The organism is Streptomyces sp. BBFR51, assembly GCF_044591655.1.
GTDB lineage: Bacteria > Actinomycetota > Actinomycetes > Streptomycetales > Streptomycetaceae > Streptomyces.
Genome location: NZ_CP172448.1, coordinates 2,366,767 through 2,423,050 on the forward strand (window position 1 = coordinate 2,366,767; position 56,284 = coordinate 2,423,050).

The 56,284-nt window shown below is 71.6% G+C and carries 54 protein-coding genes and 1 riboswitch (2 of these 55 running past the window's edge); of the genes, 20 read left to right on the forward strand and 34 right to left on the reverse strand.

All coding sequences use genetic code 11. The annotated features are described in order from the left end of the window. Positions 1-8 carry the end of a bacterioferritin gene (gene bfr / locus ACGH7X_RS10740; RefSeq protein WP_399884065.1) on the forward strand. 496 nt of this gene lie to the left of the window's left edge, so only the last 8 of its 504 coding nucleotides appear in the window; its start codon lies beyond the left edge, outside the window; the stop codon is at positions 6-8. 31 nt (positions 9-39) lie between these two features. Here the strand turns inward: bfr and ACGH7X_RS10745 are convergent, their stop codons facing one another. Both ACGH7X_RS10745 and ACGH7X_RS10750 read right to left on the reverse strand, forming a co-directional pair. Beyond that, positions 40-273 carry a bacterioferritin-associated ferredoxin gene (locus ACGH7X_RS10745; protein WP_399896917.1) on the reverse strand — a complete coding sequence of 78 codons (234 nt, stop codon included), beginning with the start codon at positions 271-273 and terminating at the stop codon, positions 40-42. Positions 274-438: 165 nt separating this feature from the next. Beyond that, entirely contained in the window at positions 439-1,791 is a 1,353-nt protein-coding gene (locus ACGH7X_RS10750) for a class II 3-deoxy-7-phosphoheptulonate synthase (RefSeq protein WP_399884067.1), read from the reverse strand. 223 nt (positions 1,792-2,014) lie between these two features. On the opposite strand from ACGH7X_RS10750, the gene ACGH7X_RS10755 reads away from it, so the two are divergent. Beyond that, entirely contained in the window at positions 2,015-2,071 is a 57-nt protein-coding gene (locus ACGH7X_RS10755) for a trp operon leader peptide (protein ID WP_076973970.1), read from the forward strand. Positions 2,072-2,168: 97 nt separating this feature from the next. Next, complete coding sequence (locus ACGH7X_RS10760; RefSeq protein WP_399884069.1) at positions 2,169-4,085, forward strand: anthranilate synthase family protein; 1,917 nt, start codon at positions 2,169-2,171, stop codon at positions 4,083-4,085. Here the strand turns inward: ACGH7X_RS10760 and ACGH7X_RS10765 are convergent. The 5 genes from ACGH7X_RS10765 to ACGH7X_RS10785 form a co-directional block, all read right to left on the reverse strand. Beyond that, positions 4,037-5,032, reverse strand: coding sequence for a 2-hydroxyacid dehydrogenase (locus ACGH7X_RS10765; protein WP_399884071.1), 996 nt, complete (start codon positions 5,030-5,032; stop codon positions 4,037-4,039). The two genes, ACGH7X_RS10760 and ACGH7X_RS10765, sit on opposite strands and share 49 nt — an antisense overlap. A 94-nt stretch (positions 5,033-5,126) precedes the next feature. After that, positions 5,127-6,155 (reverse strand): 6-phosphofructokinase, encoded by a 1,029-nt coding sequence (locus ACGH7X_RS10770; protein WP_399884073.1) that lies wholly within the window; start codon positions 6,153-6,155, stop codon positions 5,127-5,129. A 58-nt stretch (positions 6,156-6,213) separates the two neighbouring features. Then, entirely contained in the window at positions 6,214-6,891 is a 678-nt protein-coding gene (locus tag ACGH7X_RS10775) for a response regulator (protein WP_399884075.1), read from the reverse strand. After that, complete coding sequence (gene macS / locus ACGH7X_RS10780; protein ID WP_399884077.1) at positions 6,884-8,125, reverse strand: MacS family sensor histidine kinase; 1,242 nt, start codon at positions 8,123-8,125, stop codon at positions 6,884-6,886. Before macS ends, ACGH7X_RS10775 begins: the two co-directional genes overlap by 8 nt. Positions 8,126-8,163: 38 nt before the next feature. Beyond that, positions 8,164-8,970, reverse strand: coding sequence for a lysophospholipid acyltransferase family protein (locus tag ACGH7X_RS10785; protein ID WP_399884079.1), 807 nt, complete (start codon positions 8,968-8,970; stop codon positions 8,164-8,166). 188 nt (positions 8,971-9,158) lie between these two features. On the opposite strand from ACGH7X_RS10785, the gene ACGH7X_RS10790 reads away from it, so the two are divergent. Together ACGH7X_RS10790 and ACGH7X_RS10795 are read left to right on the forward strand one after the other, a co-directional pair. After that, positions 9,159-9,962 (forward strand): alpha/beta hydrolase, encoded by an 804-nt coding sequence (locus ACGH7X_RS10790; RefSeq protein ID WP_399884081.1) that lies wholly within the window; start codon positions 9,159-9,161, stop codon positions 9,960-9,962. Further along, positions 9,955-10,575, forward strand: a complete 621-nt coding sequence (locus ACGH7X_RS10795; protein WP_399884083.1) for a hypothetical protein — start codon at positions 9,955-9,957, stop codon at positions 10,573-10,575. The genes ACGH7X_RS10790 and ACGH7X_RS10795 overlap by 8 nt, the downstream gene beginning before the upstream one ends. 13 nt (positions 10,576-10,588) lie before the next feature. On the opposite strand, the gene ACGH7X_RS10800 is transcribed toward ACGH7X_RS10795, so the two are convergent. From ACGH7X_RS10800 to ACGH7X_RS10825, 6 genes are all read right to left on the reverse strand, one after another. Next, the gene (locus ACGH7X_RS10800) at positions 10,589-11,353 is read right to left on the reverse strand and encodes an endonuclease/exonuclease/phosphatase family protein (RefSeq protein ID WP_399884085.1); all 765 of its coding nucleotides are present in this window, start codon (positions 11,351-11,353) and stop codon (positions 10,589-10,591) included. Between the two features lie 78 nt (positions 11,354-11,431). Beyond that, complete coding sequence (locus ACGH7X_RS10805; RefSeq protein ID WP_399884087.1) at positions 11,432-12,385, reverse strand: ROK family glucokinase; 954 nt, start codon at positions 12,383-12,385, stop codon at positions 11,432-11,434. Between the two features lie 54 nt (positions 12,386-12,439). Then, positions 12,440-12,985, reverse strand: coding sequence for a DUF5304 domain-containing protein (locus ACGH7X_RS10810; protein ID WP_399884089.1), 546 nt, complete (start codon positions 12,983-12,985; stop codon positions 12,440-12,442). A gap of 64 nt (positions 12,986-13,049) precedes the next feature. After that, the gene (locus ACGH7X_RS10815; RefSeq protein ID WP_399884091.1) at positions 13,050-14,222 is read right to left on the reverse strand and encodes an ArsA family ATPase; all 1,173 of its coding nucleotides are present in this window, start codon (positions 14,220-14,222) and stop codon (positions 13,050-13,052) included. Between the two features lie 166 nt (positions 14,223-14,388). Further along, positions 14,389-14,832: an SRPBCC family protein gene (locus ACGH7X_RS10820; RefSeq protein WP_399884093.1), complete on the reverse strand. Its 444-nt coding sequence runs from the start codon at positions 14,830-14,832 to the stop codon at positions 14,389-14,391. 138 nt (positions 14,833-14,970) lie between these two features. Then, entirely contained in the window at positions 14,971-15,726 is a 756-nt protein-coding gene (locus ACGH7X_RS10825; protein WP_399896919.1) for a metallophosphoesterase, read from the reverse strand. 351 nt (positions 15,727-16,077) lie between these two features. On the opposite strand from ACGH7X_RS10825, the gene ACGH7X_RS10830 reads away from it, so the two are divergent. Then, the gene (locus ACGH7X_RS10830) at positions 16,078-17,874 is read left to right on the forward strand and encodes an AMP-dependent synthetase/ligase (protein ID WP_399884094.1); all 1,797 of its coding nucleotides are present in this window, start codon (positions 16,078-16,080) and stop codon (positions 17,872-17,874) included. A gap of 111 nt (positions 17,875-17,985) precedes the next feature. On the opposite strand, the gene ACGH7X_RS10835 is transcribed toward ACGH7X_RS10830, so the two are convergent. Next, the gene (locus tag ACGH7X_RS10835; protein ID WP_399884096.1) at positions 17,986-19,128 is read right to left on the reverse strand and encodes a glycosyltransferase family 4 protein; all 1,143 of its coding nucleotides are present in this window, start codon (positions 19,126-19,128) and stop codon (positions 17,986-17,988) included. Positions 19,129-19,250: 122 nt separating this feature from the next. On the opposite strand from ACGH7X_RS10835, the gene ACGH7X_RS10840 reads away from it, so the two are divergent. After that, positions 19,251-20,501 (forward strand): glycosyltransferase 87 family protein, encoded by a 1,251-nt coding sequence (locus ACGH7X_RS10840; RefSeq protein ID WP_399896922.1) that lies wholly within the window; start codon positions 19,251-19,253, stop codon positions 20,499-20,501. Here ACGH7X_RS10840 and ACGH7X_RS10845 read toward each other — a convergent pair. From ACGH7X_RS10845 to ACGH7X_RS10865, 5 genes are all read right to left on the reverse strand, one after another. Continuing rightward, positions 20,458-21,654 carry a hypothetical protein gene (locus ACGH7X_RS10845; RefSeq protein ID WP_399884098.1) on the reverse strand — a complete coding sequence of 399 codons (1,197 nt, stop codon included), beginning with the start codon at positions 21,652-21,654 and terminating at the stop codon, positions 20,458-20,460. The two genes, ACGH7X_RS10840 and ACGH7X_RS10845, sit on opposite strands and share 44 nt — an antisense overlap. Before the next feature lie 67 nt (positions 21,655-21,721). After that, positions 21,722-22,735, reverse strand: coding sequence for an NlpC/P60 family protein (locus ACGH7X_RS10850; protein WP_399884100.1), 1,014 nt, complete (start codon positions 22,733-22,735; stop codon positions 21,722-21,724). A 211-nt stretch (positions 22,736-22,946) separates the two neighbouring features. Further along, a complete protein-coding gene (locus ACGH7X_RS10855; RefSeq protein WP_399896925.1) occupies positions 22,947-23,987 on the reverse strand; it encodes an NlpC/P60 family protein in 1,041 nt (346 codons plus the stop codon). 254 nt (positions 23,988-24,241) lie between these two features. Then, entirely contained in the window at positions 24,242-25,585 is a 1,344-nt protein-coding gene (locus ACGH7X_RS10860; RefSeq protein WP_399884102.1) for an NYN domain-containing protein, read from the reverse strand. A gap of 62 nt (positions 25,586-25,647) precedes the next feature. Then, positions 25,648-25,887 (reverse strand): hypothetical protein, encoded by a 240-nt coding sequence (locus ACGH7X_RS10865; RefSeq protein WP_031030820.1) that lies wholly within the window; start codon positions 25,885-25,887, stop codon positions 25,648-25,650. Positions 25,888-26,045: 158 nt separating this feature from the next. On the opposite strand from ACGH7X_RS10865, the gene ACGH7X_RS10870 reads away from it, so the two are divergent. The 7 genes from ACGH7X_RS10870 to ACGH7X_RS10900 all read left to right on the forward strand — a co-directional run bounded on the left by ACGH7X_RS10870 (position 26,046) and on the right by ACGH7X_RS10900 (position 32,366). Beyond that, a complete protein-coding gene (locus ACGH7X_RS10870) occupies positions 26,046-26,816 on the forward strand; it encodes a rhomboid family intramembrane serine protease (protein ID WP_399884104.1) in 771 nt (256 codons plus the stop codon). Continuing rightward, entirely contained in the window at positions 26,813-27,094 is a 282-nt protein-coding gene (locus tag ACGH7X_RS10875; RefSeq protein ID WP_073722107.1) for an Lrp/AsnC family transcriptional regulator, read from the forward strand. Before ACGH7X_RS10870 ends, ACGH7X_RS10875 begins: the two co-directional genes overlap by 4 nt. 84 nt (positions 27,095-27,178) lie before the next feature. Then, positions 27,179-27,484 carry a small secreted hydrophilic protein gene (locus tag ACGH7X_RS10880; protein WP_399884107.1) on the forward strand — a complete coding sequence of 102 codons (306 nt, stop codon included), beginning with the start codon at positions 27,179-27,181 and terminating at the stop codon, positions 27,482-27,484. After that, a complete protein-coding gene (locus ACGH7X_RS10885; protein WP_399884108.1) occupies positions 27,414-28,895 on the forward strand; it encodes an ATP-binding protein in 1,482 nt (493 codons plus the stop codon). The genes ACGH7X_RS10880 and ACGH7X_RS10885 overlap by 71 nt, the downstream gene beginning before the upstream one ends. A gap of 20 nt (positions 28,896-28,915) precedes the next feature. After that, the gene (locus ACGH7X_RS10890) at positions 28,916-29,581 is read left to right on the forward strand and encodes a response regulator transcription factor (protein WP_399884110.1); all 666 of its coding nucleotides are present in this window, start codon (positions 28,916-28,918) and stop codon (positions 29,579-29,581) included. 57 nt (positions 29,582-29,638) lie between these two features. After that, positions 29,639-31,054 (forward strand): SLC13 family permease, encoded by a 1,416-nt coding sequence (locus ACGH7X_RS10895; RefSeq protein ID WP_399884112.1) that lies wholly within the window; start codon positions 29,639-29,641, stop codon positions 31,052-31,054. 55 nt (positions 31,055-31,109) lie between these two features. Next, complete coding sequence (locus ACGH7X_RS10900; protein ID WP_399896928.1) at positions 31,110-32,366, forward strand: glycerate kinase; 1,257 nt, start codon at positions 31,110-31,112, stop codon at positions 32,364-32,366. Here the strand turns inward: ACGH7X_RS10900 and ACGH7X_RS10905 are convergent. The 6 genes from ACGH7X_RS10905 to ACGH7X_RS10930 all read right to left on the reverse strand — a co-directional run bounded on the left by ACGH7X_RS10905 (position 32,267) and on the right by ACGH7X_RS10930 (position 39,421). Next, positions 32,267-33,673: an aminotransferase class V-fold PLP-dependent enzyme gene (locus ACGH7X_RS10905; RefSeq protein WP_399884114.1), complete on the reverse strand. Its 1,407-nt coding sequence runs from the start codon at positions 33,671-33,673 to the stop codon at positions 32,267-32,269. The two genes, ACGH7X_RS10900 and ACGH7X_RS10905, sit on opposite strands and share 100 nt — an antisense overlap. Positions 33,674-33,841: 168 nt before the next feature. Next, positions 33,842-33,958: riboswitch (SAM riboswitch) on the reverse strand. An 80-nt stretch (positions 33,959-34,038) separates the two neighbouring features. Beyond that, positions 34,039-35,103 (reverse strand): anthranilate phosphoribosyltransferase, encoded by a 1,065-nt coding sequence (trpD, locus tag ACGH7X_RS10910; RefSeq protein ID WP_399884116.1) that lies wholly within the window; start codon positions 35,101-35,103, stop codon positions 34,039-34,041. Between the two features lie 133 nt (positions 35,104-35,236). After that, positions 35,237-36,874 carry a cytochrome bc complex cytochrome b subunit gene (locus ACGH7X_RS10915; RefSeq protein ID WP_399884118.1) on the reverse strand — a complete coding sequence of 546 codons (1,638 nt, stop codon included), beginning with the start codon at positions 36,872-36,874 and terminating at the stop codon, positions 35,237-35,239. Then, positions 36,871-37,929 (reverse strand): Rieske 2Fe-2S domain-containing protein, encoded by a 1,059-nt coding sequence (locus ACGH7X_RS10920; protein ID WP_399884120.1) that lies wholly within the window; start codon positions 37,927-37,929, stop codon positions 36,871-36,873. Before ACGH7X_RS10920 ends, ACGH7X_RS10915 begins: the two co-directional genes overlap by 4 nt. Continuing rightward, positions 37,926-38,735 (reverse strand): c-type cytochrome, encoded by an 810-nt coding sequence (locus ACGH7X_RS10925; RefSeq protein ID WP_399884122.1) that lies wholly within the window; start codon positions 38,733-38,735, stop codon positions 37,926-37,928. Before ACGH7X_RS10925 ends, ACGH7X_RS10920 begins: the two co-directional genes overlap by 4 nt. 65 nt (positions 38,736-38,800) lie before the next feature. Then, a complete protein-coding gene (locus ACGH7X_RS10930) occupies positions 38,801-39,421 on the reverse strand; it encodes a heme-copper oxidase subunit III (RefSeq protein ID WP_030186375.1) in 621 nt (206 codons plus the stop codon). A 199-nt stretch (positions 39,422-39,620) separates the two neighbouring features. Between ACGH7X_RS10930 and ACGH7X_RS10935 the strand changes: the two genes are divergently transcribed. Further along, a complete protein-coding gene (locus ACGH7X_RS10935; protein WP_399884123.1) occupies positions 39,621-40,022 on the forward strand; it encodes a hypothetical protein in 402 nt (133 codons plus the stop codon). Positions 40,023-40,161: 139 nt separating this feature from the next. Here the strand turns inward: ACGH7X_RS10935 and ACGH7X_RS10940 are convergent, their stop codons facing one another. The 4 genes from ACGH7X_RS10940 to coxB form a co-directional block, all read right to left on the reverse strand. Further along, positions 40,162-41,436: an Ig-like domain-containing protein gene (locus tag ACGH7X_RS10940; protein ID WP_399884125.1), complete on the reverse strand. Its 1,275-nt coding sequence runs from the start codon at positions 41,434-41,436 to the stop codon at positions 40,162-40,164. Between the two features lie 130 nt (positions 41,437-41,566). Then, positions 41,567-41,965 carry a cytochrome c oxidase subunit 4 gene (locus ACGH7X_RS10945; RefSeq protein WP_399884127.1) on the reverse strand — a complete coding sequence of 133 codons (399 nt, stop codon included), beginning with the start codon at positions 41,963-41,965 and terminating at the stop codon, positions 41,567-41,569. Continuing rightward, positions 41,962-43,698, reverse strand: a complete 1,737-nt coding sequence (gene ctaD, locus ACGH7X_RS10950) for a cytochrome c oxidase subunit I (RefSeq protein WP_399884129.1) — start codon at positions 43,696-43,698, stop codon at positions 41,962-41,964. The genes ACGH7X_RS10945 and ctaD overlap by 4 nt, the downstream gene beginning before the upstream one ends. Then, positions 43,695-44,687 (reverse strand): cytochrome c oxidase subunit II, encoded by a 993-nt coding sequence (gene coxB, locus ACGH7X_RS10955; RefSeq protein WP_399884131.1) that lies wholly within the window; start codon positions 44,685-44,687, stop codon positions 43,695-43,697. The genes ctaD and coxB overlap by 4 nt, the downstream gene beginning before the upstream one ends. 327 nt (positions 44,688-45,014) lie before the next feature. Here coxB and ACGH7X_RS10960 point away from each other — a divergent pair, with 327 nt between their 5' ends. Continuing rightward, on the forward strand, positions 45,015-46,397 hold the full coding sequence (locus ACGH7X_RS10960) for a cysteine desulfurase/sulfurtransferase TusA family protein (RefSeq protein WP_399884133.1): 1,383 nt from the start codon (positions 45,015-45,017) through the stop codon (positions 46,395-46,397). A gap of 125 nt (positions 46,398-46,522) precedes the next feature. Here the strand turns inward: ACGH7X_RS10960 and ACGH7X_RS10965 are convergent, their stop codons facing one another. Beyond that, the gene (locus ACGH7X_RS10965; protein WP_399884135.1) at positions 46,523-47,497 is read right to left on the reverse strand and encodes a carbohydrate kinase family protein; all 975 of its coding nucleotides are present in this window, start codon (positions 47,495-47,497) and stop codon (positions 46,523-46,525) included. Between the two features lie 133 nt (positions 47,498-47,630). On the opposite strand from ACGH7X_RS10965, the gene ACGH7X_RS10970 reads away from it, so the two are divergent. Both ACGH7X_RS10970 and ACGH7X_RS10975 read left to right on the forward strand, forming a co-directional pair. Beyond that, on the forward strand, positions 47,631-47,840 hold the full coding sequence (locus ACGH7X_RS10970; protein ID WP_399884137.1) for a hypothetical protein: 210 nt from the start codon (positions 47,631-47,633) through the stop codon (positions 47,838-47,840). Positions 47,841-47,934: 94 nt separating this feature from the next. Further along, positions 47,935-49,449, forward strand: coding sequence for a hypothetical protein (locus ACGH7X_RS10975; RefSeq protein WP_399884139.1), 1,515 nt, complete (start codon positions 47,935-47,937; stop codon positions 49,447-49,449). Positions 49,450-49,536: 87 nt separating this feature from the next. On the opposite strand, the gene ACGH7X_RS10980 is transcribed toward ACGH7X_RS10975, so the two are convergent. Beyond that, positions 49,537-49,893, reverse strand: coding sequence for an iron-sulfur cluster assembly accessory protein (locus tag ACGH7X_RS10980; RefSeq protein ID WP_279566575.1), 357 nt, complete (start codon positions 49,891-49,893; stop codon positions 49,537-49,539). A gap of 303 nt (positions 49,894-50,196) precedes the next feature. On the opposite strand from ACGH7X_RS10980, the gene nadA reads away from it, so the two are divergent. Together nadA and ACGH7X_RS10990 are read left to right on the forward strand one after the other, a co-directional pair. After that, positions 50,197-51,381 (forward strand): quinolinate synthase NadA, encoded by a 1,185-nt coding sequence (nadA, locus tag ACGH7X_RS10985; RefSeq protein WP_399884142.1) that lies wholly within the window; start codon positions 50,197-50,199, stop codon positions 51,379-51,381. Between the two features lie 129 nt (positions 51,382-51,510). Further along, positions 51,511-51,666 (forward strand): hypothetical protein, encoded by a 156-nt coding sequence (locus tag ACGH7X_RS10990; RefSeq protein ID WP_399884144.1) that lies wholly within the window; start codon positions 51,511-51,513, stop codon positions 51,664-51,666. A 112-nt stretch (positions 51,667-51,778) separates the two neighbouring features. Here ACGH7X_RS10990 and ACGH7X_RS10995 read toward each other — a convergent pair whose 3' ends face one another. The 3 genes from ACGH7X_RS10995 to ACGH7X_RS11005 form a co-directional block, all read right to left on the reverse strand. Next, positions 51,779-54,904, reverse strand: a complete 3,126-nt coding sequence (locus ACGH7X_RS10995) for an efflux RND transporter permease subunit (protein WP_399884146.1) — start codon at positions 54,902-54,904, stop codon at positions 51,779-51,781. 156 nt (positions 54,905-55,060) lie between these two features. Next, positions 55,061-55,744 carry a response regulator gene (locus ACGH7X_RS11000; RefSeq protein WP_399884148.1) on the reverse strand — a complete coding sequence of 228 codons (684 nt, stop codon included), beginning with the start codon at positions 55,742-55,744 and terminating at the stop codon, positions 55,061-55,063. Beyond that, a protein-coding gene (locus tag ACGH7X_RS11005) for a sensor histidine kinase (protein ID WP_399884150.1) crosses the window boundary here: on the reverse strand, positions 55,741-56,284 show its 3' portion. It continues 686 nt past the right edge of the window; 544 of the gene's 1,230 nt are visible here — the last part of the coding sequence; the start codon falls outside the window, past its right edge; it ends in the stop codon at positions 55,741-55,743. The genes ACGH7X_RS11000 and ACGH7X_RS11005 overlap by 4 nt, the downstream gene beginning before the upstream one ends.

A 56,284-nucleotide genomic window follows, 5' to 3' on the forward strand; every position in this document is an offset into this window, starting at 1 on the left:
CCCTCTAGGGGCCGGGCGGCAGGGGCCGGGCGGCAGGAGCTAGGCGGCTTCGGGAAGCTCCGCGAGGACCGGTGCGCCCTGGTCGGCCAGCTGCCGGCGGGGGCAGGACCCGCGGCCGAGGAGCGCCTGGATGCGCCGTACGCAGCCGCCGCAGTCGGTGCCCGCCTTGCAGGCGGAGGCGATCTGCCGGGGCGTGCACGCACCGGCGTCCGCGTGGCTCTTCACCTGTTCCTCGGTGACACCGAAGCAGCTGCAGACGAACACGCGGTTCACCTCCCGGGCGGGGTACAAGGTCGTGCCGTACCGACGACCGGAGGGCCCGACTGATCGGTGAGGCAAACCTAACCTTACCCATCACGCCAGGCCGGCAAAAGTGGGAGGGGCGCGGATCCCGTGTGACCCGCGCCCCATTTCACCCGCCCGCCCGGGGGCGGACCGTCACTGGTCCCGGTACATCTCCGCCACCAGGAACGCCAGGTCGAGCGACTGGCTGCGGTTGAGCCGCGGGTCGCAGGCCGTCTCGTAGCGCTGGTGCAGGTCGTCGACGAAGATCTCGTCGCCGCCGCCCACGCACTCGGTGACGTCGTCACCGGTCAGCTCCACGTGGATGCCGCCCGGGTGGGTGCCGAGCGACTTGTGGACCTCGAAGAAGCCCTTGACCTCGTCGAGCACGTCGTCGAAACGGCGGGTCTTGTGACCGGAGGCCGCCTCGTAGGTGTTGCCGTGCATCGGGTCGGTGATCCAGGCGACGGTGGCGCCGGACGCGGTGACCTTCTCCACCAGCTCCGGGAGCCGGTCGCGGATCTTGTCCGCGCCCATGCGGACGATGAAGGTCAGCCGGCCGGGCTCACGCTCGGGGTCGAGACGCTCGATGTACTGGAGCGCCTCCTCGGGCGTGGTGTTCGGGCCGAGCTTGATGCCGATCGGGTTGCGGATCCGGGAGGCGAACTCGATGTGCGCGTGGTCCAGCTGCCGGGTGCGCTCACCGATCCACACCATGTGCCCGGAGACGTCGTACAGCTGCCCGGTGCGGGAGTCGACGCGGGTGAGGGCCGACTCGTAGTCGAGCAGCAGCGCCTCGTGCGAGGAGAAGAACTCGACCGTCTGGAACTCGGCCGGGTCCGTCCCGCAGGCCCGCATGAAGTTCAGCGCGTTGTCGATCTCCCGGGCGAGCTGCTCGTAGCGCTGGCCGGAGGGGGAGGACTTCACGAAGTCCTGGTTCCAGGCGTGCACCTGCCGCAGGTCCGCGTAGCCGCCGGTGGTGAAGGCGCGCACCAGGTTCAGCGTGGAGGCCGAGGCGTGGTACATCCGCTTGAGCCGCTCGGGGTCCGGGATCCGGGCCTCTTCGGTGAAGTCGAAGCCGTTGACGGAGTCGCCGCGGTAGGTCGGCAGCGTCAGGCCGTCGCGGGTCTCGGTCGGCTTGGAGCGCGGCTTGGAGTACTGGCCGGCGATCCGGCCGACCTTCACCACGGGCACGGACGCGGCGTAGGTGAGGACGGCGCCCATCTGCAGCAGGGTCTTCAGCTTGTTGCGGATGTGGTCCGCGGACACCCCGTCGAAGGCCTCGGCGCAGTCGCCGCCCTGGAGGAGGAACGCCTCTCCCTTGGCGACGGCCGCCATCCGGGCACGCAGCTGGTCGCACTCGCCCGCGAAGACGAGCGGCGGATACGACTCGAGGTCCGCGATCACTGCGCGCAGAGCCTCAAGGTCGGGGTACTCGGGCTGCTGCGCCGCGGGCAGGTCTCGCCAGGTGTTGCCAGCGCTCGGGCTGGTCTTAGCGTTCACGGTCACGCCTCAACACTACGGGGTCGTGTCACGCGGTTTTCGCGTGGCTCGACAGGTGAGACGGGACCCGGTGCGGGCCGCCGCCGCCGCATTGGTACTCCCACGCGCTTTTGAATCCGCATCACGGGCACCTCGCATTCCTGTCGCGCATATCGGGGCCGGCCCGGTCGCCGTCCCGTGTCCCGGGATGTGCCGCGGCGGCGCGCGCGGATGCGTTAGGGTCGGCGGCATGTTCGCGCACTCGATCCAGAACTGGTGGTGGACCGCTCATCCGGCGGCCCACTGACTGCGCGTAACGCAAGACTTCGCGAAGGCCGCCCGAGGGCGGCCTTCGGTGTTTTCGCGACCGGGACCGTCCCTCCTGAACAGCAGGGACACCACCCATGACACCGCGCACCACACCGCTCGACGGCCTCCTGGCCGACCCCCGCCCGTTCGCCCTGCTCCGCCGCCGCACCCCCGGCCGCGACCACGACGTCGTGGAACTGCTGCTCGGCCCGGTCGCGGAGCACGACAGACTCGCCGACCTGCCCGACGAGGGGCTGGCCCTGGTCCCCTTCCGGCAGATCCGCGAGCGCGGCTTCGACGTCCGCGACGACGGCACGCCGCTGCTGGTGCTCACCCCCGAGGAGCGCCACGACATCCCGCTCGCCGAGGCGCTCGCGCAGCTGCCCGCCCACGAGGTCCGGGTCGAGGGCGGCGGCTTCGACGTCGGCGACGAGGAGTACGCCCGGATCGTCGGGCGGGTGCTGGACGAGGAGATCGGGCGGGGCGAGGGCGCCAACTTCGTGATCCGGCGGACCTACGAGGGCCGGATCCCCGGGTTCGGGCGGGCCGACGCGCTGGCCCTGTTCCGGCGGCTGCTCGAGGGCGAACGGGGCGCGTACTGGACGTTCGTCGTGCACACCGGGGACCGCACGCTGGTGGGCGCCAGCCCGGAGGTGCACGTCCGCATGTCCGGGGGGACGGTGGTGATGAACCCGATCAGCGGGACGTACCGCTACCCCGCCGAGGGACCGACCCCCGAGCACCTGCTGGGCTTCCTCGCCGACGGCAAGGAGATCGAGGAGCTGTCGATGGTCGTCGACGAGGAACTGAAGATGATGTGCACCGTCGGCGACATGGGCGGGGTGGTCGTCGGGCCGCGGCTGAAGGAGATGGCGCACCTCGCGCACACCGAGTACGAGCTGCGCGGGAAGTCCTCCCTGGACGCGCGGGAGGTGCTGCGGGAGACGATGTTCGCGGCGACGGTCACCGGTTCGCCGGTGCAGAACGCCTGCCGGGTCATCGAGCGGCACGAGGCCGGAGGGCGGGGCTACTACGCGGGCGCGCTGGCGCTGCTCGGGCGCGATCCGGCCGGCGGGCCGGGGCAGCCGGCCGGACCCCAGACGCTCGACTCCCCCATCCTGATCCGCACCGCCGACATCGACGCCGAGGGGCGGCTGCGGGTGCCGGTCGGCGCGACGCTGGTGCGCGGCTCCGACCCGGCGGGCGAGGTCGCGGAGACGCACGCCAAGGCGGCCGGGGTATTGGCGGCGCTGGGCGTACGTCCCTCCCGACCGCGGGCGGAGGCCGGGCGGCCGGGGCTGGCCGACGACCCCCGGGTGCGGGCCGCGCTGGACGGGCGGCGCGCCTCGCTGGCCCCGTTCTGGCTGCGGATGCAGGAGCCGTCGGCCATGCTCACCGGGCACGCCCTGGTCGTCGACGCGGAGGACACCTTCACGGCGATGCTCGCGCACGTGCTGCGCTCCTCGGGGCTCACCGTGAGCGTGCGGCGCTACGACGAGCCGGGGCTGCGCGAGGCGGTGCTCGGGCACGAGGGCCCGGTGGTGCTGGGGCCGGGACCCGGTGATCCGGGCGACCAGGCCGACCCGAAGATGCGCTTCCTGCGCGCCCTGACCGCCGAGGTGATCGGGGCGAACCGGCACGGCGTCCTCGGTGTCTGCCTCGGGCACGAGCTGATCGCGGCGGAGCTGGGGCTGGACATCGTCCGCAAGGAGGTGCCCTACCAGGGCGCGCAGACGGAGATCGACCTGTTCGGGCGGCACGAGACCGTCGGCTTCTACAACAGCTTCACCGCGCGCTGCGATGACGAGGCGGCCGCCGAACTGGCCGCGCACGGCGTGGAGGTGAGCCGCTCGGCGGGCGGCGAGGTGCACGCGCTGCGCGGCGAAGGCTTCGCGGGCGTGCAGTTCCACCCGGAGTCGGTGCTGACTCTGAACGGTGCGGCGATCGTGCGGGAGCTGACCGGTCAGCTGCGCGGGACGAGCACGTTCTCCGAGCGGCGGCCCTCCCGGTAGTCGAGGACGTTGCGCGCCGTCGTCTCGACGATCTGGCCGACGGCGTCCTCGGTGTAGTACGCCTGGTGCGAGGTGACCAGCACGTTCGGGAAGGTGACGAGGCGGGCCAGGGTGTCGTCCTCGACGGCCTCGAGGGACTTGTCGAGGAAGAACAGGCCCGCCTCCGCCTCGTACACGTCAAGGCCGACGCCGGTGAAGCGGCCCTCGCGCAGCTCGCCGACGAGTGCGGCGGTGTCGATCAGGCCGCCGCGGCTGGAGTTGACCAGGATGGCGTCGTCACGCATCGCCTTCAGGGCGGACGCGTCGATCAGGTGCCGGGTCTCGGCCATCAGGGGGACGTGCAGGGTGATCAGGTCGGAGCGGGCGAACAGCTCCTCCTTCGGGACGTAGCGCATGCCCAGCTCCGCACAGGCCGGGTTCTCGGCGACGTCCCAGCCGAGCAGCCGCATGCCGAATCCGTGGGCGATCCGGGCGAAGGCCTCGCCGATCTTGCCGGTGCCGAGGACACCGGCGGTGCGGCCGTGCAGGTCCCGGCCCATCAGGCCGTGCAGGCGGAAGTCGAAGTCACGGGTGCGGATGGCGGCCCGCACGATCCGCCGGTTGACGGCCATGGCGAGGGCCCAGGCGAACTCGGCGACCGAGTACGGCGAGTAGTACGACACCCGGGCGACGGTCATGCCGAGCCGCTCGGCCGTGTCGAGGTCGACGTTGTTGAAGCCGGTGGAGCGCTGGGCCACCATCCGGGTGCCGCCGGCCGCGAGGATCTCCAGGACCGCCGCGCCGAGGTCGGCGTTGACGGAGGTGGACACGATCTCGTGGCCGGCCGCGATGGGAGCGGTGTCCTCGTTGAGGAAGACGTCCAGGCAGCGGATGTCCTCGAGGTCGCGGAAGGCCCGCTCGATCAGGGGCTTCTCGTCGGCCTGGACGCCGAAGGCAAGGATCTCCACGACCGCTCCCGTTCTGGTGGGCTCCGGGCCGAATATACGGCCCTCGGCCCACCGTCGCCGGTCGGCGGCCGGTCAGGCGCCCGTCGGCGGCCGGTCACCCGAAGAAGACGCCGACCTCGTCGTACAGCGCCGGGTCGACCGTCTTCAGCCGAGCCGTGGCGTCGGCGATCGGGACGCGGACGATGTCCGTGCCGCGCAGGGCGACCATCTTGCCGAAGTCCCCGTCGCGCACGCAGTCGATGGCGTGCAGACCGAAGCGGGTGGCCAGCCAGCGGTCGAAGGCACTGGGCGTGCCGCCGCGCTGGACGTGGCCGAGGACGGTGGTGCGGGCCTCCTTGCCGGTGCGTTTCTCGATCTGCTTGGCCAGCCACTCGCCGACCCCGGACAGCCGGACGTGCCCGTAGGAGTCCAGGGACTCGTCCTTGAGCACCATGTCGCCGTCGCGGGGCATCGCCCCCTCGGCGACGACCACGATCGGGGCGTAGGACGCCCGGAAGCGGGAGGTCACCCAGGAGCACACCTGCTCGACGTCGAAGCGCTGCTCGGGGATGAGGATGACATTGGCGCCGCCGGCCAGGCCGGAGTGCAGGGCGATCCAGCCGGAGTGCCGGCCCATGACCTCGACGACCAGGACGCGCATGTGGGACTCGGCGGTGGTGTGCAGCCGGTCGATGGCCTCGGTGGCGATGCCGACCGCGGTGTCGAAGCCGAAGGTGTAGTCGGTGGCGGACAGGTCGTTGTCGATGGTCTTGGGGACGCCGACGCAGGGCACGCCGTACTCGTCGGCGAGACGGGTGGCGACGCCGAGGGTGTCCTCGCCGCCGATGGTGATGAGCGCCTCGACGCCGAGCTTCGCGAGGTTCTCCTTGATGCGCCGGATGCCGTGCTCCCGCTGGAGCGGATTGGTGCGCGAGGAGCCGAGGATGGTGCCGCCGCGGGGCAGGATGCCGCGGACGGCCGGGATGTCGAGCGGGACGGTGTCGCCCTCCAGTGGACCGCGCCAGCCGTCCCGGAAGCCGGTGAACTCGTAGCCGTACTCCTGTACGCCTTTGCGGACGACGGCCCGGATGACGGCGTTGAGCCCGGGGCAGTCACCGCCTCCGGTCAGTACTCCGACCTTCATCGCGTAATCCCCTTGCCACAGTGGGTGGTTCAGGCCACTGCCACTGTCCCGCGTGGGGTCAGGCGTCGTCCAGACCTCGTTCTATCGCGTACCGCACCAGTTCCACCCGGTTGTGCAGTTGGAGCTTGCCCAGGGTGTTCTGGACGTGGTTCTGCACGGTGCGGTGGGAGATGACGAGGCGTTCGGCGATCTGCTTGTAGCTCAGGCCCTTGGCGACCAGGCGCAGCACCTCGGTCTCCCGGTCGGTGAGCCGGGGCGCCCCGGGTTCGTCGGTGCCCGCGGCCGGGGCGGGTTCGGAGGCGAGGCGTCGGTACTCGCCGAGGACCAGTCCGGCCAGACCCGGGGTGAAGACCGGGTCGCCGAGGGCGGTGCGGCGCACCGCGTCCCGCAGCTCGTCGGTGGAGGCCGACTTCAGCAGGTATCCGGTCGCGCCGGACTTCACGGCCTCCAGCACGTCGGCGTGCTCCCCGCTGGCCGAGAGCACGAGCACGCGCAGCTTCGGGTCGGCGCCGACGACCTCCTTGCAGACCTGGACGCCGGGCTTGCCGGGCAGGTTGAGGTCGAGCACGAGGACCTGGGGCGCGGCGGCCCGGGCGCGGCGCACCGCCTGGTCGCCGTCGCTCGCGGTGGCGACCACGTCGAAGCCGGACTCGGCCAGGTCGCGGGCGACGGCGTCGCGCCACATCGGGTGGTCGTCGACCACCATGACCCTGATCGGGTCCTGTCGTTCACTCATGGTCCGCTGCCTTTCCCCCACGCGGCGACGCCGCCGGTTGTTTCGGTGCCCTCAGTTCGACCTCCGTGCCCTGTCCGGGCACCGAGATCAGCTCGGCCGTGCCACCGAGTTCGCGCAGCCGGCCCCGGATCGACAGGGCCACGCCGAGCCGTCCCTCGCCCTCGGCCTCGGCGAGCCGCCCCTCCGGGATGCCGGGGCCCTCGTCGCGGACGGTGACGATCACCTCGTCCGGCTCGTCCTCGACCAGGATCCACGCGCGCGCGTGCTCACCGACGTGCTTGCGCACATTGTCCAGGGCGGCACCCACGGCGGCCGCCAGTTCCCGCGCGGCGACCGGGGGCAGCAGGACCGGAGCACCCGGCTCGGCGAGGTTCACCAGGGAGCAGGCGTACGGGGCGAGCAGGGCGCGCAGATCGACGGGACCGTCCGGCCCCTCCCCTTCCGATTCCTCCACCGCCCGTACGACCGCGCCCTCGGCGGCGTCCTCCGACACTCGGGAGACGGGCACCAGACCGCCGGAGACCAGGGTGCGCAGCGCCACTTCCTGCTCGCCGGCCATCCGGCCCAGCTCGGCGGCCTCGCCGCCGATGACGGCGCCGCGCCGCTGCACCATCGCGAGCACCTGGAGCACGCTGTCGTGGATGTCCCGGGCCAGCCGCTCCCGTTCCCTGGTCGCCGCCTCGATCTCCAGGGCGCGCGCGAGGGTGCGCTCGGAGGCGCGGGCGACCTCGACGACGTAGCCGATCGCGATGGAGGCGACCCACACGAGGATCACGTTGTGGACGGTGTCGCGGGCCGGGGTGCCGCGTTCGACCAGGTTGGCGACGGCGACGAGGGTGGAGGCGACGGCGGCCCAGCGCCAACCGCCCTTGACGGCGAAGGCCAGCACGGAGCCTGCGGTCCATATCGACGGCAGGGTCGGGCCGCCGTCCATGACCCGTTCGTGCGCGTCGGCGAAGGGCGTGAGCAGGATGCCGGTCAGCGCGACGGTGAGGTCGGCGGCGAGGAACCGCTTGGTGCAGCTCGCCGCGCCCGCGACCTTGGGGAGGGTGGCCAGGGTCCAGACGAAGAGGACGGCGTAGTAGGCGACGGCGAGCCAGGGGCGGGCGAAGCCGGAGTAGGCGGTGGCGAAGAAGCCGATCGCGTACAGCATGGTGAGCACGCGGTAGCCGGCGAGCGCGCGCCACAGCGGCTGCTCGACCGACATCCTCATGACCCGCTCGCGCCTGGCCATGTCCCCCCTCCCCCCGGTTACCGGTACGGGCGGACCGGCTAGGGCCCGGTCCGGTCCTTCTCGGCCTGCTCCTTCTGAGCCTGTTCCTTTTCCGCCTGTTCCTTCTCGGCCTGTTCCTTCTCGGCCTGGGCGAGCGCGGCCTTCGCCACCTTGCCCGCCTCCTTCTCGGCCTTCGCCGCCTCCGCGAGCTGCCGCTTCATGGCGGTCGCGTACATGTCGACGTACTCCTGGCCGGAGAGCTTCATGATCTCGTACATGACCTCGTCGGTCACCGCGCGGAGCACGAAGCGGTCGTGCTCCATGCCCTGGTAGCGGGCGAAGTCCAGCGGCTTGCCGATGCGGATGCCGGGCCGCATCAGCTTCGGCATCACCTGCCCGGGCGGCTGGATCTTCTCGGTGTCGATCATGGCGACCGGGAGGACGGGCGCCCCGGTGGCGAGCGCCACGCGCGCGAGGCCGCCCGGCTTGCCGCGGTAGAGGCGGCCGTCCGGGGAGCGCGTGCCCTCGGGGTAGATGCCGAACAGCTCACCGCGTTCGAGAACCTCTATGCCGCTCTTGATGGCGGCCTCCCCCGCGCCGCGCGCGCCGGAGCGGTCCACCGGGAGCTGGCCGACCCCCTTGAAGAAGGCGGCGGTCAGCCTGCCCTTGACCCCGGGGGTGTTGAAGTACTCGGCCTTGGCGATGAAGGTCACCTTGCGGTCGAGGACGGCGGGCAGGAAGAACGAGTCGGAGAACGACAGGTGGTTGCTCGCCAGAATGGCGGGGCCGTCGGCCGGGATGTGCTCCAGGCCTTCCACCCAGGGCCGGAAGGCGAGCTTCAGCGAACCCCCGACGGTGACCTTCATCGCGCCGTACAACAACCGAGTGCCTCCCGTGTCTGTGGGTCAGACCCTATCCCGGGGCGCCGTCAATGGCCCCGACGGCCCTGGTCGGTGTCAGTGCGGTCGCGTACGGTGAAGTAGCCGCAAGTACCCACGAGCACCGCACCCGACGTGCCGGCTGTGCCGGCCCCCTGACGACAGGAGACCGAGACGTGCCGGTCCTGCCCGGAGCCGAGCCGTTCCGCCACGAGGGCGGGGAGGCCGGCGTCCTCCTCTGTCACGGCTTCACGGGTTCCCCGCAGTCGCTGCGCCCCTGGGCCCAGTACCTCGCCGCGCGCGGCCTGACCGTGGCGCTGCCGCTGCTGCCCGGGCACGGCACACGCTGGCAGGACATGCAGGTCACCGGCTGGCAGGACTGGTACGCGGAGGTGGACCGCGAGCTGCGCGCCCTGCGCGAGCGCTGTGCGCGGGTCTTCGTGGCCGGCCTGTCCATGGGCGGGGCGCTGGCGCTGCGGCTCGCCGCCAAGCACGGGGAGGACGTCTCGGGCGTCGTGGTCGTCAACCCGGCGAACCGCATGCACGGCGTGGCCCAGCACGCCCTTCCGGTCCTGCGCCACCTGGTGCCGGCGACCAAGGGCATCGCCAGCGACATCGCCAAGCCGCTCGGCAGGGAGCTGGGGTACGACAGGGTGCCGCTGCACTCGGCGCACTCGCTGCGCGCCTTCTTCCGTCTCGCCGACGGCGACCTGCCGCAGGTGACCCAGCCGCTGCTGCTGCTGCGCAGTCCGCAGGACCATGTGGTGCCGCCGGCCGACTCGGCCCGCATCCTGGGCCGGGTGTCGTCGACGGACGTGACGGAGGTCCTGCTGGAACAGAGCTACCACGTGGCGACGTTGGACCACGATGCGGACCGGATCTTCGCGCAGAGCGTCGCGTTCATCGGCCGGCTCGCGCCCGGTTCCGTCAGGGAACCGGAGCCCGGTCTCGGCAAGGAAGGGACGGCCGCAGGTGGCTGAGCACGACTCCGACCGCGAGGACCGCGAGGAGCGCGAGGAGCGGGACCTCGAGCGGGAGCACCGCGAGGGACGGGAGCGCGCGGACGGCGGCCCCGAGGAGCAGGCCGTGCCCTTGGACGAGGACGCCGCCTGGGCCGCGATCGTCGCCGGGTACGGGGACGAGCCCCCGGACCCGCCGGGCGCGAAGCCGTTCAAGTCGGTCGAGGACCTGGCGCTCCTGGAGCCGGAGGTGAACGACGAGAAGCCCTCGGCGGACCGGCCCTCCTCGGCCCGGCCGCTGGGCAGCTCCGTCGCGTTCGCGCCCGGCGTGGGTCCCCGCGACCACACGCCCGCCGAGCCGGCCGAGGACGACTTCGACGAGGACGACGAGGGCCACTTCGTACCGCCCGAGCCGCCGCCGCTGCCCGACGCGGATCCCACCTCGAAGTTCGCCTGGCTGGGCGTCCTCGGCGGCCCGGTGCTGCTCCTGCTGGCGGTGGTGCTCGGCTGGGACATGACCTGGTGGCTGACGACCCTGAGCATCGGCGGCTTCCTCGGCGGCTTCGCCACCCTGGTCGTGCGGATGCGCACGGGTGACGAGGACGACGATCCGGGGCGGGGCGCGGTGGTGTAGGGCCCGTCCGGGATCAGGTGGTCGCGGGTACGCGGAGGGCGGTCAGGACCGGGAGATGGTCCGTGGCCGCCCTCAGGTCGTCCTCGGCTACGCCGGGCAGTCCCGACGGCACCCCGCAGCCCAGCACCTCGACGTCCTCGGTGACGAAGACCGCGTCGATACGGCGGTCCGGGGCGGTGGCGGGGAAGGTGTACTCGCCGCCCCAGGGCGCGGCGGTCCAGCAGTCCCGCAGTCCGTCGCCGAGCCGCCGGAAGGTGCGGCCGCCGGGGCGCTCGTTCAGGTCGCCGCCCGCCACGGCGTGCTTCACGCCCAGGGCGGCCAGCTGGTCGAGGAGCAGGCCGGCCTGTTCGTAGCGCTCGTCCGGTCGCAGCGACAGATGGGTGCTGAGTACGCCGAGACGGGCCCCGCCGACGCGGACCACCGCGCCGGCCAGGCCCCGACGGTGCTGACCGGGTGTGAGCGGGAGCAGCACGTCCTCGGTGCGCTCCACGGTGGCCCGCAGGGAGCACAGCAGCGCGGGGCCCGCGGCGGTGCCGCCGCCGGAGAGCAGCACCAGGTCCGCGGCGCGGGCCAGGCGGGTGAGCTTCTTGCGCCAGCGGAAGAAGCGGGGGGCCTCCTGGAGGAGGACGAGGTCGGGCGCGCAGGCCTTGATCACGCGGGCGAGGGCGTCGGTGTCGTCGCGCAGCGAGCGGATGTTGTAGCTCAGGACGCGGACGACCGCGGAACCGTCGGGTTCGGTAAAGGAGTTGGGAAGGGGAGGAAGGGAGGATGTCGCCATGCGGATCAAGATACGACGAGGCCCGTCGTCCCCGGACGGGGCTCGACGGGCTCGGTCGTACGAGAGACCTCGCGGCCCTTACATGATCGGGTCGGGTTCCCTCGCCAGGTCGGCCGCGCCGACCAGCCCTGCCTTGTTGCCGAGCCGGGCGGCGATCACGTCGGCGACCGGGCGCCAGTTGCCGCCGACCAGCCAGCGCTTGTAGGACTTGCGGATCGGGTCGAGGACCAGGTCGCCCTCGTCGGAGAGGCCGCCGCCCACGATGAAGGCGGACGGGTCGAACAGCGAGGCCAGGTCGGCGAGGCCGGCGCCGGCCCAGCGGGCCAGCTCCCGGTAGGAGTCGACGGCGACCGGGCAGCCCTGGCGGGCGGCGACGGAGATGTGCTTGCCCTCGATGCCCTCGGGGGTGCCGTCACCGAGCGCGAGCAGCACCTCGGCGCGCTCGGGGGTGGCGTTGGCACGCTGCTTGGCGTACCTCACCAGCGCCCGGCCCGACGCGTACTGCTCCCAGCAGCCCTGCGAGCCGCAGCCGCACAGCAGGCCGTCGGGCACCATGCGGATGTGCCCGAACTCGGCGGCCACGCCGAAGTGACCGCGGCGCAGCTTGTTGCCGATGATGATGCCGCCGCCGAGGCCGGTGCCGAGGGTGATGCAGATGACGTTGCGGTGGCCCTTGCCGCCGCCGAACTTGTACTCGCCCCAGGCTGCGGCGTTGGCGTCGTTCTCCACGACGACGGGGAGGCCGACACGGGCCTCGACCTTCTCCTTGAGCGGCTCCTGGCGCCAGTCGATGTTGGGCGCGAAGTAGACCGTGGAGCGCTGGCGGTTGACGTATCCGGCGGCGCCGATGCCCACTCCGACGATCTCGTGCCCCACGCGCGCGCCCTCGACCGCGGAGGCGATGGCGTCCACGATGGCCTCGGGTGTGCTGGGGGTCGGCACCTTGTGGGTCGAGAGGATGTTGCCTTCCTCGTCGACCACGCCGGCCGCGATCTTCGTGCCGCCGATGTCGACGCCGATGGTGAGTCCCATGAATCCCTCAGTTCGGTCGAGCCCCGCTAAGGGCAACCGTACCCGAGGCGGGGCTCAGTCCAGGTCGATGCGCTGTCCGGGGCCGGTGCCCTCGTCGCCCTCGTCGCGGCCGTCGGCCTCGCGTTCGTCCAGGTCACGTGGGTCGCGCGGGTCCCCCGGCGCAGTGTCGCCGGTGGTCCAGCGGCGTTCCTGGTCCTGGACGGCGGAGCGGTAGGCGGCGAGGAGTTCGCCGCCGGCGGCCGCGAGGTGGTCGAACACGTCGGGGTTGCGCTCGAGGACCGGTTCGACGGCCGCCTTCGCCTGCTGGACGACCTGCCGGACCACCTGCTGGGCGGCGGGTCCGGCGACCTGGCCGAGCAGCGGGGACTGGAGAGCGGACAGCTTGTCGGCGACGGTGTCGACGAGGCGGCGCAGCTCCTCGGCGGCGGAGCCGGGCGGCGGCCCGTACTCGGCGCGGCGGCGGGCCTTCTCCGCCTCCAGGTCCTCGGCGCACGCCGTCGCCCAGGCGTCGGCGTCGGTCGCTCGCAGCTCGTCGGTCTCCTCGACCGCGTCGGCCTCGTCGGGGCGGGGGGCCTCGGACGGGGGGAGCTCTTCGCTCATGACGGACTCCTGACTACGGTTCGTCCTTACGACGTTACCCGAACGGGCCCGGCCCCCGTCGGGATCAGTGTCCTCTCGGCCACAGCCGCGGGTCCGGCGCGAACCGCACGGCGAGGGTGCCCTCCCGCAGCGCCGCACCCTCGACGGTGCAGCGGCGCAGGGCGGACGGCAACGGGACGATGCGGCGGAACGGCCCCGCGGCGACGACCAGTTCGTCACCGCGGCGCACCAGGTCGAGTTCCTCGCGTACGGCGCCGGGCAGCGGGATGTGCCAGACCAGTACGCCGTCCTCGGCCAGCCGGTCGGTGACGGGCCACTCGACCGGGGAGGCGTCCGGGTTGACGCCCGGCACGTCGAGGGCCGCGAGGTCGTCCGTGCCGCGCGGGTCCCGGCCGAGGTGGGCGACGGCGCGTACGTCGTACGTCCCCCGCCACTCCTCCACTGCCTTGCGCTGCTGGGCGAGGGGGCCGGTGAGCCAGCTGTCCGCCGGGGTGTCCTCGGGCAGGACGCGGTTGGCGACCAGCAGGTCGGTGCGCAGGCCGCGCAGGGCGAGGCCGAGGGTGGTGGCGCGGACGGCGTCGGCCGCGGCCGGTCCGGGTTCGGCGACCAGCCGTACGACGGTGTTCCGGTCGGCGACGACGGCCTCGGCGGCGGCGAGTTCCAGGTCCCAGCGGGCGGCGGCCTCGTACAGCGCCTCGGCGGGCATGGGGACGCCCGCGAGCCGGCCGAGGACGGGGCGCAGGGCGCGGGCGGCCTGCCGCTCGGGCGGGAGCAGGCGGCGCAGGCAGCGGCGCAGTTCCTCGGGGGCGGCGAGCAGGGCGAGGGCGCGCGGCGCGGGCGGGAGGTCGACGACGAGGAGGTCGTGCGCCTCGGCGAGGGCGGCCTCGCGCAGCGAACGCAGCAGGGCGAGTTCGTCGGCGCCGGGCAGCGGGGTGAGTTCCTCGGGGTCGAGGCGGGAGGCGCCGAGGAGGTCGAGGGCGGAGGAGGCACGGTCCTGGAGGGCGGCGAGGCCGTCCCGGAACCCCTGGGCGGCGTCGGGGCGCCAGGCGGTGAGCCCGGGTTCGACGGGGGTCGGCGTCGGGCCGGTGCGCACCCCGAGCGCGGCGCCGAGGGTGTCGTCGCGGTCGGCGCCGAGGAGCAGGGTGCGGGTGCCGTGCCGGGCGGCGGTGAGCGCGGTGGCGGCGGCGACGGTGGTACGGCCGCTGCCGCCGGGGCCTGTGATCAGGATGGTGCGCATGGGGGTGAACGGTACCTGGGGGCTCCGCCGGTTGGGCTTGTGCGCGACGTGGGGGTGGGCCGGGGGTGGGTGTCGCGGGCCGGCGCTGGCCGGGTGCCGCTGCGCCCACCCGTGCCGCCCCAGCGGCACGACTGCCCGCAGCTACGGGGGGCGGCGACTGCCGCAGCTATGCGGGTGGGGTTGACTCCACTCGCTTTTTGAGGCCTGCCAAGGCTCGGTCGGTGATGACCTTTTCCGCCTTGCGCTTGATCATGCCGAGCATCGGGATCTTGACGTCGACCGTGAGCCGGTAGGTGACCTCCGTGCCCGTGCCCGCCGGGCGGAGCAGGTAGGTGCCGTCGAGGGAGCGCAGCATCTGGGACTTCACCAGCGTCCAGGACACCTCGTTCTCGCCGGTCCAGGTGTAGGCCAGCGTCTGGTCGTCCTTGATCGCCCCGGCGTCCATGACGAGTCGGACCTGTTCGGCACGGCCCTGGCTGTCGGTCGCGAGGACCTCGGCCTCCTTCACCTCGCCGGTCCAGTCCGGGTAGCGGGCGAAGTCGGCGATCACCGACATCACGTCGGCCGGTGCCGCCTCGATGGTGATGCTCGAGCTGGTGTGTTCCGCCATCGCCGTGGCTCCTCCGGATGCGGGCCGCTACTGAGGTCGTCGTGCGCCCGTGGCGCGCACGTGTGTGCCGCGTGAAGGCTATCGCGCACGGGCCCGGCGAACGTCACCACCCACCTGCGCAGGTCCGCCGTAACCTGTTCACCATTCCAGCACCCACGGCCGTCCCGTCGACGCGAAGTGGCCGACGTTCACGCACTCGGTCGCCCCGACGCGCATCCGCCGGGCCAGCGGCTGGTGCACGTGCCCGAACAGCGAGTACCGCGGCCGGGTGCGCCGGATCGCGTCCAGCAGCGCCCTGCTGCCCCGCTCGAAGCGCCGCGCCACCGTGTCGTAGACCAGTTCCGGCACCTGGGGCGGGATGTGCGTGCACAGCACGTCCACCTCGCCGACGGCCTCGATCTTCGCGGCGTACTCCTCGTCGCTGATCTCGTACGGCGTGCGCATCGGGGTCCTGAGGCCGCCGCCGACGAAGCCGAAGACGCGGCCGCCGATCTCCACCCGCTCCCCGTCGAGCACGGTGGTGCCGGGGCCGGCGTACTCGGGCCACAGCGGCGGCACGTCGACGTTGCCGTAGGTGGCGTACGTCGGGGTGGGGAACGCGGCGAACATCTCGGCGTACTGCTTGCGCACCGCCCGCTCGATCAGCTCCCGCGGTTCGCCGCCGGTCTCGGCCCACAACCGGGACCCGAGCTCCCGTGCCTCGGCGAAGCGGCGGGCGGTGCGCAGCTCGACGATGCGGTCGGCGTTCGCGATGCCGAACAGGTCGGGGAAGATGCCGCGCGAGTGGTCGGCGTAGTCGAGGAAGAGGACCAGGTCCCCGAGGCAGACCAGGGCGTCGGCGCCCTCCCCGGCCCTGGCCAGGTCGCGGGCGTTGCCGTGGACGTCGCTGACCACATGGACGCGCGTGCTCGTGTTACGGGGCGGTGTGGGTGCCATGGCGATCAAGCGTAAACAGCGCGCGCCTCTTGTGAACAGTGGCGGTCGGACCTGCGGTTACTGGCTGGTCGGTTGATCCGTCGACTACTGTGCGCAAAGGAAACCCCAACCGTGTGACGCAGCGAACATCTCGCGGGGACCCCCTGTCGGAGACGCATACCGGCGGGTAACGTCCGGGCAGTCCAGTCGTGCTCGGGATTTCAACATGTGAATCCCGCATCAGTTCTCCCGAGCACTTGCCCGACCCTTGGACCGCACCGTCGCATCACACAACGTCGTGGCGCCGGCGCCCTATGAGGAGCAGCAGTCTTGCGCGAGTTCAGCCTTCCGGCCTTGTACGAGGTCCCCGCGGACGGAAACCTGACCGACATCGTCCGCAGAAACGCCGCGCAGCATCCCGACGTCGCCGTGATCGCCCGCAAGGTGGCAGGCGCCTGGCAGGACGTGACCGCGCGCACCTTCCTCGCCGAGGTGCACTCCGCCGCCAAGGGCCTCATCGCCTCCGGTGTCCAGCCGGGCGACCGGGTCGGCCTGATGTCCCGCACGCGCTACGAGTGGACGCTGCTGGACTTCGCCATCTGGAGCGCGGGCGCGATCACGGTGCCGGTGTACGAGACCAGCTCGCCCGAGCAGGTGCAGTGGATTCTCAGCGACTCCGGGGCGACCGCCTGTGTCGTGGAGTCGGCCGGGCACGCCGCCGCCGTCGAGTCGGTGCGCGAGCAGCTGCCCGCCCTCAAGCACGTCTGGCAGATCGACGCGGGGGCCGTGGAGGAGCTGGGGCGCCTGGGCCAGGACGTCACGGACCGGACCGTCGAGGAGCGCGGCTCGATCGCGAAGGCCGACGACCCCGCGACCATCGTGTACACGTCCGGCACCACCGGCCGTCCCAAGGGCTGTGTCCTCACCCACCGCAGCTTCTTCGCGGAGTGCGGGAACGTCGTCGAACGGCTGCGCCCCCTGTTCCGCACGGGCGAGTGCTCCGTTCTCCTCTTCCTCCCCCTCGCGCACGTCTTCGGCCGCCTCGTCCAGGTCGCGCCGATGATCGCGCCGATCAAGCTGGGCTGCGTCCCCGACATCAAGAACCTCACCGACGAGCTGGCCGAGTTCCGGCCCACGCTGATCCTCGGCGTGCCGCGCGTCTTCGAGAAGGTGTACAACTCGGCGCGCGCCAAGGCGCAGGCCGACGGCAAGGGCAAGATCTTCGACAAGGCCGCCGACACGGCCATCGAGTACAGCAAGGCCCTGGACACCCCGTCGGGCCCGTCCGTGGGCCTGAAGATCAAGCACAAGGTCTTCGACAAACTCGTCTACAGCAAGCTCCGCACGGTCCTCGGCGGACGCGGCGAGTACGCCATCTCCGGCGGCGCCCCGCTCGGCGAGCGGCTCGGCCACTTCTTCCGCGGCATCGGCTTCACCGTCCTGGAGGGCTACGGCCTGACCGAGTCCTGCGCGGCCACCGCCTTCAACCCCTGGGACCGGCAGAAGATCGGCACGGTCGGCCAGCCGCTGCCCGGCTCGGTGGTGCGCATCGCGGACGACGGGGAGGTGCTGCTGCACGGCGAGCACCTGTTCAAGGAGTACTGGAACAACCCGGACGCGACCGCCCAGGCGCTGGCCGACGGCTGGTTCCACACCGGCGACATCGGCACCCTCGACGAGGACGGCTATCTGCGGATCACCGGCCGCAAGAAGGAGATCATCGTCACCGCCGGCGGCAAGAACGTCGCCCCGGCCGTCATAGAGGACCGCATCCGCGCGCACGCGCTGGTCGCGGAGTGCATGGTGGTCGGCGACGGGCGGCCGTTCGTGGGCGCGCTGGTCACGATCGACGAGGAGTTCCTCGGGCGGTGGTGCGCCGATCACGGCAAGCCGGCGGGTTCTACGGCGGTGGCGCTGCGGGACGACGCGGATCTGCTTGCGGAGATTCAGTCGGCGATCGATGACGGGAACTCTGCGGTCTCCAAGGCGGAGTCGGTGCGGAAGTTCCGGGTGCTGGGGGCTCAGTTCACGGAGGATTCGGGGCACTTGACTCCGTCGTTGAAGCTGAAGCGGAGTGTTGTCGCCAAGGATTACGCGGACGAAATCGAGGCGATTTACTCCAAGTAGGAGGCGCCTACCGGGGTGCCTCCCATTCGCCGCGGGCGGGTGCGGGTGCGTTGCGGTTCCCCGCGCCCCTCAGCGGCATACAGGTACCCCTCGCTTCCAGGGCATCCTGCGTTACAGCAAGGTCTTCAGGCGGGCCGCCAGTAGGTCCCAGCGCCATTTCTCCTCGACCCACGTCCTGCCCCGCTCCCCCATCCTGCGGCGCAACTCCGCGTCGCCGAGGAGGGTGATGACGCGGTCGGCGGTCTGTGCCGCGTCGTTGCCCCGCACCACCCAGCCCGTCTCGCCGTCGAGCACCGCGTCGGGGGCGCCGCCGGAGTCGCCGGCGACGACGGGCAGGCCGGTGGCGGAGGCTTCCAGGTAGACGATGCCGAGGCCCTCCACGTCGAGGCCGCCCCGGCGGGTGCGGCAGGGCATGGCGAAGACGTCCCCGGCGCCGTAGTGCGCGGGGAGTTCGGACCAGGGCACGACGCCGGTGAAACGGACGGAGGCGGCGACGCCGGTCCGCTCGGCGAGGCGGCGCAGGTCCTTCTCGTAGGGGCCGCCGCCGACGATCAGCAGGACGGCGTCCGGCTCGGCGGCGAGGATGCGCGGCAGCGCCCGGATCAGGGTGTCCTGGCCCTTGCGGGGCACCAGCCGCGAGACGCACACCACGACCGGCCGGTCGGTCAGTCCGAGGCGGGCTCGCACCTCGTCGCCGCCGCTGCCCGGGTGGAAGGTCTTCTCGTCGACGCCGGGCGGCAGCTGCGTCATCCGGGCGGCGGCCTCGGGCGTCAGCGCGCCGGCGATCCGGGAGCGCGTGTACTCGCCGAGGTAGGTGATCGTGTCCGTCGACTCCCCGATCCGGCGCAGCAGTTGCCGGGCGGCGGGCAGCTGGGCCCAGCCCGCCTCGTGGCCGTGGGTGGTGGCGACGAGGCGCTCGGCCCCGGCCTTCCGCAGCGCCGGTGCCATCAGGCCCAGGGGCGCGGCCGCCCCGAACCACACCGAGGCGCACCCGTGCTCGCGCAGCAGCCCGACCGCCCGCCGGGTCGCGCCCGGCGTCGGCAGGAGCATCGTGGTGCGGTCCCGTACGACGGTGAAGGGCTGCTCGGCGTCGAAGGCGGCGGTGGCCTCGATGCCCTCGCGGGTCCGCTTCCAGGTGGAGGCGTAGACGACGAGCCGCTCGGGGTCCAGGCGCAGCGCCATGTTGTGCAGGAAGGCCTGGATGCCGCCCGGGCGGGGCGGGAAGTCGTTCGTCACGATCAAGGTCTTGCGCACGCCGCCGACCCTACCGAACCCGCCACGGGGGCCCGGGCCCGGCCGCGTCCTGTGGCAGGCCCACAGGTGTCCGGGTCATCATGGCCGCACCAGCACGGCAGGCGTGGACGGGCAGGGAGCACGTGGAGACGAGGGACGCGGGGCGGTCACCGGTGTGGCTGCTGACGGCCTGGGGCGCCTCGCGCCTGGTGCTGCTGCTGTTCGTGCTGAAGGTGCTGGCCTTCCCCGGGCCGGACGTCACGAGCGACGTCTCCGTCATCTACCGGGACTGGTACGACGTCCTGCGCACCGGAACGTTTCCGCTGGACGACGTCACCTGGCAGTACCCGCCGGCGGCGGCCTTCGCGATCCTCTCCCCCGCCCTGCTGCCCTTCCTGGAGTACGCGACGGCCTTCTTCGTCCTCGTCTGTGTCACGGACGCCGCCGTGCTCGCGCTGCTGTGGCACTCGGGCCGGGGTGCGGGGCGCTCGCCGCGTGGTGCGTGGGTGTGGGTGGCGGGCGTACCGCTGCTGGGTCCGACGGTGTACGCCCGCTACGACGTGATGGTCACCGCCGTCGCGGTGGCCGCGCTGCTCGCCGCCGGCCGGCATCCGCGGGTGGCGGGGGCCCTGGCGGCCCTTGGCGCGCTGCTGAAGGTGTGGCCGGCGCTGGTGCTCCTCGGGATGCGGGGGCGGGCTCCGTGGGCCGCCGCCGTGTTCGGCGGGGCCGGTCTCGCGGTGCTGTTCGCCGTGTCGATGCCCGGGGCGTGGGCGTTCCTGACCTTCCAGCGCGAGCGGGGCGTCGAGGTGGAGTCGCTGGGCTCGCTGGTCTTCCACATCGCGCGGCACTTCGGCTGGGAGGGCGGGGTGCTGCTGAACTACGGCTCGATGGAGTTCCTGGGCCCGCACGTGGGCACGGTGGGCACGGTCTCGCTGGGGCTGAGCGCGGTGGCGTTCGGCTGGCTGCTGCTGTGGCGGCTGGTGTCCTCGCGGTTCGCGGCGCACACGGCGGCCGACGCGGCCTTCGTGGCGGTGCTGATGTTCACGGTGACGAGCCGGGTGATCAGCCCGCAGTACCTGGTGTGGCTGATCGGGCTCGCGGCGGTCTGCCGGTGCTTCCGGGCGAGCCGGATGCGGGTGCCGGTCGCCCTGGTGCTGGCGGCGGCCCTGGTGACGGTGCTGGAGTTCCCGCTGTTCTTCGCGAACGTCGTCGCCAGTGACCCGCTCGGCATCACGCTCCTGTTCCTGCGCAACGGGCTGCTGGTGGCCGCCGCGCTGGTCGCGGCCCGCGCGCTGTGGCGGGGCACGGCGGCGCGCGGGGTGTCCGAGCGGCCCGGGCAGTTCGGGCGGCTCAGGCGAACCGCGCCCGCAGATAGTCCCGCCAGCGCGCCGTGAAGTCCTCCGGTGTCGTCCCGAGCACGTCGTTCATCGCGTCCTCGAGTGCGCCGGCGCGCTCGTCGTGGGTGCCCACGGCACGGTAGAACGCGTCCAGCCGGTCCTCGCCCCACTGCTCGGCGATCATCCGGCAGGCCAGCCAGCCGCCCTCGTAGGCGCGGGCCAGTGCGTCGGCGTCGGCGGTGAAACCGAAGTCCTCGTCCGTCGGCAGCCGCGCGGGCACCCGGCCCTCGGCGACCTCCGCGGCCAGTTCTGGGGCGGCCTGGGCGGCGGTGCGTCCGCTGTCGCGGTAGCCGACCCAGTCGGCGTAGCCCTCGGAGAGCCACAGCGGGGTGGCGGAGGTGGTGTCGGCGCGGGTGGCGACGTGGGTGGTCTCGTGGGTGAGCACGACCTGCTTGCCGAGGTCGCCGAGCAGCCCGTAGGCGTCGGGGTTGACGATGACCCGGTCCGCCGGGGCGTGCTCCCGGCCGCCGGTCTCGCCGGTGGTGACCGCGGCGATGCCCCGGTAGGACGAGGCGGGGGAGCCGAGCAGGCCCGCCATGCCCTCCAGCGACCGGGGGACGAGCACCACCACCCGGCGGGCCCAGTCGCCGTCCCAGGCGTCCGAGACGGCGGGCACCGCCCGGTCGGCCAGATCGGCGAAGCGGCGCAGGGCCTCGGTGGACTGCCCGACGCCGAGGACGAGGCTGTGCGTGCCCCGGACCACCCGCACGGCGCCCTGGTCCCAGGGCTGCTGGCCGGACTCCTTGGCGGGACGGTCGGAGGCCACCGCCCACTTCCCGGCCCGGCCGTCCCGGCTCAGCCGCACGGTGCGGCCGGTGGTGACGGGGCCCCGGTCGTAGCCCTCGACGCGGTAGCGCAGCTCGACGTCGGCGGTGGCGGTGTCGCCGGTGCGCTCCACGTCCCGCACGCGGTACGACCAGTCGGCCAGCGGCAGCGCGTCCAGGTTGTCGAAGCCGGCTCCGGCGCCGCCCGTGCCCGCGTAGGCGGCCCGGTCGTGGTCGAGGACGGCCGCCGCACGCCGGTCGAGCACTCGCTGCACGTCGGCCCGGACGGGGTCGGCGCCGGTCCGGCCCCCGCAGGCCACGAGCGCGACGAGCAGCAGGCACAGCGCCACCACCGAGGAACCCGACACCCGCCTTCGACCAGCCACCTTCCCGATCGTACGGGCGCGGGAGGGCGGAAGGCAGCGGGCGGGGCGCTCTCGGCGGCCGTGCGGATCACACCCGGGTGACCGAGGAGACCGGCATCATGCCGACCGGGTCGTAGCGCACCGGCGCGCCGGGGTAGGGCGCGTGGATCACCTGGCCGTTGCCGGCGTACATGCCGATGTGGCTGGCGTCGTTCCGGTAGGCGACCAGGTCGCCGGGCCGTGCCTCGGCCAGGGACACCCGCCGACCGGCGCCGGACTGCGCCTGCGAGGTGCGGGGAAGACCGACCCCGGCCTGCGCGTACGCCCACTGGGTCAGGCCCGAGCAGTCGAAGCCGGAGGGACCGTTGGCACCCCAGACGTAGGGCCTGCCGAGGGCGGAGCGGGCGGCGGCGAAGGCGGCCGCCGCACGGCCGGAGGCGGGGGCGGCGCCGGCCAGGACGGTCAGGTCGTCGCGGCCGGAACGGGACCCGCGGCCGTAGGCGGCGCGTTCGTCGTCCGGGAGGGCGCCGAGCAGCTTTCTGGCCTTGGCGAGCTTCCGCTCGACGGTCTCCTTGTGGGCGGCGACGGCCTTGCGGCCCTTCTCCAGCTCGGTGAGCTTGCGGGCGGCCTCGGCACGGTCCTGGGCGAGGTCGCGCACGGCCTGCTGGAGTTCCTTCAGCTCGCCCGCCTGGCGGGTGGTGATCCGGTCGAGCACCAGGGCCCGGTCGAGGTAGTCGTCCGGGTCGGCGGAGAGCAGCAGCGCCAGCGCCGGGTCGACGCCGCCGGAGCGGTACTGGGCACCGGCCAGCGAACCGAGCGCGTCCCGCATGGTGTTGACCCGCTCCTGCTGCCGGGCGATCGAGTCCTGGCCGGCGGTGACCTCCTCGCGCAGCGTGTCGGTGCGCGCGTCGGCCTTGTTGTAGGCCTCGGTGGCCTGCTCCGCCTCGGTGTGGAGCCGGTCCACCTCCGCCCGCCGGTCGTCGTGCGGGGCGGCCGTGGCCGGTACGGCGCCCAGTACCGCGGCGGCGACGGAGAGCAGGCCGACGGCGGCGGTGGAGCCACGGTCGAACCCGGATGGTGCAAGGCGGCGATGGGACCCCACGGGAAGCCGCACTCCTTCCGCTGGCGGACGGGGAAACGCGGCAGACAGTAACCCCGCGGCGGGGCAGTGACCAACGACCTCGGGGGCCGCACAGCGCGACGCCCCGCCGCTGACGCAGGTCAACGGCGGGGCGGGGGCCACAAGGCCGGACCGTGATTCACCCGAACGGGCGGCACGGCGAGGGCGACTTCGGGTGGCGCGGGGCCTCGGGTCAGACCCGGACGCCGAACATGAACGGACCGCCGATGGTGCCCATCGACTCGTAGCGGACGTTCGTGCCGGTGCGCGGCGCGTGCAGGACCTGGCCATTGCCGGCGTAGAGGCCGACGTGGTGCAGGTCGCTGAAGAAGAAGACGAGGTCGCCGACCTGGAGGTCGCTCATGGAGGAGATGCGGGTGCCCGCGCCGGTCTGGGCCTGGGAGGTGCGCGGGATGCCGACGCCGGCCTGGGCGTAGGCCCAGGAGGTCAGGCCCGAGCAGTCGAAGGAGGACGGGCCGGTGGCGCCGTAGACGTAGGGCGTGCCTATCTTGCTCTGGGCGGCGGCGAAGGCCGCGGCGGCCCGGCCGGAGGCGGGCGTCCCGGCGCCGGAGAGGACCTCGCGCTCGCTGCTGCGGTTGGCGCGCTGTTCCTCGGCGGCGAGGGCGGCCTTCTCCTTCGCGGTGAGCGTGTTGAGCAGCTTCTGCGCGGAGGAGAGCTTGCCCTGGACTTCCTTCTTCTTCTTGCCCAGTTCGGTGCGGGTGGCGGAGAGGTCCTTGAGCTTCTCGGAGGCCTCGGAGCGCTGCTGGGCGAGGTCGCGCTGCTTCTCCTGGATCTTCTTCAGCGCCTCGACCTGCTGACCGCTGAGCTGGTCGAGGGTGGAAGCCTTGTCCAGGTAGTTGTCCGGGTCGGCGGACAGGAAGAGCTGGAGGGAGGGGTCGATGCCGCCGGAGCGGTACTGGGCGCTGGCCATCGAACCGAGGCCGTCGCGCAGGTCGTTGAGGTCCTCCTGGCCGCGGGCGACGTTGTCCTGGAGGGTGGAGATCTCCTTCTGGAGCTTCTCCTGCTTCTCCTTGGCGCCGTTGTACTTCTCGGTGGCCTGCTCGGCCTCCTCGTAGAGCTTGTCGACCTTGGCCTTGACCTCGTCCTTGCTCGGCTTCTCGCTCGGCGCGGCGTTGGCGGCCTGGGAGCTGAGAGCGACGGCGGCGGCGGCAGCGGTGGTGAGCACGGTCACGCGCGTGCGGCTCGGCTGCTTGGGACGACGGTGGGACGCCACGGAGACGAGCTCCTTCTTGAGAGGGATCACCCGTTCGAGGGTTCGAGGGCTGACCCTAGTGACCCACTCGTGATCAGTTCAAATCCTCCGCCGAAAAATCCCGGTTACGCACCGCATTCTTTGCCACAACTCACCTGCAGTGACCCCTGTTTGACACTACGTTGCGTGACGCTTCCGTCAATTCGGGCATAGGGCGCCTACGTTGCGGTTGGTACGGAAGTGAACGAGGGGCGCGGACGGCGGTCTGCGCGGGCCTAGGAAAGGCGCTTGAGGAGCACCACGGATGCCACCGGGCGTGCGCCGGCGCGCGCCACGCCGTCGGCCACCTCGCGGTCGGTGGAGACGACGATGACCGGCCGGCCCGGCGGCTCGGCCCGCACCAGCTGGCGGATCAGCTCGTCGGCGGTGACGCCGGGCTTGGAGAACAGCACCCTGACCCCGCGCGGCGGCGCGAGCAGCACGGGTGCCACGAGTTCGGCGCCGTCGAAGACGCAGGTCATCTCGGCGCCGGTCTGCGCGGCGAGCTGGGAGAGCTGGCCGAGCAGCCGCAGCCGCTGCTTCTCCAGCGGCATCTGGGGATAGCCGGTCTTGGTGACGTTGTAGCCGTCGACGACCAGGTGCGCCTGGGGCAGCGCGAGCAACTGGTCGAGGATGGCCGGGTCGTTCTCGGACAGGGCGCGCGCGGCGATGTCCTTCGGCGTCATCCGGCCGGGCTCGACCGCGTCCACGGTCTCGGCGGGCCGCACGGACACCGGCGGCAGCGCCAGCTCGCGGCGCAGCCCCTGGGTGGCGTCCAGCAGGGTGTCCAGGAGCAGCCGTACGCGCATGTCCTCGACGCTGCGCCCCTCGCGGGCGGCCTTGCGGGTGGCCTCCAGGGCGGCCTCCGCCTCCCCGAGGCGGGTCTTGAGCCGCCGGCTCTCGCTCTCGGCGGCGGACACCTGGGTCTGCCCCTCGGCGCGGACGGCGTCCATCTCGGCCTGGATCTTGCGCAGCGCCGCCTCGCCGCGCTTGACGTCGCTGAGGGCGGAGCGCAGCTTGCGGTGCAGGGACTCGGTCTCCCGCTTCGTCGTCTCCAGCTCGGCGCGCAGCCGCTCGGTCTCGGTCCTGGTGTGCTCCCGGGCCCGGGCCAGCTCCTCGTGCAGCCGCTCCAGCTCGGCGCGGCTCTCCTCGTCGGCGCGCTCGGCGTCGGCTCGCTGGGCTTCCTCACCGGCGGCGGTCACCAGCTTCACCCAGCCGTGCGGCCGCAGTACGTAGGCGGCGGCGGCCACGTCGAGCGGGTCGGCCGCGGGAGGTGCGGAACCGGCGTCCAGGGCACCGGCCAGCTCCGGCTGGGCGTCGCGGAACTTGTCGCCGATGCGCTGGCGGAAGAGCGGGTCGGTCTCCACGGCGGCGGCCATGGCGTTGCCGGCGAACTTGGCCCTGCGGTTGGGGGCGAACCGGGCGTACTGCCTCAGCTGTGCGGGCAGCTCGCCGAGGGTGAGCGAGCCGAAGCCGTCGGACACGATCTGCACGACCCGGCGGCGCACGCCGTCAGGCAGCGGGCGGTCGAGCACCTCAGCGGCGCCGTCGCCCGGCCCCCCGCCGTGTGTCTCCACCATCCGTCACCCCAATGTCTCAGGGCGATCCCGGGCCGGAATCGCCTTGTGCGGGGCCGCTCCGCTCAGGAGGCGGCACCCGGCCTGTCCACGAGTTCCACCTGGTCCACGGCGTTGCACCAGCGGCACCGAACCGACTCGATGGTCTCACTGAGCACCTCGCGCTCCTCGACCTTCGGCTCACCGGCCAGGTCGAGGTGCACGTACTCGACGACCTTCGAGGCCCGGGTCACGTCGAAGCGGGTGAGGTTGCCGCAGAGGGTGCAGCGCCACCGCGTCGTGTCGGTCGGCAGGGGAACCGTCATCGTGGCTGTTCACTCTCTTCCAGTGTCGGTGACGCGCCGGGCTCCACCCGGTGCGTGTGGCTCGTAACCCTACGGCCTGGCGGGTACCCGACGCCCGCGTGTCCACGGCGGCGAGGCGGTATGGGCCCTCGCGTCCCGCTACGTCATGCTCTGTGTCCATGATCCGCAACTGGAGCACGGCGACCCGCGGCACGCTCGGAAGGCTCAGAAAGCGCGGCCCGGCCCGCACGCCCCGGGGCCGGACGGCGCCGGTGACGTACACGCTGATCACGCTGTGCTGCCTGCTGTTCCTGCTCAGCCCGGCGGCGGGCCTGAATCCGGTGTACGGCACCGGGGACGAACTGCTGGCCGCGCAGCGCGCCTACTTCCGGCGCTGGGGCGTGATCCCCGCAGAACTGTTCGAGGACTCCCCCGGGTCCGCCCTCACCCCCGCCACGGCGCTGTTCGTCCACGGCAGCTGGGTGCACCTGCTGGGCAACATGCTCTTCCTCTACGTCTTCGGCGCGATGACCGAGGAACGGATGGGCCGGCTCCAGTTCGCCCTGTTCTACCTCGGCTGCGGCTACCTGGCCCTGCTCGGCTACGCGGGCGCCAACGCCCACTCCCAGCAGTCCCTGGTCGGCGCCTCGGGGGCGATCTCCGCGATCCTCGGCGCGTTCCTCTTCCTCTTCCCGAGCGCCCGGGTGACCAGCCTCCTGCCCTTCCTCTTCTTCCTGCCGCTGCGCTTCCCCGCCTGGCTCGTCCTGCCGTTCTGGGCGGCGCTCCAGTGGATGGCGGCGGGCCGGGCCGGCGACGGGCCGGGGGTGGCCTATCTCGCGCACCTGGTGGGCTTCGCGCTGGGCTTCGCCTTCGCCTGGGTGCGGTTCGGGCGTGCGACTAGAGTGAAGGGCGTTCCAGTGGCGGCGCCCGAGGGAGAGAACCAGCCGTGATCAGCGCGATCGTCCTCATCAAGACCAGCGTGGACCGCATTCCCGAGATCGCGGAGCAGATCGCCGCGCTGGAGAGCGTCAGCGAGGTCTTCTCCGTCACCGGTACCTACGACCTGATCGCCATGGTGCGGGTGAATCAGCACGAGGACCTCGCGGAGGTCATCCCCGGCCGGATCAGCAAGATCCCGGGCGTGGAGGGCACGGACACCCATGTGGCGTTCCGTACGTACTCGCAGCACGACCTGGAGGCGGCGTTCGCCATCGGGCTCGACAACTGAGGCCGTGCGCCGCGCCCGGCGGATGAAGAGTTCTTCATGCGGGACTCATCACCACCACCGGACACCCCGCGCAGAATCCGGGGCATGGTCTTCTCTCGCCGGATGGCGGCCCTCGCGGCCGTCGTCCTGATCCCACTCGGCATCGCCGCGACCAGTTTCGCCCTGACCGACACTCCCCAGGAGCCCAGGGTCCCGGCCAAGGTGGAGCTGGAGAGCGGCTCCCCCACTCCGAAGCCGACCTCCTCCTCGCCCGAGCCGACGCCCAGCGACCAGGTGGTGACGCGGCCGCCGGTCACCGACGGCCCTTCGGATGACGACGATGACGACGACCGGGGCGGGGACGCCTCAGACGACGACGGGGCCGGGGACGACGCGGCCGGAGACGGGTGAGCGCGAGCGCCGCCGGATCTCGGCCCGGGTCCGCATCCTGCTGTGGCTGCTGCTCGTGATGGCGGTCGCGCTCGCCTCGGTGGCGGCGACGACCCGCTCGATCCTGCTGCGCGACACCGACCAGCGGATCAACGGCCTGCTCGCGCAGGAGGCCGGCGAGTTCGCCAACTTCGAGGAACAGGGCTTCGACCCGGAGACCGGCCGCCCCTTCACCGACCCCGGGCGGCTGCTGCGGGTCTTCCTGGAGCGGCAGTACGCCGACCTGGACGAGGAACTGGTCGGCCTGGTCGGCGAGGTGGGCAGCAGGCCCACGCAGATCATCCAGCAGCGCGAGATCCCGGTCGGCCGGCCCCTGCACGAGGACGCCGACGCCCGGCGCCGCATCTACGCCTCCCCCGACTCCACCGGCACCCTGGACCGGCCGGAGGGCGAGATCCGCTGGGCCAAGGTCACCGTGGCCAGGTACGGCGGTGAACCGGCGGCCGCGTTCGTGGTCGCCTTCCATCCGGGCCGCGAACAGGCGCGCGCGGACGAGGTGTTCCGCGTCCTGCTCGCCATCTCCGGCGTCGCCCTGCTGATGACGACGGGCATCGCCTGGGTGGTCGCGGGCCGCATCCTGAAACCGGTCCGGCTGGTGCGCACGACCGCCGCGCAGCTCACCGAGCAGGACCTGACCCGCCGCATCCCGGTGCACGGCCACGACGACGTGGCGGCCCTGGCCGAGACGTTCAACGCCATGCTGGACCGCCTCGAGCGCGCCTTCGCCACCCAGCGCCGGTTCGTCGACGACGCGGGCCACGAGCTGCGCACCCCGATCACCATCGTGCGCGGGCACCTGGAACTGATGGGCGACGATCCGGCCGAGCGCGAGGAGACCGTCCGCCTCGTCACCGACGAGCTGGACCGGATGAGCCGCATCGTCGAGGACCTGCTGCTGCTCGCCAAGGCCGAACGCCCCGACTTCGTCACCCCCGAGCCGGTACAGCTCGCCGAACTCACCGCCGACGTCTACGTCAAGGCGCGCACCCTCGGCGACCGGGAGTGGGTGCTGGCCGAGGTCGCCGACCGCGAGGCCCGGCTGGACCCGCAGCGCATCACCCAGGCCATGGTGCAGCTCGCGCAGAACGCCGTGCAGCACACCACCACCGGCCAGACCATCCGCATGGGCTCCCGTGCCGACGGCGCCCGCGTCGAGCTGTACGTCGCCGACTCCGGCCCCGGGGTCCAGGCGCAGGACGCCGAGGTGATCTTCGAGCGGTTCCGGCGCGGCACGGCCCGGCGCGGGGTGCGCGGGTCCGGCGCCGGGCTCGGTCTCTCGATCGTCAGGGCGATCGCCGAGGGCCACGGCGGCCGGGCCGACCTGCGCGCCACCGAGGGCGGCGGCGCCACCTTCGTACTCACGCTGGACTGATTTCCGGAAGAGGCACGTCCATGAACCGCATCCTCATCGTCGAGGACGAGGAGCGCATCGCCTCCTTCGTCGAGAAGGGCCTGCGCGCCAACGGCTTCACCACCACCGCGGTCGCCGACGGCGACGCCGCCTACGAGTACGCCCTCACCGGCGGCTTCGACCTGGTCGTCCTGGACATCGGGCTGCCCGGCCGGGACGGCTTCACGGTCCTGCGCGAGCTGCGTGAGGCCCGGGTGACGACCCCGGTGATCGTGCTGACGGCCCGGGACTCCGTACGGGACACGGTGGCCGGCCTCGAGGGCGGCGCCGACGACTGGATGACCAAGCCGTTCCGCTTCGAGGAACTGCTCGCCCGGGTACGGCTGCGGCTGCGTACGGCGGCCAGGGCGCCGGAGGTGACGGTGCTGAAGTCGGGGACGCTCACCCTGGACCTGCGCACCCGCCGGGCCCGTGCCCAGGGTCGGACCGTGGACCTGACGGCCCGTGAGTTCGTGCTGCTCGAGCTGTTCCTGCGCCACCCGGGGCAGGTGCTGTCCCGCGAGCAGATCCTGTCCCACGTGTGGGGGTACGACTTCGACCCGGGCTCCAACATCGTGGACGTGTACGTGCGGGCGCTGCGCAAGAAGCTCGGGGCGCAGCAGGTGGAGACCGTGCGCGGGATGGGGTACCGGCTCCCGACCTGGTGAAGTTTCCTTCATGTGAGGCTCATTGAGGGCTCACCGCCCCCGTGAACCATCGACGACGTGACGTTGAACCTCCGCCTCGCGGCGGCCCTGTGCGTGGCGCTGTCCCTGTGCGCGCTGTTGGCGGTCCCCGCCAACTTCCCCGCCCTGGGCGGCGACGCACGCCTCACCCTCGCCGTGTTCGCGCTGGCCACCTGCGCCTGGATCGGTACGCCGATCGACGACACGTACATCGCGCTGGGTGCCGGGCTCGCGCTGACCGCGACCGGTGTGATCAGCAGCGACACGCTGTTCGGCACCCTCGGGGACGCCACCGTCTGGCTGCTGATCTGCGCTTTCGTGCTCGCGGCGGCGGTGGCGCGGACGGGGCTCGCGGGGCGGGCGGCGGCGTTCCTGGTGGGCGGGGCGCGCAGTGTCCGGCAGTTGGTGCACCTGACGACGGCGGCGCTGGTCGTGACCGCGTTCGCGGTGCCGGCGACTTCGGGCCGGGCGGCGCTCGCACTGCCCGTGTTCCTCGCCCTCGCCAAGGCCCTGGCCGACCGGAAGCGACTGGTCGTGATGCTGGCGCTGCTGTTCCCGACCGTGATCCTGCTGTCCGCGGTGGCGACCCTGATCGGCGCGGGCGCACATCTGATCACGGTGTCGGTGCTGTGGGAGGCGACCGGGGACCGGATCGGCTTCACCCAGTGGCTGCTGCTCGGGCTGCCGCTGGCGGTCGCCTCCTCCCATCTGGCCGCCGAGACGGTCCTGCTGACGACCACGCGGCGGGCGGACCGCGAGGGCCCGGTCCGCATCACCGCCGAGGAGATACAGCGGCACAGCGACAGCCCGGTCACCGGTCCCTGGACCCAGGCGGAGAAGCGCTGCGCCCTGCTGCTGGCCACGGTGGTGACCCTGTGGTGCAGCGAGCCCCTGCATCACGTCTCGCCCGCGGTGGTGGCGCTGATCGGCGCGGTCGTCGCCTCGTCCCCCGCGCTGGGCACCGTACGGCTCAAGGACGCGCTGAAGACCGTGCCCTGGTCGCTGCTGCTGTTCATGGCGGCGACCATGGCGATGGGCGTGGCGCTCGCCGACTCCGGTGCGGCGAAGTGGCTGGTGTCGGGGCTGCCCGCGCACGTCGCGCCGGCCGTCTTCCTCGGGGTCGTGGTCGCCGTGAGCACGGCGGCCCACCTGCTGCTGCAGTCCCGCTCTGCCCGCTCCTCGGTCCTGGTCCCCCTGGTCGTCGCCGCGGCCGTGGGCGCCGGGGTCAACCCGGTCGCCGCCGCGCTCGCGTCCACGGCGGCCGCCGGCTTCTGCCACACGCTCCCGGCCTCCGCCAAGCCGGTCACGCTTTTCTCCGACATCCCCGGCACCCCCACCTACACCCCGCGCGACCTGCTGCGGCTGTCCGCCGTCCTGGCGCCGCTGACCGCCGTACTCGTGCTGTTCTTCGCCGCCGCCGTCTGGCCGCTGCTCGGCGTACCCGTGACCCGCTGAAGGAGCCCCCATGTCCGCCACGCCCCCCATCCCTTCCCTGCCCGCCACGCCGTCCCTGCTGAACCGTGTCGTCGTGGCCCCCAGCGGCTTCAAGGAGTCCCTGTCCGCCCAGGCCGCCGCCGACGCCATCGCGGCGGGCGTCCGCCGGGTGCTGCCGAGCGCCGAGATCGACCGGATCCCGCTGGTGGACGGCGGCGAGGGCACGGCCGTGGCGCTGGCCTCCGCGACCGGCGGGCGGCTGGTCGCGCTGGCCGCCACCGGCCCGGTCGGCGAACCCGTCGGCACCCACTTCGCGCTGCTCGGCGCCCGGGACACGGCGGTGGTGGAGATGGCGGCCGTCGCGGGCCTCTCCCTGGTCCCCCGCGCGCTGCGCGATCCGGGCGCCACGACGACGTACGGCGTCGGCGAGCTGATCCGTGCCGCGCTCGACACCGGGGTGCGGCGCGTCCTGGTCGGCTGCGGCGACTCGGGTACGTCCGACGGGGGCGCGGGCGCGCTCCAGGCACTGGGCGCCCGGCTGCTGGACGCGGACGGCTTCGAACTCCCGCCCGGCGGACGGGAGCTGAGCCGCCTCGCCCGCGTCGATCCGTCCGGTCTCGACGCCCGCCTGAAGGACACCGAGCTGCTCGTCGCCTGCAACCCGTTCAACGTGCTGTGCGGGGAGCGGGGCGTGGCCCGGGTGTTCGGCCCGCAGAAGGGGGCGACGCCCGCGCAGGTCGAGGAGTTGTCGGCCGGACTGGAGAACTGGGCGCGCGTCCTCACCCGCGACCTCGGTGCCGTCGGCACCGATCTGCGGGGCGGCCCCGGCACCGGCGCCTCCGGCGGTCTTGGCGCGGGCCTTGCCGCCGTCGGCGCCCGGCTGCTGCCCCGCTTCGACGTACTCCTCGACCACCTCGACCTGGACGCCCGCCTCGCCCGTGCCGACCTGGTGCTCACCGCGGAGGGCGCCCTGGACCACCAGACGCCGCGCGGCAAGGTCCCGGCCGAGGTGGCCCGCCGCGCCAAGCTCTACGGCCGTCCCGTCCTCGCCCTGGCCGGCACGCTCGGCGAGGGCGCGCACGAGGTGCCGGGGGTGGACGCCTGCCACGGGATCATGCCGGCGCCGATGACCCTGGCGGACGCGCTGCTGCGCGCCTGCGAACTCCTCACGGACGCCTCGGAACGGGCGCTGCGGATGGTCCTGCTGGGATCGCGGCTGCCGGGCCGGGCGGCTCAGGCGGCGGCGGAGGTCGTGTCGCCGGAGAGGGTGTCAGGGGAGGTGGTGTCACCGGAGGTGGTGTCGGGCACGCAACGCCCGTCCTCGGTGCGGTAGTTCCACCGGGCGCCGTCGCTCACCAGCTCCTTGACGGCGTTCACGAACCGCTCGACGTGCTCGTCCGGGGTGCCGGCGCCGAAGCTCACGCGGATGGCGTTGAGGGACTTCTCGCCGGGCGCCGCCTCGGGGGCACCGCACTCGCCCTGCGTCTGCGGGTCGCTGCCGAGCAGGGTGCGCACCAGCGGGTGGGCGCAGAACAGGCCGTCGCGCACGCCGATGCCGTACTCGGCGGAGAGCGCGGCGGCGAAGTGCGAGCTGTTCCAGCCCTCGACGACGAAGGAGAGCACGCCGACGCGGGGGGCGTCGTCGCCGAAGAGGGAGAGGATCCGCACCTCGGGCACCTCGGCGAGGCCCTCCCGCACCTTCCCGATCAGGTGCTCCTCGCGGGCGACCAGCGTGTCGAAACCGGCCTCGGTGAGCGCCTTGCAGGCGGAGGCGACGGCGTAGGCGCCGATGACGTTGGGCGACCCGGCCTCGTGCCGCGCGGCGCTGTCGTGCCAATGGACGTCCACACCGCCGTCGGCCCGCCGGGTGACGCTGCGGCTGGCGCCGCCGCCGGCGAGGTACGGCTCGGCCTCGCGCAGCCAGTCGGCACGGCCGGCCAGCACGCCGGCGCCGAAGGGGGCGTACAGCTTGTGCCCGGAGAAGGCGACCCAGTCCACGTCCAGGCCGGCGACCGAGACGGGGTGGTGCGGGGCGAGCTGGGCGGCGTCCAGGACGATCCGGGCACCGTGGGCGTGTGCGGCGGCGGCCAGTTCACGCACCGGCCACAGCTCGCCGGTGACGTTGGAGGCGCCGGTGACGCAGACCAGGGCGGGGCCGTACGGCTCCCGGGCCGCGAGGGCGCGCTCCAGGGTCTCGACGGCCTGCGCGGGGGTGCGCGGGGCGTCGAGGCAGGTCACGTCGGCGTCGCGCCAGGGCAGCAGCGAGGCGTGGTGCTCGGTCTCGAAGACGAAGACCTGGCAGCCGGCCGGCAGCGCGGCGGCGAGCAGGTTGAGGGAGTCGGTGGTGGACCGGGTGAAGACGACCTGGTCGTCGTCCCGGCAGCCGAGGAACTCGGCGACGGTCTTCCGGGCGCTCTCGAACAGGTCGGTCGACAGCTGCGAGAGGTACCCGGCGCCACGGTGGACGCTGCCGTAGTACGGGGCGTAGGCGGCCACGTCGTCCCAGACCCGCTGGAGCGCGGGCGCGCTGGCGGCGTAGTCGAGCGCGGCGTAGGTGACCTCCCCGCCGGTGACGAGCGGGACGGTGACGTCGCGGCCGAGAACGGGCAGCGGGGTGGCGACAGCGGTGGGTACGGACATGGCGGACTCCCGTGAGGACCAGCGCGAAGAAGGGCGCGGGGAAAGAAGAAGAGACGAAGGGTGCGTGCGGAGGCGGGGCTCTGCGGCCCTATCGCATTCGCTGGTTCACGGGAGACTCCCTCGGACGACCAGGACCCCTGGCCCCACACTTTTCAAAAGCGTGCGAGGGGTCCGCGCTTGCCGTGGACCCTGCTGTCCACGACCTGGTCTTCACCCGGGGCACCCCGCCACGGACGGAGGGTTGCCGGACAGTCGGCCGGGGCCTCATGACTGTCACTCATGACCTGTCGAAAAACCTATGGGAAAGGAACTGCGTCCCGCAACCCGGGTCCGGATCGCGGGACGCACGTCACACGCGGGGGCCGCTACGCGTGGCTCGCGGCCACCCAGCGGTCCAGGGCGCGCTTGGCGGCGCCCGAGTCGATCGCCTCGGCGGCCCGGTCCATACCGGCCCGGATCCGCTCGGCCAGGGGCCCCTCGCCGGGCTCGAGGGCCACCAGCGCCGCCGCCGAGTTCAGCAGCACCGCGTCCCGTACGGGGCCCGTCTCGCCGGCCAGCAGGCGGCGGGCGACGTCGGCGTTGTAGGAGGCGTCGGCGCCGCGCAGCGCCTCGACCGGCACCAGTTCGATGCCCACGTCCCGCGGGTCGAAGGTCTGCTCGCTCACCCGGCCGTCCCGCACGGCCCAGACCCGGGACGTGGACGTCGTGGTCAGCTCGTCGAGACCGTCGTCGCCGCGGAAGACCAGCGACGAGTGACCGCGCTCGGCGAAGACACCGGCGATGATCGGCGCCATCCGGGCGTGCGCGACCCCGATCGCCTGGGCCTTCACCCGGGCGGGGTTGGTCAGCGGGCCCAGGAAGTTGAACACCGTGCGGATGCCGAGCTGGCCGCGCGCCGCCGCCACGTGGCGCAGCGCCGGGTGGAACTTCACGGCGAAGCAGAAGGTGATGCCGGCTTCCTCGGCGACCTCCGCGACCCGCTTCGGCGTCAGCTCCAGATTGACCCCGAGCTTCTCCAGGACGTCGGAGGCGCCGGACGCCGAGGAGGCGGCCCGGTTGCCGTGCTTGACGACCTTCGCTCCCGTGCCGGCCACGACGATCGCCGACATGGTGGAGATGTTGACCGTCTTGGCGCCGTCGCCGCCGGTGCCGACGATGTCGACGGTCTCCCCCGGCACCTCGATCACGTTGGCGTGGGCGTACATGGTGCGGACGAGACCGGAGAGTTCCTCGACGGTCTCCCCCTTGGATCTCAGGGCCACCGCGAAGCCGGCGATCTGCGCGTCGGTCGCCTCGCCGCGCATGATCACGTCCAGCGCCCAGGCGGTGTCGTCCGCGGACAGGTCGCGGCCGTCCAGCAGTCCGTTCAGCAGGGCGGGCCAGGAGCGGTCCGCCGCGGTGTCGCCTCCAGCGGGGGTCACAGCGCTCATCAGCCGCTCCTGAATCGTGTGAGTCGTGGCAGGGGGGTACGGGTGCCACCCTATCCAGCTCCGGGCACGGCGAAGGGCCCCGTCCGCAGACCGGAACGGGGCCCTTCGACCGTGGTGTGGCGACGCTGGAGGGTCAGTGGTGGCCGTGGCCGCTCGTGATCTCCTTGTACTCCTCGACGGTCGGCTTCGGAATCTGCGACTCCTCGCCGTAGTACGCCTCGCTGAGCTTGGCGCGGAGCTTCTGCGGGCCCGTCGCCTTGCGCTCGACGCCGTTCTCGTCGACCGTCGGGCCGATCTCGGCCGGCGCGTACTGCTCGTGCGCCGTGAGCGTGTGCAGCTGCTCCTGGCTGAGCGGCTCGTGCACCTCGATGAACTCACCGTGCGGCAGGCGCTTGATGATGCCCGACTCGCGGCCGTGCAGCACCTTCTCCTTGTCCCGGCGCTGGAGGCCGAGGCAGATCCGCTTGGTGGCGATGAAGGCGACGACCGGGCCCACGAAGAACGCGATGCGCACGAACCAGGTGATCGCGTTGATCGACAGGTGGAAGTGCGTGGCCCACAGGTCGTTGCCGCCACCGATCAGCAGCACCATGTACCAGGTGATCCAGGCGACACCGAACGCCGTACGGGTCGGGGCGTTGCGCGGGCGGTCCAGGATGTGGTGCTCGCGCTTGTCGCCGGTGACCCAGGACTCGATGAACGGATAGACCGCGATCGCCACCAGGACCAACGGGAAGATGACCAAGGGGATGAACACGCCCAGGACGAGGGTGTGGCCCCAGAGGTTGATCTCCCAGCCCGGCATCACGCGGATCAGGCCCTCGGAGAAGCCCATGTACCAGTCGGGCTGTGCTCCGGTGGAGACCATGTCCGGCCGGTACGGGCCGATGGCCCAGATCGGGTTGATCGTGGCGATGGCCGAGACCGCGGCGATGACACCGAAGACCAGGAAGAAGAAGCCTCCGGCCTTCGCCATGTACACCGGCAGCAGCGGCATGCCGACGACGTTCTTGTTGGTCTTGCCCGGACCCGCGAACTGCGTGTGCTTGTGGTAGAAGACCAGGATCAGGTGGCCCACGATCAGGCCGAGCATGATGCCGGGCAACAGCAGGATGTGGACCGAGTAGAAGCGGGCCACGAAGTCCCCGCCCGGGAACTCGCCGCCGAAGAGGAAGAACGACAGGTACGTGCCGACGATCGGCACGGACAGGATCGCGCCCTCCATGAAGCGGACACCGGTGCCGGAGAGCAGGTCGTCCGGGAGCGAGTAACCGGTGAAGCCGGTGAACATGCCCAGGACGAACAGCAGGAAGCCGAACAGCCAGTTGATCTCACGCGGCTTGCGGAACGCGCCGGTGAAGAAGACGCGCATCATGTGCACGAACATGCCGGCCAGGAAGATCAGCGCTGCCCAGTGGTGGATCTGCCGGATGAGCAGACCGCCGCGCACCTCGAACGAGATGTCCACGGTGGACTTGAACGCCTCGCTCATCATCTGTCCCTGCAGCGGGACGTACGCGCCGTGGTACTCCACCTCGTTCATCGAGGGGTGGAAGAACAGCGTCAGGTACACACCCGTGAGGATGATGACGATGAAGCTGTAGAGGCAGACCTCACCCAGCATGAACGACCAGTGGTCGGGGAAGATCTTGCGCATGTTGGACTTGGCCAGGGAGTAGATCCCCAGCCGTCCGTCGGCCCAGTCGGCGACGCGCTCGCCGGCCGGTGCCTTTCCGCGTGAGCGGGACGGTTCGTTGGCTGCAGTACTCATCCGCGCTCCCAGAAGGCAGGACCGACGGGCTCTTCGAAGTCGCTGAGCGCTTCGAGGTAACCCTCGTCGTTCACGCCGATGCGCAGCTGCGGCAGGGCGTGACCGGCGGGACCGAAGATGACCCGGGCACCGTCGGCAAGGTCGAAGGTGGACTGGTGGCAGGGGCAGAGCGCGTGGTGCGTCTGCTGCTCGTACAGGGAGATCGGGCAACCGACGTGGGTGCAGATCTTCGAGTACGCGACGATGCCCTCGTGCGACCACTCGAGCTCGCGCTTGTCCTTGATGGACTCCGGCTCCAGCCGGATGATCATCAGGGCCGCCTTGGCGATCTCGACCTGGAAGTCCTCGTCGTGCTCCTCCAGGCCCTCGGGCATGGCGAAGGTGAGCGAGCCCACCGCGACGTCGGACGGACGCAGCGGCTCATTGGTGTTCATGTTGACGAGGAGCTTGCCCTTGGACCACAGGGTGTGGCGGAGCTTGGTCCCGGGCAGCGGGCCGAGGTCGCGCAGCAGGACGACACCCGAGAGCGGCACCAGGGTGAGCGCGCCCAGCATCGTGTTGCGGATCAGCTTGCGGCGCCCGATCACGGACTCCTTGGCACCCTGCTTGAAGTCCGCGTGGACCTTGGCACGGGTCTCGGGGGACGCCTCGATCGGGTGACGCTCGTCGGCGACCTCCTCGTCGGACATCAGGGTGCGGGCCCAGTGGACCGCGCCGGCGCCGATGGCGAACAGCGCGACGCCGAGCGTCATGCCGAGCGCGAAGTTCAGCGCACTGATGTGGCCGAGCGGGAAGATGTAGACCGACTTGTCGACGTCGATCGCCACGAACGAGGCGATGAAGCCGATGGTGGCCAGCATCGACAGCGTGAACAGCAGGGCGACCGTGCGCTCGGAGCGCTTGGCGGCCCGCTCGTCGGTGTCCTGGATCCGGTGCTCGTGGGGCGGCAGCCCGGGGTCGGCGAACGGGTGCTGCTCGTCCGCGACCTTCACCGCACTGTGCGGGGTGTCCTGCTCAGCGGGCAGGTTCTCTTCTGGAATGTCTTGGCTACTCATGACTTCTTGGCCTTTGCGGTCCGAGCGGCGACCCAGACGGCGACGGCGATCAGCGCGCCCAGTCCGAACACCCAGGCGAACAGACCCTCACTGACCGGGCCCAGTCCGCCGAGGCTGAGACCGCCGGGGCTCTCGGTGTCGTCGCCGTTGACCGCGTCCAGGTAGGCGATGATGTCCTTCTTGTTCTGCTCCGACAGCGTGGTGTCGGGGAAGGAGGGCATGTTCTGCGGGCCGGTCTGCATGGCCTCGTAGATGTGCTTCGGGTCCACACCCTCGAGGCTCGGCGCGTACTTGCCGTGCGTCAGGGCGCCACCCTTGCCGGTGAAGTTGTGGCACTGCGCGCAGTTGGTGCGGAACAGCTCACCGCCCTTGGCGATGTCCGCGCCCTCCGGGCCGTACTTCTCCTCCGAGGGGACGGCCGGACCGGCACCCAGCGAGGCGATGTACGCCGCGAGCTGGTCGATCTCCGCCTGGGAGTAGATGACCTTCTTCTTCGGGACCTGCGCGCCGGGCTGCTGGGCCGGCATACGGCCGGTACCCACCTGGAAGTCGACGGCCGCGGCGCCCACGCCGACCAGGCTCGGACCGTCACTGGTGCCCTGACCTCCGGTGCCGTGGCAACTGGCACAGCCGACGGCGTAGAGCTTCTTGCCCTCGTCGATGGCGAGGGACTGGGCGGTTTCATCGGCCTGCGCCTTGCTCGCGGGTGCGAACGCGGCGTACAGCCCCCCTGTGCATGCCAGCGCGAGGAGTAGGACGACGAGTGCCGCCAGCGGGTGGCGTCGTCGTGCGGAGAGCTTTTTCACGGATTACCCCGGTGTCAGGATCTTCTGCGTCGATGCTTCTGGTATTGCGCGGGTGCGTGCCGCGACTACTTGATCAGGTAGATCGTGGCGAACAGGCCGATCCAGACCACATCGACGAAGTGCCAGTAGTAGGACACGACGATGGCGGCGGTCGCCTGCTCGTGAGTGAACCTCCGGGCCGCGTAGGTGCGGCCGAGGACCAGCAGGAAGGCGATGAGTCCGCCCGTCACGTGCAGTCCGTGGAAGCCGGTGGTCAGGTAGAACGCCGAACCGTACGGGTCGGAGGACAGGGAGATCCCGTCCTTCTTGACCAGCTCGGTGTACTCGAACACCTGACCGCCGATGAAGATCGCACCCATCACGAACGTGACGATGAACCACATCCGGAGCTTCTTCACGTCACCGCGCTCGGCCGCGAACACGCCGAGCTGGCAGGTGAGGGAGGAGAGCACCAGGATCGTGGTGTTCGTCGCGGAGAACGGGACGTTCAGCGCGTGAGCCTTCTCGGACCAGAAGTCCGGGCCCGTCACCGATCGCAGGGTGAAGTACATCGCGAAGAGGGCCGCGAAGAACATCAGCTCGGAACTCAACCAGATGATGGTTCCGACGCTGGTGAGGTTCGGCCGGTTGACCGACGGGTGCGCGTGCCCGGTTTCTACTGTCGTTGCTGTCGCCACGACCGACATTATGTCGGTCGCTTATCCCGCCCTCACCCCGGGGGGTGCCGTTCGGAGTGTTCGCCCTGTCTGTACTGCCCGTATGGCCCATCGAACGGGCCGTCGAAGCCGCGTCCGAAGCAGTGCTGACGAGGCGTTCGAGGGAGTAGCATCCGGCCCAACGGGCTACGACAGCCTTCACCGGTCTTCACCGCGTATCGGAGGAAGCATGCAGGCGACCGCCACGGTGCTGGTCTACAGCGACGACTCCAACACCCGCGAACAAGTGCGGCTCGCGACCGGCCGCCGGCCGGCTCCGGACGTGCCCGTGGTCGAGTTCCTGGAGTGCGCCACTCCGGCGGCCGTGCTCAAGGAGCTGGACAAGGGCGGGATCGACGTCTGCGTGTTCGACGGCGAGGCCGTGCCCATGGGCGGCATGGGCATGTGCCGCCAGATCAAGGACGAGGTCTTCCAGTGCCCGCCGGTGCTGCTGCTCATCGCACGGCCGCAGGACGCGTGGCTGGCCACGTGGAGCCGGGCGGAGGCGGCTGTGACGCTGCCGGTGGAGCCGGTGGAGTTCGCGTCCGCGCTGGCCGCGCTGTTGCGGGAGAAGAGGCTGCAGGGCGTTTAGGACGCCTACTGGGCAAAGGCTGCGCGTCGTGTGGCAAGGGCTGCGCGTCGTGTGGCGAGTGCGGCTCGGTTGTGGCTGTGGCTGGTCGCGCCCACGCGGCGGAGCCGCAGACAGACACAGCCCCGCGCCCCTGGGAGCCTCACACAGCCGTCGGGCGCAGACGTGCCGTGTCCTGGTTGTTTGAGGCGTTGCCGGCGCCTGTCAGAGCGCTGCCGGTGCGCCACTTGGCCCAGTCCATGTTCCAGTCGCCGAAGCCGTTGCCGAAGGGTTCCATCGTCTCGCCGCCGGAGTTGACGACCTCGACGAGGTCGCCCTCCTGGACGGTGTCGAAGAACCACTCCGCGTTGTCGGTGCTCATGCCGACGCAGCCGTGGCTGACGTTGGCGATGCCCTGGGAGCCGACGGACCAGGGGGCGGCGTGCACGTACTCGCCGCTCCAGGTCACGCGGGTGGCCCAGTAGACCGGCAGGTCGTAGGACTCCGAGGAGCCCTCGGCGATGCCGACGGTGCTGCTGCGCATGCGTACGAAGGGTTCCTTGCCGAGGACGACCTTGACGCCGTTGCGGGTCTCGAAGCCGGGCTTGCCGCTGGTGACCGGGAGCTGCCTGATCTCCTCGCCGTCCTGATAGACCGTGAGCGTGTGCGCGGCGGCGTCGGTGACGGCCACGACGCGGTCGTCCGTGGTGATCTTCAGGGGCTTGGCCTTGCCGCCCCACATCCGGTCGCCGATCTTGATGCCCTCGAGGGTGCTGCGGACCTGGACGGTGGCGTGGGCGGGCCAGTACTCCTTCGGCCGGTAGTGGAGCTTCTTGTCGTCCACCCAGTGCCAGGCGCCCTCCACGGCGGGCGTGGAGTCCACCTTCAGGGCGCGCTCCACTATGGCCCGCTGGGCCTTGTCCTGGACCGGCTGGCTCAGTTCCGCGGTGATGGGCTGCCCGACGCCGTACGCGCCCGCCTTGGGCCCGAAGGTGACGTCCAGGGCCTTCTTGGCGCCGGGCTTGCCCGTCTCGAAGGTGAGCACCTTGCGGCCGGGGGCGCCGTCGCCGTCCTCGGTGCTGACCCGCACCGTGTAGCTGGCGTTGGCCGCGAGCGGCGAGGTGCTGTGCCAGCGGGCGCCGTCGGCGGACAGTTCGCCCGCGACGTAGCGGCCGGACGCGTCCAGGGCCGTGACGTCCGTGATGCGCCCGTCGGCGCCCTCGGCAACCACCTCCAGGGGTTTGTCCGGGTCGGCCTTCTTCCCGGCGTCCGTGGGGCCGTTGAAGGAGATCTGGCCGGCCGCGTCGTAGGGCGTCGCGGAGAGCGGGTTGTCGTCGTCGCCGAGGCAGGCCGTGGCGCTCGCGCCGAGGGCGATCACCAGCAGGGTGCAGCCGACGACCGTACGCCCCCGCGCCTGGAAGTGAACCGTGTTGCTCATGACCTCACGCTAGGGAGAGACGTCAACGGCGGCACGGCGGGTAATCCGGAAGAGTGAGAGTCGGTACGGCAGACGAAGGGGCCCGGACGCTCCGTGCGGAGTGTCCGGGCCCCTTGGCGCTCGGCGCGTGCTACTGGGTGCGGTTCTCACCGCGGTAGTACTCGAAGACCCAGCCGAACAGGCCGACCAGGAGGATCGGTGCCGAGAAGTACATGATCCACCAGCCGACGGCCACGCCCAGGAAGGCGAGCGCGCCGCCGAAGCCGAGCGCCAGCGGCTGCCAGCTGTGCGGGCTGAAGAACCCGACCTCGCCGGCGTCGTCCGCGACGTCCGCCTCCATGTTGTCCTGCGCACCGACGTCGACCCGCCGCGCCGTGAAGGCGAGGTAGAAGCCGATCATGATGGACAGGCCGAAGGCCAGGAAGAGCGCCGTGGTACCGGCCGGCTCCTTGGACCAGTAGCCGTAGACGACCGCCACGGCGAGGATGAAGACGCTCAACCAGATGAACATCTTGCCCTGGATCTTCACTTCCCGGCCTCCTTGCCGCCGGCGAGGGCCTTCTCACCGTGGCCGACGTTCTCCAGCTGGTCGATCGCGGAGATCTCGGGGTGGTGCAGGTCGAAGGCCGGGGATTCACTGCGGATGCGCGGCAGCGTGAGGAAGTTGTGCCGCGGCGGCGGGCAGGAGGTCGCCCACTCCAGCGAACGGCCGTAGCCCCACGGGTCGTCCACCTCGACCTTCTTGCCGTACTTGGCCGTCTTCCAGACGTTGTAGAAGAACGGCAGTATCGACATGCCCAGCAGGAACGAGCTGATCGTCGAGATCGTGTTCAGGGCGGTGAAGCCGTCCGCCGCCAGGTAGTCGGCGTAGCGGCGCGGCATGCCCTCGGCGCCCAGCCAGTGCTGGACCAGGAACGTGCCGTGGAAGCCGACGAACAGCGTCCAGAAGGTGATCTTGCCCAGACGCTCGTCCAGCATCTTGCCGGTGAACTTCGGCCACCAGAAGTGGAAGCCCGCGAACATCGCGAACACCACGGTGCCGAACACCACGTAGTGGAAGTGCGCCACCACGAAGTACGAGTCCGAGACGTGGAAGTCCAGCGGCGGCGAGGCCAGGATGACACCGGTCAGACCACCGAAGAGGAAGGTGATCAGGAAGCCGGTGGACCACAGCATCGGTGTCTCGAAGGACAGCGATCCCTTCCACATGGTGCCGATCCAGTTGAAGAACTTCACACCGGTCGGGACCGCGATCAGGAAGGTCATGAAGGAGAAGAACGGCAGCAGCACGCCGCCAGTGACGTACATGTGGTGGGCCCACACCGTCACCGACAGGCCCGCGATCGCGATCGTCGCGCCGATCAGGCCCATGTAACCGAAGATCGGCTTGCGGGAGAAGACCGGGATGATCTCACTGACGATGCCGAAGAACGGCAAAGCGATGATGTACACCTCTGGATGCCCGAAGAACCAGAACAGGTGTTGCCACAGCAACGCGCCGCCGTTGGACGAGTCGAAGATGTGGGCACCGAACTTGCGGTCGGCCTCCAGCGCGAACAGGGCCGCGGCCAGCACCGGGAAGGCCAGCAGGACCAGCACACCGGTCAGCAGCACGTTCCAGGTGAAGATCGGCATGCGGAACATGGTCATGCCGGGCGCGCGCATGCAGATGATCGTGGTGATGAAGTTGACCGAGCCGAGGATGGTGCCGAAGCCGGAGAAGGCCAGACCCATGATCCACAGGTCGCCGCCGATACCGGGCGAGTGCACCGCGTCGGACAGCGGCGAGTAGGCGAACCAGCCGAAGTCGGCCGCGCCCTGCGGGGTCAGGAAGCCGCCCACCGCGATGGTCGAGCCGAACAGGTACAGCCAGTAGGCGAACATGTTCAGCCGGGGGAACGCGACGTCCGGCGCGCCGATCTGCAGCGGCATGATCCAGTTCGCGAAGCCCGCGAACAGCGGCGTCGCGAACATCAGCAGCATGATCGTGCCGTGCATCGTGAACGCCTGGTTGAACTGCTCGTTCGACACGATCTGCAGACCGGGCCGGGCCAGTTCGGCACGCATGACCAACGCCATCACGCCGCCGATCACGAAGAACGCGAACGACGTCACCAGGTACATCGTGCCGATCGTCTTGTGGTCCGTGGTCGTCAACCACGAGATCACGACGCTGCCGGGCTTCTTGCGCCGTACCGGCAGCTCGTTCTCGTACGAGTCCTCCGCTGCCGAGGCACCCTGGGGTTCGTTGAGGATGCTCACAGGTTGTTCGTCTCCCGGTTCTTCTCGTGGCTCGTCTGAGCGATGCCCGCGGGAACGTAACCGGTCTGCCCCTTCTTCGCGAGGTCCTGGAGGTGCTGCTCGTAGCGCTCCGGGGAGACGACCTTGACGTTGAACAGCATCCGGGAGTGGTCCACGCCGCACAGCTCGGCGCACTTGCCCATGAAGGTGCCCTCCTTGTTGGGGGTCACCTCGAAGGCGTTGGTGTGGCCCGGAATCACGTCCTGCTTCATGAGGAACGGCACCACCCAGAAGGAGTGGATGACGTCACGCGAGGTCAGGACGAAGCGGACCGTCTTGCCCTTGGGGAGCCAGAGGGTCGGGCCCGGGTTGTTGGTCTGCGGGTTCCGCGTGCTGGGGGTGCCGCAGTCGTAGACACCGCCGGCGTTCGCCGGGAAGTCCTCGATGAACCGGTCCGGGATGCCCGCCAGTTCCTTGGAGGTCTTGGCGTCGCCGGTGGAACCCGGGACGTCCTCGATGTGGTTGAAGCACCAGCTCCACTGGAAGCCGACCACGTTGACCGTGAGGTCGGGCTTCCCCTTGAGGCTCATGATGTCGGACTCGTCACGCGCGGTGAAGTAGAACAGCACCGAGACGATGACGAGCGGAACCATGGTGTACAGCGCCTCGATGGGCAGGTTGTACCTGGTCTGCGGAGGGACCTCGACCTTGGTGCGGCTGCGCCGGTGGAAGAACACACTCCAAAGGATCAGGCCCCACACCAGCACGCCGGTGGCCAGCGCGGCAGCCCAGGAGCCCTGCCACAGGGAGAGGATCCGCGGAGCCTCTTCCGTGGTTGGGGTGGGCATGCCGAGGCGGGGGAAGTCCTCGTATGTGCAACCGGTGGCGGTCGCCAGGACCAGGCCCGCGGTCAGCGCCTGCAGCAGCTTCCGCCGCATCGGGCGCCGAGGCGTGGGGGTACCGCCCGCGCCGCCCGCGGCGTGGGGGAGGTCGGAGCCGTTGGGACTCACGTAGCGCCTTCCCGAGAGTCTCGCCCGCGCTGTTCGGCTGCGGCCTTCTCGCTGGTCGGTCGCCGCCCTGCGTCGGGCAGGGGTTTGATGTTTATGCGGACCAAACCCTAGCCGACGCCCTCCGGGGGGTCGCGGGGAGGGTGGCATACGCGCCGGGGGTCACCCTGAAAGGGTGGGAGCGAGGGCGCCTACGGGGCGGGAGGGTTCGGTTTCGTTGGCGCCTGACGGTTCGTTGTGGTTGTTGGCGCCCACGCGGCGGAGCCGCATGTCGAGCACAGCCCGCGCCCCTTTGGGGCGCTTCCTCACCGGACGTCATAGCGTTGCTGTGTGGCCTACTTCGACGCTGCTTCCGCTGCTCCCCTTCATCCCGTTGCCCGGCAGGCGCTGTTGGCCTCGCTCGATGAGGGGTGGGCCGATCCTGCTCGGCTCTATCGGGAGGGGCGGCGGGCGCGGTTGCTGCTCGATGCCGCTCGGGAGGCGGCGGCCGAGGCGGTGGGGTGCCGGGCGGACGAGTTGGTGTTCACCTCTTCGGGAACGCGGGCGGTGCATTCAGGGATGGCGGGGGCGCTGGCCGGGCGACGGCGCGTCGGACGCCACCTGATCGTGTCAGCGGTCGAACACTCCTCCGTGCTTCATGCGGCCGAGGCACACGAGGCCGACGGCGGGGCGGTCACCCAGGTCCCCGTGGACCGGACGGGCGCGGTGGAGGCGGCGGCTTACGCGGCGGCCCTGCGCGAGGACACGGCGCTGGCCTGTCTCCAGTCGGCCAACCACGAGGTGGGCACCGAGCAGCCGGTGGCCCAGGTGGCCGAGGTCTGCCGGGCGGCCGGGGTGCCGCTGCTGGTGGACGCGGCCCAGTCACTGGGCTGGGCGCGGGTCGAGGGCGACTGGTCGCTGCTCGCGGGCAGCGCCCACAAGTGGGGCGGGCCCTCGGGGGTGGGGCTGCTCGTCGTGCGCAAGGGTGTCCGGTTCGCGCCGCAAGGACCCGGGGACGAACGGGAGTCGGGCCGGGCGCCGGGGTTCGAGAACCTCCCGGCGATCGTGGCCGCGGCGGCGTCCCTGCGGGCGGTGCGGGCCGAGGCGGCCCAGGAGGCGGCCCGGCTGCGGGAGCTGACGGAGCGGATCCGGGCGCGGGTGCCGGCCCTGGTGCCGGACGTCGAGGTGGTCGGCGATCCGGCCCGCCGGCTGCCCGGGGTCGTCACCTTCTCGTGTCTCTATGTCGACGGGGAGACTCTGCTGCACGAGCTGGACCGTGCCGGTTTCTCCGTCTCGTCCGGATCGTCCTGCACGAGCAGCACGCTGACGCCGAGCCATGTGCTGAGGGCGATGGGGGTGCTCAGTGAGGGCAACGTCCGGGTGTCCCTGCCGCCGGGGACCCCGGCCGAGGACGTCGAGCGGTTCCTGGAGGTGCTGCCGGGGACGGTGGCCGCGGTGCGCGAGAAGCTGGGGGCGCCGACGGAGGCCAAGGCCGTCCGGGCGGACGGGGCCGTTCTCGTCGTGGACGCGATCGGCCGCCGCTGCCCCGTTCCGGTGATCGAACTGGCCAAGGTCATCGGCGACGTCCCCGTCGGCGGCACCGTCCGCGTCCTCTCCGACGACGAGGCGGCCCGCCTGGACATCCCGGCGTGGTGCGAGATGCGGGGGCAGGAGTACGTGGGCGAGGAACCGGCGGACCAAGGTACGGCCTACGTGGTCCGCCGGATCACCTGACGCCGGCAAGGGGCGCGGGGCTGTGTCGCTGTGCGGCTCCGCCGCGTGGGCGCGACCAGCCCACCACGCAGCGGCACGCGACAACGCACCCGCCGCAAGGCGGTCGAGCAGTCGCAACCCCGGTTTCAGCCCAGGTGCGCCTGAACCTCCCCCGCCGCCTCGTCCCCGTACGCCTTCGTGAACCGCTCCATGAAGTGCCCGCGCCGCAGCTGGTACTCCTGCGTCCCCACCGTCTCGATGACGAGCGTCGCCAGCATGCACCCGACCTGCGCCGCTCGCTCGAGCGAGACCCCCCACGCCAGTCCCGACAGGAACCCCGCCCGGAAGGCGTCGCCGACGCCCGTGGGGTCGGCCTTGCGCTCCTCGTCGGGGACGCCGACCTCGAGGGACTCCTCGCCGGCCCGCTCGATGCGGACGCCCCGCGCGCCGAGGGTGGTGACGCGGTGGCCGACGCGGTCGAGGATCTCCTCGTCCGTCCAGCCGGTCTTGGTCTCGATGAGCCCCTTCTCGTACTCGTTGGAGAAGAGGTAGGTCGCCCCGTCCAGCAGTATCCGGATCTCGTCGCCGTTCATCCGGGCGATCTGCTGGGAGAAGTCGGCGGCGAAGGGGATGGACCGCGTACGGCACTCCTCGGTGTGCCGGAGCATCGCCTCCGGGTCGTCGGCGCCGATGGAGACCAGGTCGAGGCCGCCCACGCGGTCGGCGACGGTCTTCAGCTCGATGAGGCGGGCCTCGCTCATCGCGCCCGTGTAGAAGGAGCCGATCTGGTTGTGGTCGGCGTCGGTGGTGCAGACGAAGCGGGCGGTGTGCAGGGTCTCGGAGATGCGGACCGAGCCGGCGTCGACGCCGTGCCGGTCCAGCCAGGCCCGGTACTCGTCGAAGTCCGAGCCGGCCGCGCCGACCAGGATCGGCCGGGTGCCGAGCTGTCCCATGCCGAAGGCGATGTTCGCGGCGACGCCGCCCCGTCGTACGTCCAGCTGGTCGACCAGGAAGGAGAGCGAGACCGTGTGCAGCTGGTCGGCGACGAGCTGGTCGGAGAAGCGGCCGGGGAAGGTCATGAGGTGGTCGGTGGCGATGGAGCCGGTGACTGCGATGCGCACGGCGTGGACTCTCTCCTGAGGGGAGGGCGGGTTGACAGTTCACGCTACCCGGCGACGCCGCCAGGCCGAAGGAGGCGAAACTACCCGGTAGTACAACTTTCTTCGCGGTCCGGGACGTGCCTACGGTTCTGTTATGACGAACCTGAGGACCGCCGACCCCGCCCCGGCCGACCTGGACGGCGACCTGGCGTCGCTGCGCGGCGACTGCGCCCGGATGACACCGCGCTGGTCGGCTCCGGCGCACGTCCTGGCCCACCCGGTGCCGGTCTCGCTCATCCACGGCGTACGGGTGCCCCAGACGTCGGCCCGGCTGCTGGAGGCCATGTCGGACTACGGCGACTGAGGCCGTCCGGGCGGCGCCCGCCGCCGCCCGGGAACCGGATCCCGCCCCACCGCGTCCCATCGCTGTCCCCAGTAACAGCCGAAGGAGCGATGCGGTGAACACCGAGCGACCCGACAACGACGACGCCTCCGCCGCCGACGAGGCCGGCACCGGGCGTCCAGCGCGGCGGCGCGCCCGTGCGGTCGCCGTCGCGTCGGTCGCCGCCGCCGTCCTGCTCGTGGGCACCGGTGGGGCCTATCTGGCCACGTCCGCCTCCGACGGTGACCCGGACGGCGGTACGGCGTCCGGGTCGTCCGGCGACGACACTCCCCCGCCGCTCGCCCTCGACGACCACCAGGCGTCCTCCGAGGGCGGCACGAACGGCATCGCGCCCGGCGAGCCCAATCCGTACGGCGTCGTCTACCGCGCGGACGGTCCGCTCCCCGAGGGTCCCGGCTCGGCGCCCGTGTACCGGGCGAAGGGCGAGGTCACCGAGGCCGAGGTGGCCCGGCTGGCCGAGGCGCTGGGGGTGGAGGGCGCGCCCCGCGTCCAGGGCGAAGCGTGGAAGGCCGGCAACGCCAAAGACGGTTCCGGACCGCTGCTCACGGTGAGCCGGCAGGCGCCGGGCACCTGGACCTTCCACCGCTACGCACCCGGCACCGACAACTGCAAGAAGGGCGCCGTCTGCAAGGCCCCCTCGGCCGACGGGGACCCGGTGGGCGAGGCGGCCGCGAAGAAGGCGGCGGCGCCGGTGCTGAAGGCGCTGGGCCAGGACGACGCCAAGCTGGACGCGGGTCAGGTGATGGGAGCCCGGCGTGCCGTGAACGCGGAACCGGAGGTGGGCGGGCTGCCCACGTACGGCTGGACGACCGGGGTCGTCGTCGACGCGCGGGGCGAGGTGGTCGGCGGCAGCGGCCAGGTGAAGGCGCCGGTCAAGGGGGACGCGTATCCCGTCCTGGGCGCGCAGGAGACGCTGGCGCTGCTGAACGAGCCGGGCGGCGGTTCCGGCGCGGGCATCGGGGGCTGCGCGAGCCCCGTGCCGCATCAGGACGGCGCGGACATGCCCTGCGCGCTGCCGACGGGGAAGCCGGGGACGCCGGAGAAGCCCGGGAAGCAGACCGCGACGGTGGAGGACGCGGTGTTCGGGCTGGCCGCGCATCCGGTGCGGGGGCGGCAGACACTGGTGCCGTCCTGGCTGTTCGAGGTGCGGGCGCCGGGCGCGCGGGACGCCGTGACGGTCACCTACCCGGCGGTCGAGCCGAAGTACCTGACCACCGCGGCCCCCGCCTCGCCCTCCCCCTCCGACGAGCCGACCTCGAAGCCCGGTGAGCCGCGGGACGTGCGGGTGAGCGGTTACACGGCCGCCGACGGCGAGCTGACCGTGCACTTCACCGGCGGGGTGTGCTCCGACTACGACGCGAAGGCGAAGGAGAGCGGGGGCAAGGTGACCGTCACGGTGACCGAGACCCCGCACCCGGACAAGGTCTGCATCCTGATCGCCAAGGAGTACGAGCGGACGGTGCCGCTCGACAAGCCGCTCGGCGACCGGACGGTCGTCGGCTCGGACGACGAGGACGTCCCCGTGCACAAGCCCGGGGCGCGGCTGCCGGCTCCGTCCGGCGGCCGGTGACGGCGAGGACGCGGAACGTGCGAGAAGGGCGGCGGCCCGGGGTTGTCCCCGGGCCGCCGCCCTTGTCGTGCGCTGGTGCCGCGCGGCTCAGCTGAAGGAGTCGCCGCAGGCGCAGGAGCCCGTCGCGTTCGGGTTGTCGATCGTGAAGCCCTGCTTCTCGATCGTGTCCACGAAGTCGATGGTGGCGCCGCCCAGGTACGGGGCGCTCATGCGGTCGGTGGTGACCTTGACGCCGTCGAAGTCCTTCACCACGTCACCGTCGAGCGAGCGCTCGTCGAAGAAGAGCTGGTAACGCAGGCCGGAGCAGCCCCCGGGCTGGACGGCGACGCGCAGCGCCAGGTCGTCGCGGCCTTCCTGGTCGAGCAGGGCCTTGACCTTGGCCGCGGCGGCGTCGGTCACGATGATGCCGTCGGTGACGGTGGTGGTCTCGTCCGATACGGACATCTACATCTCTCCAAGGTTGTACGGAGACTGCTTGCCGACGGTTCCAACCGGCGGGGCCGCGGATTCATTCCGGGTCGGACCCGTGTCTTGCCCTTCGGCCTTCCCTTCATGCTCGCACACGCCCCGGGAAGCGGACAGCGCCTGTGGACGACGGCCGCCGAGGGCGGTCGCGGACGCCCGCTCCGGCGCCGGGACTCACGTCACATCGACACTATGGGCATCGTCAAACTGACGTGAACCGGTTATGATATATAGCGTCAGTTCGACGAAAAGGGTCGACGAAAAGTAGAAAGGGTGCGTGTCGTGACCACCGCCCAAACCCAGGAGCTCGACGTACAGCCGACGCCCCTCGCCCTGCTGCTGCTCGGCCGTGAGGCCGACCCGAGGAGCGAGCGCGGTGTGGAGTGCCCCGGCGACCTGCCCTCACCCTCCGACCCGGACCTGGTCGCGCGCGCCCGTGCGGCCAAGGAGAAGCTCGGGGACAAGGTCTTCGTCCTCGGTCACCACTACCAGCGTGACGAGGTCATCCAGTTCGCGGACGTCACGGGCGACTCGTTCAAGCTGGCCCGGGACGCGGCCGCGCGCCCGGAGGCCGAGTACATCGTCTTCTGCGGTGTGCACTTCATGGCGGAGTCGGCCGACATCCTGACCTCCGACGACCAGAAGGTCGTCCTGCCCGACCTGGCCGCCGGTTGTTCGATGGCCGACATGGCCACCGCCGAACAGGTCGCCGAGTGCTGGGACGTGCTGACCGAGGCCGGGATCGCCGAGCAGGTCGTGCCCGTTTCGTACATGAACTCGTCCGCGGACATCAAGGCGTTCACGGGCAGGCACGGCGGCACCATCTGCACCTCCTCCAACGCCGAGCGCGCGCTGAACTGGGCGTTCGAGCAGGGCGAGAAGGTCCTGTTCCTCCCCGACCAGCACCTGGGCCGCAACACCGCGGTGCGGGACCTGGGGATGTCCCTGGAGGACTGCGTCGTCTACAACCCGCACAAGCCCAACGGCGGGCTGACGGCCGAGGAGCTGCGCGCCGCGAAGATGATCCTTTGGCGGGGTCACTGCTCGGTGCACGGCCGCTTCAGCCTCGACTCGGTCGACGACGTGCGCGAGCGCATACCGGGCGTGAACGTCCTGGTGCACCCCGAGTGCAAGCACGAGGTCGTGGCCGCCGCGGACTACGTCGGCTCGACCGAGTACATCATCAAGGCCCTGGAGGCGGCCCCGGCCGGTTCCAAGTGGGCCATCGGGACCGAGCTGAACCTGGTCCGACGGCTGGCGAACCGTTTCGCCGCCGAGGACAAGGAGATCGTCTTCCTCGACAAGACGGTCTGCTTCTGCTCGACCATGAACCGCATCGACCTGCCGCACCTGGTCTGGACGCTGGAGTCCCTCGCCGAGGGCACCCTCGTCAACCGCATCGAGGTCGACCCGGAGACGGAGAAGTTCGCGAAGCTGGCGCTGGAGCGGATGCTGGCGCTGCCGTAGCGGCTCGCGGGCCCCGCCTCGCACTTCGTGCACGAAGGTCAGGCCCTGAGCGCACACCTCCACCTGATCCGTTGGTCCGCGGGGACGCCCGTGCGACGGTGAGGTCCGGGAGAGACCGGGGGGGCCGGCATGGCGGGTCAGGGACAGGTGTCCGGCGGGGGCGACGGTTCGTTCGGCCGCGGGGCGGGTCAGGGGTGCGGTTTCTGCATGGGGGTCCTGCTCGCCCTGGTGATCCTCGTGGCCGTCGTGCTGTTCGGCGGCATCGCCGCGTTGTCCGGGCAGTGACGCCCGCGATGAAGGTGAAAGTGAAAGTGAAGGGGTGCTTCCACAGCCTCGTGGAAGCACCCCTTCGTCGTGTGTACGGCCGCCGGGTGTACGGCCGCCGTGTGTACGGCGCTCAGACCTTCGCCGGCTCCGGCTCGTCCGAGGCCGCGGCCTGCGGCGGCACGTCGCCGCCGCCCTTCTTCGCCGCCCGCTTCTTCGCGCGCCGCTCCTTGCGCAGCTCCAGCATCGCGTAGAGCGTCGGGACCAGGAGGAGGGTCAGCAGGGTCGACGTGATCAGACCGCCGATCACGACCACCGCGAGCGGCTGCGCGATGAAGCCGCCCTCGCCGGTGACGCCCAGCGCCATCGGGAGCAGGGCGAAGATCGTCGCCAGGGCCGTCATGAGGATGGGGCGCAGCCGGTGGCGGCCACCCTCGATCACGGCCTCCACGACGCCGTAACCCTGCTTGCGGTACTGGTTGATCAGGTCGATCAGCACGATGGCGTTGGTGACCACGATGCCGATCAGCATCAGCATGCCGATCATCGCCGGGACGCCCATCGGGGTGCCCGTGGCGATCAGCAGACCGATCGCGCCGGTCGCCGCGAACGGGATGGACACCAGCAGGATCAGCGGCTGGGCCAGCGACCGGAAGGTCCCGACCAGCAGCATGAACACGATGGCGATGGCCGCGAGCATGGCCAGGCCCAGGTTGACGAAGGCCTCGTCCTGGTCGGCGGTGACGCCGCCGATCTCGGCCGTGGCCCCGGTCGGCAGGTCCAGTCCGTCGATCTTCGACTGGAGGTCCGTGCCCACCGCGCCGGTGTTGTCGCCGGTCGGCTTGGCGGTGATGGTCGCCGCGCGCTGCCCGTCGATACGGGTCATCGAGACCGGACCGTCCACCAGCCGCACGGTGGCGATGTCACCGAGCTTGACCGGGCCGAGGTTGAGCGCCTTCAGTTCGGCCATCGTCTCGGCGGGCTGGGCCGACCTGATGACGACGTCGCGCTCGGTGTCGTCCAGGATCGCCTTGGCGGCCGGGGTGCCGCGCACGGCCTGGCCCACGGCCGCGCCGAGCGTCTGGTCGTTGAAACCGGCCGCGGCGGCCTTGGCGTTGGCCTTGACCGAGATGCGCGGCACGCTCTGCGCCAGGTCGCTGGTGACGTCGGTGACGTCGTCGAGGTCGGCGACCGTCTTGCGGACCTGCTCGGCGGCGTCGCGCAGCACCTGCGCGTCGCCCGCCTTGACGACGACGCTCAGGTCCTGGCTGCCGAAGCCGTCACCGGCGGCGACCGTGGTGGTGCCGATGCCGTCGCCGAGCTTCGCGAGCCCGTCCTCGATGTGGTCCTGGACGTCCTCGGCGGACGCGGAGTCCTCCAGCATGAGCTGGTACGAGGCCTGGTTGGTGTCCGTGCCGCCGCCGAAGGCGGCCATGAAGCCGGACGAGCCGATGGTGACCTGGTAGTCCTTGACGCCCTCGGTGCCGCCGAGCAGCTTCTCGACCTTCTTGGCCTGGACGTCGGTGGCGCCGAGGCTGGTGCCCGGCTTCAGCTCCTGCTTGATGCTGAGGACCTTCTGGTCGCCCTGGTCGAAGAAGTTGGTCTTCAGCAGCGGCGCCATGCCGAACGTGCCGATGAGCACGACGACCGCGATGGCCACGCTGGTCAGGCGGCGGCGGGTGGCGAAGCGCAGGACCGGGACGTAGAAGCGCTGGAGGCGGCTCTTCGCCTCCTTCTCCTCGGCGAGCCGGCGGGCCTCGGACGCGTCCTCCGGCGTGCCCTTCGGGGGCCGCAGGAACCAGTACGACAGGACCGGGACGACCGTCAGCGACACCAGCAGGGACGCCAGCAGCGCCGCGGTGACGGTGAGGCTGAAGGAGCCGAACAGCTCGCCGACCATGCCGCCGACCAGACCGATCGGCAGGAACACGGCGACCGTGGTGAGCGTCGAGGAGGTGACCGCCCCGGCGACCTCGCGGACGGCCTTGAGGATGGCCTCCTGGCGCTCCTCGCCGTAGCCGAGGTGCCGCTTGATGTTCTCCAGGACCACGATCGAGTCGTCGACGACCCGGCCGATGGCGATGGTCAGGGCGCCCAGCGTCAGCATGTTGAGCGACAGGTCGCGCGTCCACAGGACGATCAGCGCCAGCACCACCGACAGCGGGATGGAGACCGCGGTGACCAGCGTGGAGCGGATCGACGCCAGGAAGACCAGGATGATCAGGACGGCGAAGAGCAGACCGAGCCCGCCCTCCGTGGTCAGACCCGAGATGGCCTTGGAGACCGCCGGGCCCTGGTCGCTGACGACGGTGAGGGTCGCGCCGGAGCCGAGCTGCTCGCGCAGGTCGGGGAGCTTGTCCTCGACGGCGTTCGAGATGGCCACCGCGCTGCCGTCGTGGTCCATCGTCACGGCGACGGCGAGGGACGGCTTGCCGTCGGTGCGGGTGAGGGAGTCGGCCTTGGCCTCCTCCTCCTTGACGGTGGCGACGTCGCCGAGGCGGACCGGCTTGTCGACGCCCTCGCCGGTGACCATGAGGTCCTGGATCTGCTTCACCGAGGTGAAGCCGCCGCCGACCTGGACGGTGCGGTTGGCGCCCGCCTCGTCGAAGGAACCGGCCGGGACGGTCGCGCCGCCGGCCTGGAGGGACTGGGCGAGCACCTGCGGGCTCACTCCGGCCGCGGCCAGCTTCGCCTGGTCGGGGGTGACGGTGACCTGGACGTCGCGGACGCCGTCGACCGCGACCTGGGCGACCCCGTCGATGTCCTTCAGCTCGGAGACGACCGTCTTGTCGAGCTGGTCGGCCAGCGCCTGCTGGTCCTTGTCCGAGGTGACGGCGAGGACGACGGTCGGGATGTCGTCCGTCGACCCGGAGATGACCTGCGGGTCCACGTCGTCCGGGAGCTGGGCGCGGGCCCGGTTCACGGCCTGCTGGACGTCGGCGACGAGCTGCTGGGTGTCCGGGCCGTAGTCGAAGGACGCCATGATGACGGCGTTGCCCTCACTGGCGGTGGAGGTGACGCCCGAGATCCCGTCGACGGCCTCGAGGCTGTCCTCGATCGGTTCGACGACCTGCTTCTCGACCACGTCCGGCGAGGCGCCCTGGTACGGCGCCAGCACGGACACCATGGGCAGTTCGATGGTGGGCAGCAGCTGCTGCTTGAGCTGGGGGATGGCGATCGCGCCGAAGACGAGCGCGACGATCGACATCAGGCCTATCAGGGCCCGTTGCGCGAGGCTGAATCTCGACAGCCAGGACATGGATCAGGGTCTCTCTTCTGTGGCCGAGCGGAGGGGACGGGGCACATCTGTACGCCCACCTCAACACCCTGGGCCATGCGGGGCCCCGGTTCCCTAGGCCCCAGGTCCATTTCCTTATCCGGCGCATACTCCCGCCGCAGTACACGCGGGTAGAGGTCACTCCACCCTTGGACGTACCAGCCCGGATTCGTAGGCGATGACGACCAGCTGCGCGCGGTCGCGGGCGCCCAGCTTGGCCATGGCCCGGTTGACGTGGGTCTTCACGGTGAGCGGGCTGACCTCGAGACGCTCGGCGATCTCGTCGTTGGAGTGCCCGCCGGCGACCTGGACCAGCACCTCGCGCTCGCGCACGGTCAGCGACTCGAGACGCTCGGCGCGGGCCGGGTCGCGCTCCTCGTCGTCCGTGCCCTGCTGGGCGAGGAAGCGGGCGATCAGGCCCTTGGTGGCGGTGGGGGACAGCAGCGCCTCGCCGCCGGCCGCGACGCGGATCGCGCTGAGCAGTTCGTCGGGCTCCGAGCCCTTGCCGAGGAAGCCGGAGGCGCCGGCCCGCAGCGACTGCACCACGTAGTCGTCGACCTCGAAGGTCGTCAGTATGACCACGCGGACATGGGCGAGGGACGGGTCGGCGCTGATCATGCGGGTGGCGGCGAGGCCGTCCGTGCCGGGCATCCGGATGTCCATCAGCACCACGTCGACCCGCTGCTCGGCGGCCAGCCGGGCCGCCTCCGCGCCGTCGGACGCCTCCCCCACCACCTCCATGTCGGGCTCGGAGTCGACCAGCACCCGGAAGGCGCTGCGCAGCAGCGCCTGGTCGTCGGCGAGCAGGACACGGATCGTCATACGGGGTCCTCCGCGGCATCGGTGCGGCTTCTGACCGGAAGGATCGCATGGACCCGGAACCCGCCTCCGTAGCGGGGACCGGTGGTGAGGGTGCCGCGCACGGCGGTGACGCGCTCGCGCATGCCGAGCAGCCCGTGTCCGCCGCTGTCGGCGGAGGCGTCGGCGGCGTCGCCCTCACCGGTGCCGTCGTCGAGCACGGTCACCTCGATGTTCGGCCCCACCCGCACGACGCTGACCTCGGCCTTCGCCTGCTGCCCCGCGTGCTTGCGCACGTTGGTCAGGGCCTCCTGGATGATCCGGTACGCGGCCAGGTCGACGGCGGCGGGCAGTTCGGTGCCCTGGTCGGCGCGGGCCACCTCGACGTGCAGCCCGGCGTGGTGGAAGGTGCCCACGAGTTCGTCGAGGCGGGCGAGGCCCGGAGCGGGCTCGGTCGGTGCCTCCGGGTCGCCGGACTGGCGCAGCAGGCCCACGGTGGCCCGCAGCTCGTCGAGCGCGGAGCGGCTGGCCTCCCGTACGTGGGCGAGGGCCTGCTTGGCCTGG

Bases quoted from the DNA above. Each gene is read 5' to 3' on its own strand.
- ACGH7X_RS10760 (WP_399884069.1), top strand. From the start codon at position 2,169: ATGACACCGCGCACCACACCGCTCGACGGCCTCCTGGCCGACCCCCGC.
- ACGH7X_RS10770 (WP_399884073.1), bottom strand. From the start codon at position 6,155: ATGAAGGTCGGAGTACTGACCGGAGGCGGTGACTGCCCCGGGCTCAAC.
- ACGH7X_RS10775 (WP_399884075.1), bottom strand. From the start codon at position 6,891: ATGAGTGAACGACAGGACCCGATCAGGGTCATGGTGGTCGACGACCAC.
- macS (WP_399884077.1), bottom strand. From the start codon at position 8,125: ATGGCCAGGCGCGAGCGGGTCATGAGGATGTCGGTCGAGCAGCCGCTG.
- ACGH7X_RS10785 (WP_399884079.1), bottom strand. From the start codon at position 8,970: ATGAAGGTCACCGTCGGGGGTTCGCTGAAGCTCGCCTTCCGGCCCTGG.
- ACGH7X_RS10800 (WP_399884085.1), bottom strand. From the start codon at position 11,353: ATGGCGACATCCTCCCTTCCTCCCCTTCCCAACTCCTTTACCGAACCC.
- ACGH7X_RS10805 (WP_399884087.1), bottom strand. From the start codon at position 12,385: ATGGGACTCACCATCGGCGTCGACATCGGCGGCACGAAGATCGCGGCC.
- ACGH7X_RS10810 (WP_399884089.1), bottom strand. From the start codon at position 12,985: ATGAGCGAAGAGCTCCCCCCGTCCGAGGCCCCCCGCCCCGACGAGGCC.
- ACGH7X_RS10815 (WP_399884091.1), bottom strand. From the start codon at position 14,222: ATGCGCACCATCCTGATCACAGGCCCCGGCGGCAGCGGCCGTACCACC.
- ACGH7X_RS10820 (WP_399884093.1), bottom strand. From the start codon at position 14,832: ATGGCGGAACACACCAGCTCGAGCATCACCATCGAGGCGGCACCGGCC.
- ACGH7X_RS10860 (WP_399884102.1), bottom strand. From the start codon at position 25,585: ATGGTGGAGACACACGGCGGGGGGCCGGGCGACGGCGCCGCTGAGGTG.
- ACGH7X_RS10865 (WP_031030820.1), bottom strand. From the start codon at position 25,887: ATGACGGTTCCCCTGCCGACCGACACGACGCGGTGGCGCTGCACCCTC.
- ACGH7X_RS10870 (WP_399884104.1), top strand. From the start codon at position 26,046: ATGATCCGCAACTGGAGCACGGCGACCCGCGGCACGCTCGGAAGGCTC.
- ACGH7X_RS10880 (WP_399884107.1), top strand. From the start codon at position 27,179: ATGGTCTTCTCTCGCCGGATGGCGGCCCTCGCGGCCGTCGTCCTGATC.
- ACGH7X_RS10885 (WP_399884108.1), top strand. From the start codon at position 27,414: ATGACGACGACCGGGGCGGGGACGCCTCAGACGACGACGGGGCCGGGG.
- ACGH7X_RS10890 (WP_399884110.1), top strand. From the start codon at position 28,916: ATGAACCGCATCCTCATCGTCGAGGACGAGGAGCGCATCGCCTCCTTC.
- ACGH7X_RS10905 (WP_399884114.1), bottom strand. From the start codon at position 33,673: ATGTCCGTACCCACCGCTGTCGCCACCCCGCTGCCCGTTCTCGGCCGC.
- trpD (WP_399884116.1), bottom strand. From the start codon at position 35,103: ATGAGCGCTGTGACCCCCGCTGGAGGCGACACCGCGGCGGACCGCTCC.
- ACGH7X_RS10915 (WP_399884118.1), bottom strand. From the start codon at position 36,874: ATGAGTACTGCAGCCAACGAACCGTCCCGCTCACGCGGAAAGGCACCG.
- ACGH7X_RS10920 (WP_399884120.1), bottom strand. From the start codon at position 37,929: ATGAGTAGCCAAGACATTCCAGAAGAGAACCTGCCCGCTGAGCAGGAC.
- ACGH7X_RS10930 (WP_030186375.1), bottom strand. From the start codon at position 39,421: ATGTCGGTCGTGGCGACAGCAACGACAGTAGAAACCGGGCACGCGCAC.
- ACGH7X_RS10935 (WP_399884123.1), top strand. From the start codon at position 39,621: ATGCAGGCGACCGCCACGGTGCTGGTCTACAGCGACGACTCCAACACC.
- ACGH7X_RS10940 (WP_399884125.1), bottom strand. From the start codon at position 41,436: ATGAGCAACACGGTTCACTTCCAGGCGCGGGGGCGTACGGTCGTCGGC.
- ACGH7X_RS10970 (WP_399884137.1), top strand. From the start codon at position 47,631: ATGACGAACCTGAGGACCGCCGACCCCGCCCCGGCCGACCTGGACGGC.
- ACGH7X_RS10980 (WP_279566575.1), bottom strand. From the start codon at position 49,893: ATGTCCGTATCGGACGAGACCACCACCGTCACCGACGGCATCATCGTG.
- ACGH7X_RS10990 (WP_399884144.1), top strand. From the start codon at position 51,511: ATGGCGGGTCAGGGACAGGTGTCCGGCGGGGGCGACGGTTCGTTCGGC.
- ACGH7X_RS10995 (WP_399884146.1), bottom strand. From the start codon at position 54,904: ATGTCCTGGCTGTCGAGATTCAGCCTCGCGCAACGGGCCCTGATAGGC.
- ACGH7X_RS11000 (WP_399884148.1), bottom strand. From the start codon at position 55,744: ATGACGATCCGTGTCCTGCTCGCCGACGACCAGGCGCTGCTGCGCAGC.